We start from the raw sequence: 57,671 nt of genomic DNA, 5'->3' as shown, positions 1-57,671 counted from the left end.
AAACCATCATTCCGGAAGAATTCCGCGACGCGCACACCCGCGGACTGCAGCGGTATTTGGCGTCCGGCCAATCCAAGGTCATCGGTCATCGGATCGAATTGACGGCCCAGCGGTCCAACGGGGAACAATTCCCGGTCGAACTGGCCATCAATGCGACGAAATCACGCGACGGATCTCCTTTTTTTACCGCGTATCTGCGTGACATCACCGAACACAAACAATTCGTGCAAACGATCTTTGATCGCGATGAACGAATCGTTGCACTGCTAAATTCCACCGCCGAAGGCATCTACGGCATCGATCCCGATGGCATCTGCACGTTCGCCAATGCATCGTGCGCGAAACTATTGGGTTTTGACGCTGCCGACGAACTTGTCGGCAAACAGATGCATCAGCTGATCCATCACACGCGTCGCGATGGTACCCATTGTCCCAACGACGAATGTCATATCTACGAGGCATTTCGCGTCGGGGCTAAGGTCCATGTCGATGACGAGATTTTCTGGAGAGCGGATGGGACATCCTTTGATGTCGAGTATTGGTCTTATCCAATGATCCGCGACGGCAAAACCATTGGCTGCGTCGTGACATTTTTAGATGTAGCCGACCGCAAGGAAGCAGAGCGTGTGGTGGCCAAACAACGCGAGGACCTGGATCTGGCGTTTCGTGCTGGCCGATTGGGGTCGTGGCACTGGGATATCGCGTCGAATCATGTGACATGGTCCGATCACTTGTACGAGTTACTCGGTTACGAACGCGATCAATTTGTCACGACCAGCGAAGGGTTCATGCAGATTATCCACCCCGATGATCGCGACTATGTGCAAGCTCGCATTGACGCGGCGTTTGCGGGCCAGTGCGAGGAATTCGAGATGGATTTCCGGATCTTTCGCGGCAATGACCAACAAGTCATCTGGACCTACGGCCGCGGCGTCATCCAGCGTGATTCGCAGGGCAATCCACTATCGATCACCGCGATCGCAAGCGACGTCAGCGAACGAAAAAAGGCCGAACTCGAGATGATCCAGCGTGAGCGAACGCTTTCGTTGGCACTGGACGCTGGCCGCATGGGCAGTTGGGTTTGGAATATTACCAAAAACCAAATCACGTGGTCCGATCGTCTGCACGCGATGTACGGCTATGACAAAAACGAATTCAAGGGGACTCCCGAGGGATTCTTGGAAATCGTCATCCCCGAAGATCACCCCGTCGTCCAGCAAGTCATTGATTCGATCCTGCATTCGGATTCCGAACGCGAAGAGTTCGAGTGCCGCTGCGTCCGAGGGACCGATGGACGGATCATCTGGTCACAGGTGCATGGCGTTGTGGACCGCGACGAGCAGGGCAATGCCCTGCAAATCACCGGCTTTGCCGTCGACATCACCGATCGCAAACAACGCGAATTGAATCTGGCATTTTTAGCCGATTTGCAATCTGCATTCGTCAATCCGCTATCGGCTGACGAGATTGTCCAACAGGCCTGCTCGCGTATCGCGAAGTACATGAACTTGTCGCGATGTTTGCTGGTCGAAATCGATGAAACAAACGAAACGGCCAAGGTGTTTCACGAACACGTTGCCGACGAGAGTCTTCCTAGCTTGGACGGGATTCATGGTCTTGCCGATTTCCACGACGACCACGAACGGGACGCTCTGTTAGCAGGCCAACCGCTCGCGATTGATGACTGCCAAAGCTCGTCGCGTCCCGCCGAATCGGTCGAGCGTTTTGCCAAGTTCAAAATTGGTTCGCTGTTCACCGCAACCTATGTTAGTGACCGAAGATTGAAGTTTGTGTTGGCCGCCATTCGCAGCGAACCCCATCATTGGCAAGCTGACGAAAAGGATTTTTTGCAAGAGTTTACCACCCGAGTTTACGCGAGACTTGAACGTGCCCGCGCCGAAGACGCACTGCGCGAAAGCGAAGAGTTTAATCGAACGATCATCGAGAGCAGTCCCGACTGCATCAAGGTGCTCGACTTAGACGGCCGCATGTTAACGATGAACTCCGCCGGGATTGCCTCGTTTGAGATCGCGGATTTTGAGACATTTCGTGGAAAGCGTTGGGAAACGTTGTGGCCTGCCGAAAATCAGTCCAACGTGCTTCAAGCCATTGCCGATGCCATCGACGGCGGCACCGGCAGCTTCCAAGCGTATTGCCCCACCGCAAACGGAACGCCTAAATGGTGGGACGTGATCGTCACGGCGGTCCGTGGTGTATCAGAACAAATTAAATTTCTCGTCGCGGTTTCCCGTGACATTACTGAACGAAAACGCTGGGAATTGGAACTTTCCGACCGCGAAGCGCACCTCCGCCGCGTGATCAACAATCAACTCGGACTTGTTGGCGTGATCGGAAGCGATGGCAAGCTATTAGAAGTCGACGATCGCTCGATGAGCATTGCTGGGCTCCGCCGTGAGGATGTGATCGGAAAACATTTTGCCGAATGCGCTTGGTGGACTTACGATGACTCGGTCGCCAACCAAATGCGAGACGCGATGGATCGCGCGTTTGCGGGGGAAACGGTGCGGTTTGATGTCGGATTGTATTCCAAGGAAGGCAATCCGCTGATGATCGATTTCATGATGGCACCGGTCCAGGATGCCAACGGAAATATTGAGTACCTGATTCCCTCGGGCGTCGATATCAGCGAACGCTATGCAGCGCAGATGCGATTGATCGAAAGCGAACGCCGAATGTCGATGGCGCTCAAAGCCGGTGCGATGGCGGCCTGGGAATGGAGCGAGGAGAAAAGCGTTTGGGAAGACTCTGTGTTCCAACTATTGGGAATCCCTCGACGAGACAACCCATCAAGTGAACTGTTCTTTCAAAGCGTCCATCCCGACGACCTTGCGGCGCTTAAATCAATGTGGCGCCAGGCGACCCAAAAGGGTGATGCCTATGAAACCGAATTCCGCATCATTCGTCCCGATGGCCAAGTGATTTGGTTGGCGGCGGTCGGCACCATCCTGCGCGATGAACACGGCAAGGTGACGCGGATCCATGGGCTGAACTGGGACATCACCGACGCCAAGGAATCCGAACGTCGCATTCTCGCCAGCGAAGAACGTCTACGTTTGGCACTAAGTGCTGCGGAGCTGAAACTTTGGCAATGGCACATCAATGCTGACAAATTCTATCGTTCCGGTGAATTGAGCAAACAATCGGGAATGGAATCCGCCAGACCGCTCGGGGGACTCGCCGAGTTTCTCGATCTGGTCCATCCCGATGATCGCGATCATGTCGAACAGTCGCTGCGTCACAGTTTGCAGTCGGGCACGCCGTATCGTTGCGAATACCGCATCCGACGATCCTCCAAGGCCTATCGCTGGGTGATGTCGCTTGCCCATCTTTCCGTCAAGGACAGCGATTCGCCGCTGCAAATGATCGGAGTCGAACTTGATATCACGACTCGACGTGAATCCGAAGAAGCGATCAAGTTGGCTCTCGAGAACCTCGAGAGCAGCAACACAAAACTACAGGGCATTTTCGATGTGACTTTGATCTTCGTCGGCGTCATCGACCTGGACGGTTACGTCAGCGAAGTCAACAAGACCGCTACCGCGGGATGCGGATACACTCGCGAGGAAATCATCGGCAAGAAGTTTTGGGAATGTCCGTGGTGGCGTCGATCGGCCAAGGTACAGTCGGCAATTCGTGATTCGTTTCAACGCGCCGCCGCAGGTGAAACGCTTGAAATGGAATTGGATTACTGGATCGCCGACGGATCCAAACGTGTCTTTCAATTCCGAATCGCCCCAGCTCGAAACGACAAAGGCGAGGTGACCTTTGTCGTGCCCAGTGGCGTGGACATTACCGAGCGAAAACGAAATGAACGCGAGATCCGCCTCAGCGCTCAACGATTGAGCGTGGCAGCCAAGGCGGCCGGTTTTGGCATGCTGCACGTCGATTTGCGTTCTTCGAACGTCATGTTTTCACCCGAGTTCAAACGAATTGTTGGCTACCCAGAAGATCACGCGTTCCAGATCCAGATGAACGAAACGCCTTCGTTTGTCTACCCCGAAGACGCGGCGGCATACCAGGAATACTTCCAGCAGGCCGCGCAAACACGACGAAAACTGATGACGCCGCTTGACCTTCGCGTCATCCGGCTCGACGGGGAATTGCGCTGGGTGCGTTTGCAAACCAAAACGCTGTGGACCAAAGGCAACCAAGGCAACAAGCGACCGTCGCAAATCATCGGCACGCTGCTGGACATCACCAATCAACACGAGTTCGAACAATCGCTCAAAGAAGCACGTGAACAGGCCGTTGCCGCAAACGAGTCAAAGAGTGCGTTTTTGGCCAACATGAGTCACGAAATCCGTACCCCGATGACCGCGATCCTCGGCTATGCCGATTTGATCGCCGAAAAGGTCAACGACGACGAAACGCTCTCGCACGTTCGTACGATCCGGCATAACGGTGGTTTCTTGCTGGATATCATTAACGATATTCTTGACCTGTCGAAAATCGAAGCGGGCAAATTTGAAATCAGCCAACAGCGTTTCGCTCCGAGTCATTTGGTCGAAGACGTTCGCTCGATCATGGAAGTCCGTGCGACCGAGAGCAACCTTGAACTCGATGTCGAGTATCACGGGAAAATTCCTGCCGAAATCACCTCCGACCCTAAGCGATTGAAACAAGTCCTGATTAATCTAGTCGGTAATGCAATCAAATTCACTCCCGCAGGCATGGTGAAAATCATTGTGCGATACATCGACCAGCAACACGATCGTGGAAGATTGCAGTTTGAAATTGTCGACTCGGGTATCGGCATGAGCCGGGAACAGCAGCAGCGATTGTTCCAACCTTTTTCGCAAGGCGACGGCAACGTCAACCGCGAATTTGGCGGCACCGGTCTCGGGTTGGCGATCAGCAAACGGTTGACCGAGATGTTAGGGGGTGAAATCTCGGTCGAGAGCGAATTGAGCAGAGGCAGCAAATTTACCGTCTCGATCTCCACCGGCGACATTGACGACGTGCAAATGATCCAGCCCAAATTGACGACCGAACCGGTGGCCAGCCCCACGCCTGCCGAAGCGATCCGCTTGGACTGCCACGTCTTGGTCGTCGACGACCGCCGCGACATTCGTTTTCTCAGCAAATCGTTGCTGAAAAAAGCAGGCGCCAAAGTCAACGAAGCCGAGGATGGCGAAGTTGCGATCCAAATGGTGGAGGAAATGGTCCAAAAAGGCCGCTCCTACGATTTGATTCTGCTGGACATGCAGATGCCGCGACTCGATGGATACCAAACCGCCGAGCGGCTCCGTCGACTCGGATTCGACGGTCCCATCATCGCATTGACCGCCGACGCGATGCAGGGGGATATGAATCGGTGCATCGAAAGCGGCTGCAATGATTACCTGAGTAAACCGATCAACGTCCAACGATTGACCCAAATGGTGCACCGCTTTACCAGCGGAGCTCACGAAACCCGTTGAGCTACGGCACACGGAATGCAGCAGGGGGTGAAACCCGCAAATCACCAATTACACTGAAGCTCTACACTATCTCAAGGCCGTTTCCAGGCCGTAAGCGAAAAAGGCGATGCTGACACCCGAACAAAAAAAACGCTTTCAAGAAGCGATCGACCGTGTGGGAGGCGACTGTGAATTGCTGGTTACGATGGCAGCGCTGGTCAGCGAGGATGCTCCGCAATTGGTCAACGATCTCGAACATCATTTCGAAAACGACCAACTCCAGGACGCTGCCGCCACCGGGCACAGTTTGAAAGGATTGCTGAGTACCTTCGAGACCGGAACTCCCGTCAAAGAGCTGCAAATGGTGATCGACGCGGCCCGGGCCGGCAATCGCGAACGTGGCAATGCGCTATGGTTGGCTTGTAAACCTGCGATCGAATCGTTGACTACCTCGATCACGGCATTGACGGTCAGCAACTAGAGCGGTTCAAACCGGGCATACAAATCGGATCGATGATCTCACCGAGCATTCGTCCGTCATTTTTTGCGAACGATCACATCAACCCACCGAGGTACGATCTCGTTGACACTCAATTCGCTCGGGACGTTGGTCAAGGCCTGCTCGGTGGACAACCGCTTCGGGATTCCCAATTGCACATCCTCGAGTTCCAACGAGACCGTGATTGCTGAAACGTCAAGAATTTTGAATGCTTTATCCGATCCCACCAACGTCACCTCGGCATAACTTGATCGCGGCTCGGCGACGACCCAATCAGCGGCCAAATTTCGATATTCGATCGGCACAATGATCGTTCGCTGTAGCGTGGCCGTTTGATACGCAAACAAAATCCACAGCAAAACCGCCAGCGACAGCGACGCGAACCCCATGAACCATCGGTCCCATCCGCTCTCGCCTCGCAAATCGTTCGTCACGGTCTGGCTAGCCAAAAATTGCTCGAGCCTTTGAGCCAAGCCTGCGGGATCGACCTCGGTCAGTTCGCCGCCATGCGCGGTGGTGATCGTCCCACGTTCTTCGGAGACGACAACCACCAAGGCATCACAGCACTCGGACAATCCCAACGCAGCGGTATGACGAGTTCCGCTGCCTTGCACTTTCGTCAAATTGGACGATAACGGCAGATGCAAACTTAGCTGCCGTATCCGCGAATCTTCAATCAACACCGCACCATCATGGCCGGGTGATTGGGGATGAAAGATGCTCAACAGCAGCGGTTCACTGATCTCGGCATCCACCAACACGCCACCACGCATGTGCCGGGTCAGCGGTTCACGGCCTGGGAACACAATCAAGGCACCGATCTGATCACGAGCAAGCGCCGCCACTGATTCGACAATCGTATCGATGATGCCTGAATCGGATGAGTCATGGGTGCCCTGCCGTAGCCATCGTGACGACACCAGCCGCTCGATGCCGTGCCGAATATCCTGCTGAAAGATCACAATGATCGAAAAGAGGATCGCGATGATCCCGTACTGGAAAATCATCGTGGTCAAATACATTTCCAACCACCCTGCTAAGACATACAGGGCGGCCAACAACGCAATCATCACCCCAAGCGACTGGGTTGACCGATGTCGTAACCAAACCAAGCCAACGTAGATCAATAGCGTCACGATACCGATGTCCAAAGCATCGGCTAAGCGAATCTGCTCGATCAATTCATTCAAATGACGCCGCATTTAAACTCACTTTGCGTGATCACAATCGTGTTCTTACTGACCGGTTGGGTCTTGCATTTCAAAACGAAGGTCGTAGCGGTCTTTATCCAAGACCTTCGCCACGACCTTTACTACCTCGTAACCGAAAGTTGCCGCGGACGCGTGCCGCGGCGATCTAGCGACGACTTCGAATCGCGTCGATCAAATCGGCCTTGTTCATTTTGCTGCGTCCCGAAATTTCCAGGTCCGCCGCCAAATTCCTCAGTTCATCCACCGTACGCTCTTCGAGTCGTGTGTTGGGGTTCCCCGTGCCTTGCGTCTTTTGATTCGGAGTCCGGCCTTCGTGACGACGTTGTTTATTGACCGTCCGCGCGGCCACCTCTTCGGCATCGTCCTCGGACTTGCCACGTTCAAGTTGACTCTGCTTGATGTGATCGTACTGTCGTTCGTCTTTATCAGACCATTTAACCATGATCGCCCTCCCTCGCCATTGATCTTGTCAGCGGATGTTTGATCGGATTTCCCATCGGGTGCAAGCTCGCATCCGCGACATCACTTTGAAGCATGGATCCCAGGAAGCAGGGAGCCCAGTGAAACCGTGGACGCGTTCAAAGAAAAGCTGTGACGCTGATTGCTTGATGCTAGCCCCGCAAAGTCAAAGATGCATTTTGCGTGCCATGCGAATCCCCCCGCAAATCCATAGAGTCCCCCTTCATTCGTCGCTGCAATGGGACATCGATGGATGAGTCAGGGAGACTAATTTGAATGTGGGCAAGGCTCAGCACGACCAACCGGCGACAGACATGGACGACCACTTGGTATTGAAGTGATGTCCGATCAACCCGCTTGGCAGACAAACGCGACTTTTCACATCACGACCAAGCAAAGCGATCTTGGCAAATCCCACAAAAGCACGCGAAAAAGCGTGTTTGTCGGCAAAAAATCAGCGTCTGCCTCTGTCAACCCTCTTGTGCGGCACGCCAAGTGCTGATTCGGATGACCACGCAAATCAGTAGTAACTAAAGGATTTTTTAAACACAACTTCAAGGATGAAATCATGTTAGTTCTTAGCCGCAAATCAGGTGAATCGATTCGACTTGGCGACGACATTGTCCTGACCGTCCATCGCACTCAAGGCAATCGCGTCCAACTCGCGATCGAGGCTCCACGCGAAGTGCCCATCCGGCGTGCAGAACTTAGGTCAACGCCGCGAACTGGTTCGCCGCGAGAAAACGTCTCGGTCAGTCGCTTGCAAGACTACCTGCGCCGATCCGCTTGAGCTGCTGCGTTTCGAGCAACAGCGAAACCCTGTTCCTTAAAACCACCTCTTCTATAAAACGAGAGAACCATGCGTTACACCATTTTGATGGCAACGGCGATCGCCGTGGGCATTTCTTTTTCCGCGACGAGCCATGCGGATGAAAAATCGAGCGACACCGCAAACGAAAGAATGCAAGGCAGATGGAAAATCGTCGAAGGCGTCAACCAAGGACGTGAACTATCCAAACAAGAACTCGACGGCAGCACCGTGTCGGTCACTGCTAACTTGATTGTGACCTACGACCGTGATCAACAACAACGCTTCCAAGCCGTCTTTACCGTCGATGATTCTCAAGACCCGATGCACATCACGATGACATCGGTTCCCGATACGGCGCGTCCCAGCGAAGTCGCTCGTGAAAAGCAGGACCGCCCAGCGGATCAAGCCCAGGAAACGATGACGTCAGGCATCCTGAAATTCGATGGCAAAAACCGCTGGGTTTTGTGCTATGCGTTGCCCGGTGCCGAGCGACCTACGGAATTCAAATCGCCCAAGGGTAGCAAGATCATGCTGTTTACCCTGCAAAAGGACCAGGGCGATCCCGTCCCCGGACTCGGCAAAACGATCGAAAGCGAAAAAGAATAGCGAGGGGATCGCGAACCATCAGCGAGCCGGTCGCGAGCGAATCGGCTCACCTGGCTTCTCGCCTGCGCGTTTTATGACCAGCTTGGCTGCTCCGCATCCACGCCGGCTTGAATGCCTAAGAAATTGCACTAAGACTCGGCAAGATTGCGAGGACTGAAATACGCCACCGCTGCCTCTGTGGCGGTCGCAATCGAGTTGGTCCAAAGTTTGCTTTGAATTCACGATGTTCACTCAGGTGTGAATCGCCAGCGGACGGGGTATCCCCCAGCCGGGCGTTCCAATTAATAACATCATGAATTCGAAGAAACCATGGCTACTGACACCCAATCTGTTTTCAAACGAGACATTCTTAGCGACAAGAACAACGACAAAGTTTGTGGTTTATTGCAGCAAAACTTGGTCAACTTGATCGATCTTGCTCTGACACTAAAACAAGCCCATTGGAATGTCGTGGGCCCGAATTTCCGCAGCATTCATCTGCAACTCGATGAAATCATTGCGACCGTTCGTGAAGCCAGCGACGAGGTCGCCGAACGGATCAGCACCTTGGGCGTTGTCCCTGATGGACGCGCCGCCACCGTCGCGGAATCGAGCGAATTGTCCACTTACCCTCGCGAATTCGTTAAGTTCAGCGAGACGGTAACGCTGTCGGCGGACGCGGTGAAAACGACGATCGATTCGCTACGCAGTGCGATCGAAAAACTTGGCGATCTCGACCCGATCAGCGAAGACATGTGTATTGGCATCTCCTCAGCCCTTGAAAAGCACCTCTGGATGCTGCAAACCCAAGAAGTGGTTTAAATCGCCAATCGCATCGCGAGCGAGATGGCCGGTGCCACACCGGCCATCGCTTTTCGGGCCATCGCTTTTCGGGCCATCTGACTTACTTGGCACGAGCCATACGGCATTTCTAGCAGGGGCGGCACAACGCACTCGGCCCTAACTGCCCTAGGCTCACTTCGCCCCACGTTGGCCCCCACGCTGCCCCCTCACGTGTTGGCCTTCCCCTCGTTGACCTCGCGGCTGGATTACTTCGATTGCGACTCGAGGTGCAGCGCCATCAACGTTTCGGCATCGGCCAAGACGGCCGCACGCGACTCTTCGGGGATCCCCGCCATGCCACTTGTACTCCATGCGGCCTCGATTGCCTTTCGCTGATTGGTCGGCATTGCAATGTTCGCCTCGCTGGCGAGCTGAATGCGACGATGCAGTAGAAAGAACTCGGGATCAAAGATCACTTGCTCAAACAATGAATCGCTGAACAACGACTTCGCAGCAGATTGACTCAGCGCATGCTCGTGATCTCGCTTTAGCTGACTCGGCGATGTCTCTTCAGGAATCATCAGGATCCGGTAATCGCGTAACACACAGCCAAGCCACTGGCTGCCCATCGCGACATCGATCGGAATCGACAGAATCAAACCGGCCAACAATGGCGAAAACCAGATCAGGAACGCTGGCGCATAAATGGCTAGCGCCGCGGTAACCCCGATGCTTAGCAACGTGACAAAGCCAAACCGTTTGGCCGCGTCCCGCCATGCGACCCCTTGCTCGTCCCGCGTTTGCGCGCCCCATTTGACGTTCGTGCCTCGCAAGGTCGCCAACACGAATCGGCTGTGATAGATCGCCATGATTGGCGACAACAACACCGACGCCACGACTTCAACCGCGACGCTGGCCACCAGCCGCAGACGCCCCCCAAGCAATCCTACCGACTGCGAGTCTCGCATCGCGATCAGCAGACTCCAAAATTTGGGTAGCAACAACAGCGACATCGAAACGACAAACAGGATCAAGGCCCCAGAATCGAACTGAGGTCCCCGAGAACCAGGCTCGGCGATGCGATCCAAGATCGTTCCGATAACGCATAGTGCGGTGAACAAGATCCAAATCGGCGATGCCACGTACGACATCACTCCCGAAGCAAAATGCAATCGGCTGAGCGGACGAAAGCCTTCGCTGATCAACAGCTGCAGATGCTGAAGATTCCCCTGACACCATCGTTGGTCGCGTTGGGCGTAGTCAGCGATCGTGGTTGGACATTCTTCATAACTGCCTGCTAAATCGGTCGCCAATTGGACTTTCCAACCGGCTCGCAGCATCAACGCGGCTTCGACAAAGTCATGACTGAGAATTTCGCCTCCCAGCGGTGCCTTGCCGGGCAGCACGGGAAGGCCGCAGTGCCTGAGAAAGGGCTTGATGCGGATGATCGCATTGTGTCCCCAATAATTGCCTTCGTCGCCCGCCCACTTGGCAAACCCTGCGACGAAAATGGGACCGTACACGTGGGCTGAAAACTGTTGCAAACGTGCGAACAACGAGCTTCGTCCCACCGGGGTCGGTGGCACTTGCAGGATGCCCAACGCGTCGTCGGCTTCCATCCGCCGCACCAATTCAACCATGGTTGTCGCGTCAACCAAGCTGTCCGCATCCAACACGATCATGTAACGATATCGGCTACCCCAGCGACCACAGAAATCGGCGATGTTGCCCGCTTTACGAGCGATGTTTTTGGGGCGATGGCGATAGTAGACGTTCACGTCCTCGCCGTGGCGTCGCAGCAACTCTGACCATGCACGTTCCTCTTGAAGCCAAATTTCGTGATTGGTCGAATCGCTCAGCACGTAGAAGTCAAATTGCCCTACCGCATCGATCGACCGTAGCGACGACAGCATCGCTTCGATCCCCGCAAACACGCGGTGTGGCGATTCGTTGTAGACCGGCATTAGGACCGCCGTTCGGGCTGCCGTGCTGGTTGGCGTGCTGGCCGATATGGGGACTTCGCCTGGCGAAATCGACGACGCCGATCGCGGCGGTTCCATGGAAACCGGGCGACGCCACAAACAAACGAACCCCAATGTTGCGAGCGAAAACGAAAAGACGATCCAACCAAACAGCAACGCGAACAGTGGCAAGCTGAGCAGCTCGAACAGATTCAGATGGTTCCCACCAGCGATCACCCAGTAATAGGTCGCGGTGCCGATCGCGGTTGCGATCAACGTCCACAAAAACCCCCCTCGGCGAATCCACTTGGTCGCACGAGCAGGACTGGACATATTTGAATTTTGATTCGGACTTTGCATAACGGTAGCCTCGTCCGTCTTAGTGCGGACTTTCAAGAGAGAGAAGAAGGGCTCACGCCGCCAAGATCAATTGCTCGGACGCCACCCAGGGGACACGCCCCAAGGAAACACGCCCAGAGCCCCACTCGCCGACAACGCTAACCGCAGGTCCGTGCACGGTTATCGTGAACCACGTCCGCAGTTACCGCCCGCCGTCATCGGCAAAAACATCATCATCAAACGACTTGTGTTGAATAACAAGTTGCCATTGAACCTGCGGAACGCTCCGCAGCATTCGCTAGTTCTGTTGCTCGGCGTACCGTCGACGTCCTTTCAAGACCGCCATTCGATTGCCGCCAAATAATTGCGTAACCCACCACTGCATTCGCAGCGGTGCGGCGCGACGAATGGGACTCGCATTCCACATCGGTCGATCGATCGACGCAGGGATCACTTGGCGAGCCAACTGGGGTTGCGCAGGCATCCGTGTTAATTCTTCGATCGCCAACTTGATCGACGCGGTCGTCAAATCGGTGGTGGTTCCCGGAGCGGATTGCGATTGGATTCTCATTGCCGCTTGGTTCACGATTCGATCACTTTCAACGGCGGCCCGATCGTCGGAAACGCCACACTTTTGCAAGTAGGATTTCACTTGTTGACGTGAGTGATCGTGGTTCGATGGATATGGTGTTGCACAAGGCATGCTAAAGGAAGCACCTGTGCAGAACGCTGTTTGTGAAACGGACATGAGATAGATCCTTGGATAAGCTGAAAAGTTGAGCGAGTAACGCTCCGTGTTCCCTACGTTTGCTAGGTAAGTACAAACGTTGTGCCACAACATCGTCCACACCGACGCGAATTCTTTTACCACCCGCCAGCAGAGTCGGATTAAAGAGGCCCCGCCTTGCACTAGGGGGGTAAGGTTCACATTGAACCGCTGTGCGGGAACATTTTGCCATTAACACCGTAGGAAAGATTATTTAGCATTTCGATTGTGAAGTTTCCGTGGACAGCAGCAATGTCCGCCGAACCGTCAAAGTTCCCCATGCCGCCCGCGTTTTGCTGCTCAATTTGCGACCAACCGGTTGCTTCTCAGTAAAGCAGGTCCCATGGGTTCTTAGGCTTTTCGCGTTTTATCGCTGCCCCCCCCAAGCGAAACCATCACAATCCTCGCTCCCCCCCACCTACAAATAGGCTCGCAATGAAGCGACGCACCTTTTTGGCGACGGGACTGTCGCTTTCGTTGGCTCCTTCGAATCTGTTGCCAAAAGCCAAGGCTGCCGATGCACAACTCGTTTCCTCGCTTCGTCGAGAGCCTGCATTGATGGAACAGAGCGACCACAGTTTCCTGCGTGATCTGCAACAACGTTGCTATCAATTCTTTGTCGATGCCGCCCATCCAAGTACAGGGTTCATTTCGGACCGCGGAGCCACGGACGGATCGTGGTTCAGTGATCATGCGAGCTCGGCGGCGTGCGGGTTTGGATTAGCAGCCCACAGCGTGGCCGCCCAATCCGAGTGGGTTCCTCGCGAACATGCCGCCGATCGGACTCGCCAATTGCTGTATTCGCTAGTCAAGTTGGCTCACCACAAAAAGGGATTTGTCTACCACTTTTTTGATGCCGCCAGCGGCAAACGATCCAAAGGAGCTGAAGCATCCTCGATCGATACGGCGCTGTTATTGACCGGAGCCATGACCGCAGCGACGACATTTTCGGATGACCTGGAAATCGTCCACTTAGCAGACGAACTTTACCGCCGTGTGGATTGGCAATGGATGCTCGGGGCGAACGATTTGTTGCACATGGGGTGGACCCCCGAATCGGGCATGATCCCGCATCAGTGGGACAGTTTCAGCGAACTGATCGTACTGGTATTGTTGGCGATTGGGGCACCGAGCTCGCCCATCCCGCCACGATGTTGGCAAGCATGGCGTCGCTCGCCGGTGTTGCAACACGACGGCGAAGACTTCATCAGTTATCCACCGCTGTTTGTACACCAGTATCCGATGGCGTTTTTCGATTTTCGCAATGTTCGATCCGCCAGCGGACGCAGTTATTGGGACAATTCGGTGCGAGCTCACCATGCGCAAATCGCGTTCATGACCGAGCTCGGCCGCCGTTATCCATCGCAAATGCAACATTACGGCAACGACATGTGGGGGTTAACCAGCAGCGATAGCGCCGGCGGGTACCGCGATTGGGGTGGCCCGTACGAAAACGGCCGCTGCGAACCCGACCGTGATATCGATGGAACGATTGTTCCCAGCGCCGCAGCGGGTGGGTTGGCGATCGTGCCCCAACAAGCCTTGCATACACTGCGTTACCAAAAGCAACACTTCGGCGACAAAATCTTTTCCCGCTATGGTTTCGTGAACGCCTACAATCCGGCGACCCATTGGGTTGGCCGTGACGTGATCGGAATCGACACCGGAATCACGCTGGTCATGGCCGAAAACCTATTGACCGGTGGGGTTTGGGAGGCGTTCATGCGACATCCTGCAGCAACCCGAGCTTTAAGTCTCGCTGGATTCGCGTAGCACGCCGACCGCCGACTCAATGGCACACTTGTTGCTTTCGAAGTCAATCCCGATGGGTTCACTCTTTTCACCCCGGGATTTCCCCTTATGTTGCGACTCTTTACAGCATTCTCGCTGCTTCTTGCTTTATTCGATGGCATCGCATCGGCTGATTCGCCAAGCCGCCAAGCAATTCGGCCACAAGGACGGCCATCGGATGCGGCGACGCAGATCACCAGCTTTGCCGAACTGAAGACATTGGCCGCAGCGACCGCCAAGGATGAATTTCAACCGCGTCCTGAGCCACCCGCGGCGCTGTGTCAAATGAGCTACGAACAGTATCGCGATATCCAATATCGGCCTGAGAAGGCGGTGTGGTGGAAAGACGGGCTTCCGTTTTGGCTCGAAACATTTCACCGAGGCTTCGTGCAGCGCGACCGTGTTTCGCTGTACACCAACGAGAAAGGCGTCTCCCGCGAAGTCCCGTTCTCGTCACAGAACTTTCGGTATCGCACGCCGATCGCAGAAGAGGTCGTTCGCAACTCGGGACATGCCGGCATCAAGATCGCAGGCCGCTTTCCCGGCCGCAGCGATGGACAAGAGATGTTGACGTTCCTTGGATCGAGTTACTTTCGCGGCCGAAGTGCCGATACGGTCTATGGCACCTCGGCTCGTGGGTTGGCCGTGGACATAGCGCTGAATCGCGACGAAGAGTTTCCCTTTTTCAAATCGTTTTGGGTCCAGCGTCCCAAGACCGACGATGAACAGCTATCGATATTGGCCTTGATGGATAGCCGTTCGGTGAGCGGCGCGTACCGGTTCACACTGACGCCGGGAACCACCGAAACCGTTGTTGATGTCAAGTGCTCGTTGCACTTTCGTTCGCTGCCGGAAAAGATTGGTTTAGCGCCGCTGACCAGCATGTGGATGTGGGGCGATGGGTTGACCGGACCTCCGCTGGACAATCGTCCCGCCGTCCACGATTCCGATGGGTTACTGATTCACGCAGAGGACGACGAATGGACATGGCGCGCGTTCGCTCGGCAAAGCTATCCTTCGGTTAGCCAGTTCCGTGTCAACAAACTAAAAGGATTCGGTGTCCTGCAGCGTAACCGGGCTTTCTATCACTTTGACGATCACAACGCCCAGTACCACAATCGGCCTAGCGTTTGGGTGCGACCGAAACGAGGCTGGGAAAACGGCGTCGTTGAACTGCTTGAATTGCCGGGTGCCCACGAGGGAATCGACAACATCGGCGCCTACTGGATCCCCGATCAAAAACCGACACTCGACACCCCGCTGGAACTGGACTACCAAGTTTCGTTCTTTCCTGGGGATCGCAGTGACCAAACCAAAGTTGCACGAGCGACCTATTTCGATGTGCAGCGGCAAGACGGATTCATCGCAATGGATATCCGTTTCGCCGGAGATGTGATTGCCAAGCGACGTCGCGGCACCGTGGATGTCGAAGTTGCAACCATTCGCGGTAAAGTGTTGTCCACATCCGCCGAACGCACCGACACCGGCGACTGGATCGCACATGTTTTGTTGGAACCGACCGAACCAGCTCCGGTGGAACTCAGCCTCACGCTGGTCGATGCCAAACCCAATGTGAAACAAAAGTTGTCAGAACGGTTTGTCTATCTCTGCCCTGACCAAGAACCGACATTTGAGTATCCACAGGTGTATACGCGAAAGGAATAAGGCGATTGCCTGCATCGGGTTGGGCACAGTAATTGCGTTAACTGCCAGAGGTAAAAACGGCGATGTGTGGCGTTGGACGACTTCCGTCCCGCATGCATCCCGTCGCTATACCCGCAACAGGGACGCAAACAATGTCAACCCATACGACAACTTCAAATAATCGACTGCCCGAAGCAAATCCGAACTCCCAATCCAAAACGGATCCCTGGGAACCGGTCTTCACCGCGATCAATATTCGCTGGCCGCAAATCAATCAAGACGAACTAAAGCAGTGCGATCGCTCGGTCGATGCGGTGACCGAATTCGTTGCCTCCAAGGTGGACACTCAGCGAGACGAGATCGAATCGGTCGTTTCCGAGTTCGCTCCGGCGCACGACTCTCCGCTTCGATCATTCGTCGATCAAGCACAGCGGGCAGGCGAACAAGTTAGCAATTCGGTGCATTCTGCGGTCGAGCGGGTGCAGTACGAAATTGATGAACTGCCCGTCAAAACGTCGCTAACCAACCTAGCGATTGGCTTCGGACTCGGCGTGCTGGCAACGACGCTGTACTTCAATTCGCGTCGTCAACCCACCGCTTGGCAACAGATCCGTTCCAACCGCTTGTTTCAATAACCCAACCGCAAAACCAATTTTTACAGGACCTTGATCATGATTACTTTTCGATACCTCAGCTTATCTGCCCTGGTCGCGGCGATGACCTGGACTGCGGCCCCCGCCCCTGCAGAGGCTCAAGTCGTCGTCCAGTACGGCAACTCAGGATCGTACTACCAACGCGGTTATCCGACGTACTCTCAACCATCGTACTCGGTCCGCCGCTATTCGCCCCCATCGTACAGCCAACCCTATTCGTATTCGGTACCGTCGTACAGCTACCGGCAATCGACTCCGCAATACTACGCGCCAAACGGCCGGTACAGCAGCGGGTATCGCGGCAGCAACTCGGTGCCTTATCAACCCTATGGATCGACCATTGACGGACGGTACTACAGCAATGGCACGTACTACGGAAACAATGTCTACGGCAACAATGTTTACGGGAATGGCTACTACGGCACCCCGTCGCAACAGCGAGGAGCAGCCATTGGTGGTGCGATCGGAGACGCCATCGGTGGCCAACGAGCTGGCAACATCGGTGCTGCCATTGGCAGCGCGATCGGCAACCAGTAATGCGAGCTAGGCTTCTAGTCCTGTCAGCCGCCAAGGCTCTCATAGCCACAACTGCCCAACCAGAATCAGGCCTGTTGAAAAACCAGGCCTGATTTCGTTTTACGCCTGCTCAAATGTTTTACGCCTGCTCAAATTCTGGGCCAACAAACATACGAATGGCCCCGGGGATGCATTCAAACTCGACCGGCTCTTCATCCACCACTTCGCCATCAAGCGTGAATCGCATCGGTGGATCCGAAAACAGTTTCAAGCGGCGGGCTTGCCGATAGATGACCTGTTCACACTCGAGGAAATTACCGAGCAGATTGCCGGCAACGATTTCGACCATGTCCATCACGTCGCCGTCTTTGATCAGCACGACATCCAGTAATCCGTCGACCAGCGATGCCTCGGGAGCCACTTCGATCCGTCCCGCATTCGTTCTTCCGTTGGCGACCAGCACGGCCCAACTATCAAAGTCCGCGATTTTCTGGCCATCCATTTCTGCATTGACGCGAAAGCTTTTCATGTCCGCCAAGACGCCGACGGCGCCGCGTAGATAACTGAACGCTCCCCAGCGAGATTTAATCTCGTCGGTCAGTTCCTCTGAAACGCGAACACAGTTGCCGCCTGCGGCGACATTGGCGTAATAACGCTCGAATCCATGACCCGTAATCCGGACCACATCGATCGGGACCGGTTGACGATTGCAAGACAACGCGACCGCTTGTTCGACCGCGTCCGAAATGGCCAGCGTGCCAGCAAAGTCATTGGCGGTCCCCAGCGGAATGACCGCCAAGCAGGGGCGACGATCGGCGTCAATTTTCATCAACGCATTGACAACGGCATTGACCGTTCCATCGCCACCGGCGGCGAAGACGATGTCGCAGCGACAATCGAGCTGCGTTTGGATCGTTTCCTGCAGATTCAGTTCGCGAGTCATTTGAACCCACGTGGTCGTTGATAACGGCAATAGCTTGCGAAGCCGCTCGACTTGCTCGGACTTGCCCGAGCCCCGGTTCCAGAAAACGAGGTTGGTCATGGTTCGTTTTTCGACACCCTAATTTTTTTCAAGGTAACTTGCGGGGAATTCACAGCCGTCATGGCACAACGCCCCGTGACGGTGTACTGCATTTTTTGCGCCCGATTTCGTGCATCCGATTTCTCGTGATTGCCAATTGGGGTGACTGCCATTTTCGCCATCCACGTTTGTTGGCTCGACAGCGTGATTCTCAGAGGTGCCTTGGATCTGCTAGAATGCAAAAAACATCTTACAACACGCTCTCAACCAAGGCTGACCTATGAGTTCGCTAGACCAACTAAAAAAACACACTGTCGTGGTAGCTGACACCGGCGACATTGATGCAATCGCCAAGCACAAACCTCACGATGCGACGACCAACCCCTCGTTGCTGTACAAAGCCGCACAGATGCCGCAGTACCAATCGCTGCTCGACGAGGCGATCGCCTACGGTCAATCCAAATCCAACAGCGAAGAAGGGCTGATCGACGCGATCATCGACAAGCTATCGGTCACCTTTGGCTGCCGTATCTTGGATCTGATCCCCGGCCGCGTGTCGACCGAGGTCGATGCACGACTGAGCTTCGATACCGAAGGAACGGTCCGCAAGGCTCATGAGTTGATTGAATTGTACAAGGAAGCTGGGATTTCGAAGGACCGCATCCTGATCAAGATCGCGAGCACCTGGGAAGGCATTCGTGCCGCCGAGCAATTGGAAAAGGAAGGCATCCACTGCAACTTGACGCTGCTGTTCGGCTTCGGTCAAGCGATCGCGTGTGCCGAAGCCGACGTGACGTTGATCAGCCCCTTTGTCGGCCGCATCTACGATTGGTACAAGAACAAAAAGGGCGTCGATTCGATCCCCGTTTCCGAAGACCCAGGCGTGGAATCGGTCACGACCATCTTCAATTACTACAAAAAACACGGCTACAAGACCGAGGTGATGGGAGCGAGTTTCCGCACCAAGGAACAAGTAATGGCCCTTTGCGGCAGCGACCTGCTAACGATCTCGCCCGATTTGCTCGGACAGCTTGCCGAAACCGACGCGGATGTCCCCAAGGCCTTGGATGCCGACGCGGCCGCCAAGATGGACATCGAAAAGATCGAAATGGACGAAGCGACGTTCCGCTGGATGTTAAACGAAGACGCAATGGCGACTGAAAAGTTGGCCGAAGGCATCCGCGGCTTCGCCGCCGACCTAGACAAGCTACGCAGCTACCTAGCCCAGCGAATGGAAGCCGCCTCGGTGTAAGCGGGGGGTGGTGGGATAGGCTTCCAGCCTGTCATCAGCATGGGCTGCAATCCATGGCAAGCCGCTGGCCTTCCGCACTGGCACCACTTTCATCAGCACCTACGTTTCATCTTGTCATCTACTAGAAGACGAGGCGATGAACGAGACAGGAATATTTAGGCGGCGCAAGCTGCCGCATATCGATGTCGAAGGCAAACCGTATTTCATTACGGGATGCCTTGCGGGAAGCCTGTCGGCCGTCGGCATGAAGCGGATCAAAGCACGTCGCGACGAATTGGATCTGCGACCAAAGCCGATCGACTTATCGGACCAACAGTGGGAGATAAAGAAGCACAAGTTAGTGTTCAAGCTGGTCGACAGCTTACTTGATGGTGATACTCCCGTTCGACACTTTGACGACGATAACGCAGCAGAAATAGTTCAAAACGCTTTTCTACACTTCGCAGACGAACGCTATCGTTTGTTGGGCTTCGTTGTGATGCCAAGCCATCACCATTGGCTGTTCTTGCCAGACGAACATTGGGCTGCGGAACAACTGTCTGCTTCAAGTCGCAATCACACGCCACGGGAAATCATCTCGCACAGTGTCCAAAGTTTCACAGCAACTCAATGCAATCGAGTGCTAGGACGATCAGGAACATTTTGGCAGGGCGAGACGTTTGATCATTACGCTCGAGACGAAGCTGAAATGTTTCGCATTATTGAATACATCGAACAAAATCCGGTTGCTGCAGGTCTTGCACAGCGGCCTGAAGACTACAAGTGGTCGTCCGCACGCATCCGCTCCAAACTCGGTCTACAGCAAGGCGATCCGATCCCTAAATCCATTTAGTCATGCGGGTAGGCTTCCCGCATGTCATCAAACATTGAAATATGGATTGGAAAAGGAAAAGAAGAAGAGATAAAGCCGAAGACAGGCTGGAAGCCTATCCCACACTTGCCTATCCCACGTTGGACTGTTTGATGGTGTCGACGAGGCTTTGCACTGCGGGACTTAACCGACGTCCTTTCTTCCACATGAACGCAATCTGCCGCTCACCGAGATGCCGACGCAATGACTTGACCACTAACCGCCGACACAACTCGCCATTGACGCGACCAGCCAACACGCCAACCCCCAACCCGGCTCGGACACACGCGATCGTAAAACCACTGTTGTCCGTTTCCGCAACCACGTTTGCCGTCAACCGTTCGCGGTGCAGCGTGTGATCCAGTGCGTCGCGACCGTGTGTCCCAGGCCGCGTCACGACAAGGTCGTGCTTGACCAACTCGCGGAGCGTGCAGTTGCTCGAACCGGCAAACGGATGCCCCTTTTTACAGATCGCTAAAAACTCGACCAAATAAGCAGGTTCGAAATGGATCAATGGCGAGGCCTTCTCGTGCTCGGGCTCGAGCGTTAAAGCCAAATCGGCTTCTCCCGACAAAATCAGCTCTTCGGCAACTTGATTGTTGCCTTCGCGCAGCACCAACGGATTATCCCAAGCTTGGCGAAATTGCTGCAGCGGATTGGCGATCTCTTCCATCATCATGCGGACGCCCGCCACGATCGTGATCGGTCGCGAATCCCCCTGTTCGTCCGCGGCAAGATCAAAGGTTGAATCCAAACCGGCTAACAACTCGGTGACCTGCGTGTACAACTTCGCCGCCATCGCCGTCGCAACCACGCCTCGACCTGATTTCTCGAACAAATCCGTTCGATACAAACGCTGCAACGTTTGAATGTGTTGCCATACGGTCGGCACCGAAAGCTCCATCTCGCGTGCCGCTGCCGCATACCCTCCGCGTTCATAAACACACCTAAACGTCTGCAGTTGCTGAACACTCAACTCGCTGGCACGTGACCGGGAACCCGAGGAATGCTTCATCGCCAAGATCATTAGTTATTTATAAACGAACGTTTTGAAGTATTTTATTTTAGCGAACACCAACTTCCATTAGAATCCCATAACGTCAAAGAAACTCCCCCTCGTGACGTTCAAGTCTGCACCCTGGATCCCCCATGACCGAGTCCGTCGCAACGCGACAACGATTCCTGTTAGTGCTGTTGCTGTTTCTACATACAGTGAACACCTACATGGACCGCGTCTGCATTTCCGCAGCCAAAGGGCCGATGCAATCGGACATCAGCGGTTTGTCGGACCAAATGATGGGCTACGTGTTCGGCATTTTTGCGATCGGTTACGCGCTGTTTCAAATTCCCGCAGGGATGTTTAGCGATCGTGCGGGACCGCGACTCGCACTGACCATCGTGGTGATCGTCTGGAGTGTGTTTACGGCATTGACCGGGGCGGTGTTTACCGCAATCAGCTTACTCGTCGTCCGTTTTTTGTTTGGAATGGGCGAAGCCGGTGCTTACCCCGGTGCCACGCGAGCGTTGTACAAATGGTTGCCTGCGAAGGAGCGTGGTATCGGACAAGGAATCTTCCATTCCGGAGCCCGTGTCGGTGCGGCACTATCGTTGGTGGTGATGCCGGCGCTAATCGATTGGATCGGATGGCGATGGACGTTTGTTGCCAACGGCTTTGTAGGGTTAGTTTGGGGAGGCGTTTGGTGGTATTGGTACCGCGACTCGCCCAGTGACCATCGGGGGACGAACCAGGCCGAGGTCGATTTGATCGCAACCGGCATCGCAGAACAACAATCCACACCGCTGAACATTCCCTACATCCAAATTGTGACGTCCGCGAACGTGTTGTTGGCAATGTTTCAATACGCGGCAAGCAACATTACTTTTTTCATCAGCATCACGTGGCTGCGTCCTTATATCGAAGAACGCTGGGGCAGCCAGGCGGCTAATTTGTCGGCACTTCCGCTGTTGGTCGGCGCCGTTGCACTGTGGCTCTCCGGCACCTTGGTGACGCTGCTTCATAAGCAGGGCATGCCGGTCCTGTCGCGGCGAATCCCGGCGATGATCGGATTTGCCTTGGGGGCAATCGGACTGTTGTTGTGCACGCAGACGGCCGATTCAGAAACCGTTTGGCCGCTGATCCTCTGTTTTTCAATCGCGTTATTCGGAGTCGAAATGACACTCAGCCCCAGTTGGGCTCTTTGTATGGACATCGGTGGTGACCGCAGCGGTGCGGTTTCAGGTGCGATGAACATGGTCGGCAACATGGGCGCCGCGTTGAGCGCCGTTGTGTTCCCGTACTTCGTCGCCAAGGTAACGATGCCCTACTTCGCTCTCGAAACGGGGACTGCAAATTCGTTTTTTGTATTCGCTGCAACGATCAACACGTTGGCGATGTTGGCTTGGTTGTTCATGAATCCGCTGCGACCACTGCGTGAATTGTCCGCAGGAAAATTGCGACTACGGCTAGCGAGCTTCGCGGTCATGATCGTGGTGGTGATCGCGGCCTTGATCTATACCAATTTTCTGATGCGGTAAACGAACATGGCAGAACCGAATAATCCGAAACGCGGGGTCGCAGTGGGAGCGGGCTACTTTAGCCACTTCCACTACGACGCATGGAACCGCATCCCCGCCGCAGCGATGGTCGCAGTGTGTGACGTCGATCGCGAAAAGGCGAACTCGGTCGCTCGCGAGTACAAGATCGCTAGCGTCTACAATGACGTCCAGGCGATGCTCCGAGCCGAACAACCTGACTTTATCGACATCATCACGCGGCCGGATTCGCATTTGAACTTGGTTCGCATCGCGGCCGAGGCGGGCGTCGATGTAATCTGCCAAAAACCGCTGGCACCGACCATCGACGAGGCGGCTGAATTGGTTGACGTCGCTGACGCTGCCGGAATCCGTTTGATGGTCCACGAAAACTTTCGCTTCCAACCGTGGTATCGTGAAATGTCGCGTCTGGTCGAAACCGGCATCGTGGGCGACACGATCCACTCACTCAGTGTGCGAACGCGGATGGGTGACGGATGGCAGGCGGATGCCTATCAAGCTCGCCAACCTTACTTTGCTACGATGCCGCAGTTGCTGGTGTTTGAAACCGGCGTGCATTTCATCGATACATTTCGATTTCTGGGCGGCGAGATCGAGGGTGTCTTTGCGTCGTTACGACGGCTAAACCCTAACATTGTCGGCGAAGACACCGGGATCATCCTGTTTGAATTTGCCAGCGGTGCACGTGGCCTGTGGGACGCCAGCCGCTATCATGAATCCGAAGCCGAAGATCCCCGCTACACGTTTGGCGAATGTTTGATCGAGACCGATGGCGGATCGATTCGATTGGCCAGTGACGGGCAGATCACGACTCAGCAACTTGGTCATCCCGCGCAGCTTCATGCATACGAGCATCGTCGCCGCGGTTTCGCCGGCGACTGCGTCTACACGACGCAAAAACATTTCATCGACTCGCTATGCAATGCGACGCCATTTGAAACCAGTGGCAAGGAATACCTGAAAACCTTGCGAGTCCAAGCGGCGATCTACCAGTCCGCCGAAACGGGATTGCCCGTTCGAGGACTTGCTACCGGAGACGGCCATGCGAATCATTGACCTGACCTTGCCGATCACCAACGACATGCCCGGTGTCGATAGTTCGCCCGCCAAGCGAATCGAAACCCATGGCTGGAACGCCACCACGTTGACGCTGTACTCGCATTGCGGCACGCACATGGACGCACCCTGCCATTTCATCGACGGGGCGAAGACGATCGACCAACAAGACCTAAGCGTCGTCGTGGGCCCAGCAATCGTCGTCAACTTGGCACCGGTCACTCCAAAACAATTGTTGACCGTCGACGATCTTGGCACCGCTGCAAACCGAGTCATACCGGGTTGCCGGTTGCTGTTGCGAACCGATTGGCACAAACGATACGGCACCGCGGAATATCGCAACGAGCTGCCTCGTATTTCAATCGAATTGGCTCGTTGGTTGGTTGATCGCAAGGTCGGTTTGATCGGAGTTGAACCGCCGTCGGTTGCCGACGTCAACAACAAGTCCGAAGTCACCGAGGTGCATCAAACGTTGTTCCGTGGCGGCGTCGTCATCCTCGAGGGCCTGGCGAATCTAGACCAATTGACTCAAGACACCGTCCAATTGGTCGCGTTGCCACTGAAGGTTGTCGGTGGTGACGGCACGCCGGTTCGCGCGATCGCGATGGAGACGACTTGAGCGATGACGAACAAAACCAAAACGACCGCCGCGTCTGCATTGCTGGGATGTGTCGCCGACGATGTGACCGGAGCCACCGATCTTGCGATCAATTTGGCGCAAGGGGGAATGCGAGTCATCCAGTGGCTGCAGATTCCGACGCTCGAGGATCTGCGGGTCCATGAGGTCGACGCGATTGTGGTGGCACTGAAGACACGGTCCATCGCACCGCCGGAAGCGGTTTCGCAATCGATCGCGGCGGTCGAAGTACTGCGTGGCCATGGTTGCCGACGGTTCTATTTCAAATATTGCTCGACGTTTGATTCAACCGAACGCGGCAACATCGGCCCTGTGGCCGAAGCGATGATTGACGTGCTGGGCGTCGAACAAACGATTTTTTGCCCAGCATTTCCGCGTGCGGGACGGACGGTGTACCAAGGCCATCTGTTCGTTGGTGAGACGCTGCTGAGTGAATCGGGAATGCAAAATCACCCGCTTAATCCGATGCAGGATGCCAATTTAGTGAGATTCTTGTCGCATCAAGTCACGCGTTCAGTCGGACGGCTACGTTATCAAGAATTAGCCGACGCCAACTCCGCCGCTGGATCCCTGCAAAAACAACGTCGCGATGGAATCGCTCACGTGGTGGTCGACTGCGTGGAGGACTCGCAATTGCAAACGATCGCTACGGCGGTCAGCGACATGCCGCTTGTGACCGGCGGATCCGGATTGGCACGTCATCTTGGTGATGCGTATCGACAATCCGGTTTGATGCAAAACGATTACGCCACAAGCGTTCTACAATTACCGCTGGGACGCAGTCTGATTCTGTCGGGCAGTTGTTCCCAAGCCACCAACCGGCAAGTCGCCAAGGCGAAATCGTTCTGCAACACGTGGCAGCTTGATGTGCTGGAGATTGCTCGCGACCCCGGCGGGTACCAACGCCAACTCGCGGCGTGGGCCGAAGCGAGTGACGTTCATCGTCCGCTGCTAATCTATTCAACCGACGATCCCGACGGAGTCCGCCGCGTCCAGCAGACGCTTGGGGCTAGCGAAGCGGCTCAGCTCATCGAATCGTTTTTAGGCAAAGTCGCGGTCGAATTGACCGCTGATGTCGGCGTACGCCGGTTGATCGTCGCAGGCGGAGAAACGTCGGGCGCGGTGGTTCACAACTTGGGCATTCGAGCGTTAGCGATCGGCCCCGAGATTTGTGCCGGCGTCCCCTGGACCCGGTCGATTGGCGGCCCGCAGCTTGCGATTGCACTGAAATCAGGGAATTTTGGTGATGATAACTTCTTTCATACAGCGTTGGAGATGTTGGCATGAGTGAACGAGACCTTCGCGAGCGAATCGCCATGCACGGTCAATCGCTGTTTGATCGCGGCTTCACATGCGGCAGCAGCGGAAATATTAGCGTCCGTTTGCCTGACGGCATTTTAGTGACGCCCACCAATGTCTGTTTAGGCCGACTCGATCCTGACCGTATTTCGAAAGTGAAATGGGATGGGACGCTGGTCGCAGGCGACAAACCGTCCAAGGAAGCGGTGCTGCATTTGTCGATGTATCGTTCGCGAGAGAAAGACGATGCAATCGTGCATCTCCATTCGACTTATTCGGTGGCGGTTTCGTGTTTGCCGGACATCGATTCGGCCAATGTGCTTCCGGCGCTAACGGCCTACTACGTGATGCGTGTCGGAACGCTACCGATGCTGCCCTACTTTCCACCAGGCGATCAAAAGCTCGCCGCCGAGGTCGAGCGTGCAGCGTTGGACGCTCGCGCCGTCTTGTTGGCCAATCACGGCCCGATCGTTGCCGCCACCGATCTTGATAAAGCAGTCTACGCGACCGAAGAACTCGAAGAAACTGCCAAACTTTACTTACTGCTTCGCGATCGCTCGCCTCGTTGCTTGACCGACGAGCAATGCCGCGATTTGCACGAACGATTTCCATCCTAACGAATGACGAAGTTCCATGTTTGTTGTTGCTGTCCAATTTACGATCAAGCCTGAATTTGTATCCGCGTTCCGCGAACGGGTGTTAAAACAAGCGAGCGATTCACTTGCCAATGAAAAGGCTTGCCAACAATTTGAGGTCAGTATCGACCCCGAAGCGGACAACCAATTCTTCTTGTACGAAATCTATGACAATGCCGCGGCGTTTGACCAGCATCGTGCGGCCGACTATTTCCATGATTTTTCGGCTAGCGTTGGACCATGGGTCGAAAGCAAGTCGTTGAAAACATGGCACCAGATCTCGTAGCAAACAATCCACCTTTTCACATATCTAACGAAACAACAAGAAACAACAGATGACTTCCTATCGGATCGCACTTTTGCCGGGCGATGGTATTGGCCCGGAAACCATGGCAGCGACTCAGATCGTGCTCGATCGCATTGTCGCGGAATTCCCCGACATTCAACTCGATTGCCAATCGCATCGTGCGGGCGCGGAACTTTACCGCGAGACAGGCGAAACGTTACCGAAAAACGTGTTGGATGCGTGCTTGGACGCCGACGCGGTGCTGTTGTCAGCGATTGGACTGCCCGATGTGCGTCAACCCGATGGGACGGAGGTTCAACCGACAATGATGGTGGGACTGCGTCGCGCGCTGAACCTGCACTCGGCGGTCCGACCGGTAAAATTGTATCCCGGTGCGCCGTGTCCACTGAAACACACCGGTGCCGGAATTGATTTTGTGATCATCCGCGAAAACCTCGAAGGCTTGTTCGCCTCATTTGGCGGCGGCAGTATGGTCGGTGACGAAGTGGCCACCGACACGTTGGTCGTAACCCGCACGGGAACATCCAAAGTCGTCGATTACGCATTCCAATTAGCATCGCGCCGCAATGGTCGGCCGCGTGACGGCAAACGCAAAGTCACGTGTGTCGACAAGGCAAACGTGTTTCGCAGCATGGCGTTCTTTCGCAAAATCTTTCATGATGTTGCAGCAAAATATCCCGAGATCGATCATGATGCGGTGTATGTCGATGCGATGAGTTTGTACATGGTGCAAAACCCGTCTGATTTTGACGTGGTTGTGATGGAAAACCAATTTGGTGACATTTTGTCGGATTTGGGCGCCGGAATCGTCGGCGGTCTTGGGCTGGGGCCATCGGCCGAAGTGGGTGACCAACACGCGTTGTTCCAACCCTCCCACGGCACCGCCCCCCAGCTCGCTGGCAAGAATGTCGCCAACCCGCTCGCCACCATTTTGTCGGCCGGCATGATGTTGGATTGGCTCGGTCAAACTCGCAACGATGCCAACTGCATCGCCGCAGCAGTCGCTGTGGAGAATGCAGTCGCCGAAGTGTTATCGCACGGCCAAGTGCGAACGCCTGATATTGGCGGCACGTCGTCCACGACCGACGTGGCAATCGCCGTCGCCGATGCGATCGTTGCTTCGGTTCGCAGCGACGCTTAAAAACAATTGGCTCGGTTCGTCTGACGAACTTGCGTTTTGATCGCGGAGCGATCAACGACAATAACAAAACAATGCTGATGACAGGCTAGAAGCCTATCCCACTCTCCTGATTCTGCCCCCACCCACGAGGATTTGTCCATGAGTCGCTGTTTCCATGTGCAACTTGCCCGTTGCATGACTGTCTTGCTAATCGCGTGTACGCCATCGTTCAGCTCCGCTGCGGACCCCGTGTTCAAAGAAGTCGACGGACTCGTTGCAGTCGAAGCGGAACACTACGTCGAGCAAACGTTGACGGAAAAGCGTGCTTGGCACCTGACTTCGTCCGAGACCACTCCGGATATCACCCCCGATGGTGATCCGCCGCATGTAGTCGGAGCCAGCGGGGATGCTTACCTCGAAATCCTGCCAGACACTCGGCGGACCCATGCTGATAAATTGATCCGCGGGACCAACTTTGCTCCCGAAGCAGGGAAGATGGCGGTGTTGAAATACAAGGTCAATTTCTCGACGCCAGGCAAATACTACGTTTGGGTACGCGCCTATTCGACCGGCAGCGAAGACAATGGGCTGCACGTCGGGATCGATGGCCAGTGGCCCGAAACGGGCCAACGTTTACAGTGGTGCGAAGGCAAAAACGGATGGCGTTGGGAAAGTAAACAACGCACTGAAAAACAACACTGTGGCGAACCCTACAAGATTTTCCTGGACGTTCCATCTGCGGGCGAGCACACGATCGCGTTCTCGATGCGTGAGGACGGGTTCGAATTTGACAAATGGCTCATGACCACCGATCGCGAGTTCACTCGGCCTGACGATGCGGGTCCGACCTCGGAACTTCACTCCGGCAGCATTCCGACAACACCGCCTGCTGCAAAGCCGTCACCAAAATCCGACGCGGTCGCTCAATCCGACGCCAACAACGGATTGTTTCTACCTGCGAAATCATTCGACATTCAAAACGAAACGTTCTATGTCGATCGTGGCAAATGGCTCGCGATTGATCCCGATCAACGCAAACACGCAACGGCCGACACGACATTCCAGTTTCCCACAGGCACCTACAACATCACGCTGCATGCGATCGGTGAAAACGATGGCAAGTCGACGTATCGCGTTGAAGTGGACCGAGAACGGGTAGGCGAATTCACCACGGTGCTGAGCAACCAAACCGCCGAAGATGCCGTCAAGTACCGTAAAACCTGGAAAAACGTCGCGATCACCGATGGTGCGATCATTACGATCAAGGCGACCACAGGTTCCGAAGATGGCAAGGAATATTCGCGTGCTCGCTGGGCTGGCATCACCTTCACTCCTGCTGACGCGGCGACTCGCAAACAAGCCAAACCGCATCTCGCCAAGCAAGCAACACAAACAGACGAACAAACCGTCGCAGCGAAACCAAGCCCCACACAACCCGTCAGCGACTTGCCGCTGATCCTGCCTCGCGGCGACAATGGCGATGCGAGTGTGACGGTTTCGGGCGAACAGAAACAGTGGCACAAGATCACGTTGGATTTGCAGGGTCCGTTTGCACACGAGCAGGACAATTCGCCGAATCCGTTTACCGATTATGCGATGTCCGTTTCGTTCAAACACAGCGACGGCACGACTTACACCGTCCCCGGCTACTTTGCCGCGGACGGTAGCGCTGGTGAAACCTCTGCCGAAGCAGGCACGACGTGGCGAGCTCATTTTGCACCGGATCGCACGGGCCAATGGAGCTACACGGTTTCGTTTCGACAAGGTCCGCTGGCCGCCCTGGACACCCAACCGGCGGGCGATGCAGTGGCTCCTTACGACGGCAAATCGGGTCAGTTTCAAGTCGCCAAAAGCGATAAGCAGGGTCGCGATTTGCGTGGCCTCGGACGTCTCGATTATGTCGGCAAACACTACCTGCAATTTGCTTCGAGCAAACAGTACTTTTTAAAGGCGGGTGCAGATGCTCCGGAAACGCTGCTCGGCTATGCCGACTTTGACAACACCGTCGCAGGCAAACCGAGCAAGGTGCCGCTAAAAACATGGACTCCGCACATCAAGGATTGGAAATCGGGTGATCCTACGTGGCAAGACGGCAAAGGCAAAGGATTGATCGGCGCAATCAACTACCTTTCCGGAAAAGGCTGCAACGCATTCTCGTTCCTGACGTACAACGCGGGTGGTGACGGCGACAACGTTTGGCCATTCATCCAACGCAACGACAAGTTGCATTACGACTGCAGCAAATTGGATCAATGGGGCATCGTGTTTGATCACGCCACTGCCAAAGGCATGTACTTGCATTTCAAGATGCAAGAAACCGAAAACGACGACAAGGTTCCCACCTCGCTCGACGGTGGCGATCTTGGTGTTCAGCGGAAACTTTATTGCCGCGAGTTGATTGCCCGGTTTGCTCACAACTTGGCGTTGAACTGGAATCTCGGTGAAGAGAACACCCAGTCCACAGCCCAGCTGAACGCGATGTTGGCATACATCGACGCGTTTGACGCCTACGACCACAACCGCGTGTTGCATACGTTCCCCGGCCAACAGGATTCCCAGTACGAACCACTGCTGGGTGACAAATCAGCACTGACCGGAGTGTCACTGCAAAACAGTGGGATCCAAGACACGCATTGGCAAACGGTAAAATGGGTCGAAAAATCGAAGGCTGCCGGGAAACCATGGGTCGTCGCGTTTGACGAATCCGGGACCGCGGCGCATGGGCAATGTCCGGACCTGGGATACCGCGGCTTCGACGGCCACGACAGCAAGGGCAAGATGACGTACACCCAACACGAAGTCCGCAAACAAACGTTGTGGGGGACGTTGATGGGTGGCGGTGCCGGTGTGGAGTATTACTTTGGATATGCCTACGCCGAGAACGACTTGGTGTGCGAAGATTGGCGAAGCCGTGACCAGAGCTGGGACTATTGCCGGATCGCGATCAACTTCTTTCACGAGAATGAGATCCCGTTCTGGGAGATGTCGCCTCAAGATGCATTGGTTGGCAACGAGAAGCACAAGAACACGCAGTTCTGTTTGGCCAAACCCGGAGAAAGCTACGTGGTCTATCTGTGCGATGGCGGCTCAGCCGATCTTGATCTCAGCAATGCAAAAGGCGAATTTTCGGTGCAGTGGTTTAATCCACGCAGCGGTGGTTCGCTGCAAAGCGGTTCGGTCAAAAAAGTCAGTGGCGGCAGCAGCGTCAATCTTGGCGAAGCCCCCAGCGACGAAGACCAAGACTGGGCCATCATCGTGCGAAAGCAAAAGTAGCATTGGCGTTCCAGAGTGTCATTGCTGCAGCTCAAGTCTCGATGACAACACCTTCGATCTCCCCGTGTTTCCAACGCGGCATTCACGGGGAGATAACGATCAAACCCCGAAGCGTGATCGCTTGTTGGTTTCACCACAAAGCGAACCGATGTTCAGGGGCGAACGGCGGCGAAGACAAAGCGGCGAGATTCGCAGGCGGCGCAACGGGGCTAAATTGGTTCATGATTTGCATCGAACAGCAGCCATCCACGCTCTGGCATGCCCCCACGCTCTGGTGAGCGTAGCGACGCGATGAACTTGACGCCTCCGATCGCTTCACAGCGTTGTGAATGGGGGGGCGTGCTGCGACCGCTTACCTGACTGCTCTTGCTGCGGCGAAAGCACGCGACTAGACTGAATTGTATGAAGAGTCCCCTTTTTGCCGTCATGCTGATCGCCCTCTTGTTGGCGTGTCCAGTGCGTTGCCTTTCGTGTGAAGCGAATGCAGCGGGGGGCAACGAGTCCGCACCGACCGTGTGTTCGTGCTGCCCTCATGCCGAGGACGCTCCTACATCGGATCGCTCGAACCCGTCGTCCGAGAGTGAATGTGATTGTCAAAATTGCATTTGTGAAGGCGCGGTGCTCGAATCGGGTGTCGAATTGCCCAACACGGCAAGCATGATCGTCGATTGGATTTCGGTCCTGCAAATCACTGTCGCCGATCCGAGCCCTCTCGATGCTGTACAGCGGCAGACACCGTGCAAGTACTCGCCCTACGGTCGCGCGGCACGGATTGCGCACCAATCTTGGTTGATTTGATTCAACCCTCTTTCGGATACCGCCTGCAATAAGTCCTTGGTGCTCGCGTAGCTGCCATTGACGTCTGCTGCAGGAATCTTCGCAAGCTTGATGGCATAGTCATTGGCACGAAATACGTAGGTTTTCTGGCGGTGTAGCGTTAGCCTGGACTGCTAAAAACATTGAGTTTACATCGTAGTGGGGGCGATTTTTTTCCTTTCGGCCTTTACTGCAGTTACCTCTCCCCCAACAAAGTTGGGGGAGAGGTGCCAGATAAGCTTCGTAAGCCAAAATTGCATCAACACCAAAGACTTTGTCGTCCATTGTGATCCGCCCAGTCTGGGTTCGAGCGTACTGAAACGCTTCAACCGGACTAAATATTACAACCTTCCAACACTTCAACACGTCCAAACATGCTTCTTCCCTGGGAATACGGCGTTCGCAATCTGGCTCGGCGGCCACTGCGTACTGCATTGACACTCGTTGCTCTGGCAACGGTGGTGATGCTGGTGTTTGTCGTCGTGGGATTCATACGTGGGCTGGAACAATCGTTGGCGGTCAGCGGCGATCCCGATGTGGTGTTGGTCTACTCGGTGAACTCCGAAGAAAACATCGAAAACTCATCGATCGCCGCTCGAACCCCGTCGCTGCTGGTCGCAAGCTTGGATGGAGTCGCGAATCGATTCGGAGTGACATGCGTTTCACCGGAACTGTACCTGGGGACACGAGTCAAAACCGCCGATGGATCAGGCGGGCTGGGGTTGGTACGTGGCGTGAAGTTATCCGCGCCACTGGTCCGTCGATCGGTCCAACTAATACAAGGCGATTGGCCCGAGGAAGGGGAAGTGATCGTGGGGCGGTTGGCCACGGCAAAATTAGGCAGCACCGAGACCGCGTTAAGCGTCGGAGAAACCATCGAGTTCGAGGGGCGATCCTGGGTCATCAGCGGTCGATTCGCCGCCGGTGGTTCCGCTTACGAATCCGAGATTTGGTGCCAGCTCGAAGATTTCCAAATCGCCACCAAACGTCAAGACTTGAGCCTCGTTGCGATGCTGCTTTCCCCCGGCAATTCCGCTGCGGAAGTCGAACTGTTTTGCAAAGAACGGACCGATTTGGAACTACGCGCGATCCGCGAGACCGACTACTACGCAACGCTGCAACAACATTACAAACCGGTCCGGGTGCTGGCGTGGTTCGTTGTCGTTTTGGTTTCCGCTGCGGGAATCTTCGCGGGGCTGAACATGATGTACGGAGCCGTGGCGGGACGAGTCCGAGAATTGGCGACGTTGCAAGCGATTGGATTTCGGCGTCGCGCCATTTTAATCAGCTTGATTCAAGAAGGCGTGCTGTTGGCGGCAGCCGGATCACTGCTGTCCGGTGCCATCGCGTTGACGATGCTTAACGGAATGGCCGTGCGATTCACCATGGGAGCGTTCACGCTGCGAATCGATAGTGTCGCCATCCTGATCGGATGTGGAGTGGGTTTGATGCTAGGCGTGCTGGGCGCGTTGCCACCCGCGATCAAGGCATTGAAGGCCGAGGTCGCCACAAGTTTAAAGTCCATTTAACAAGTGTTTGTTTTCTACAAAATCGAAAGGTTAGAAATGAAATTGATGTTCAGTTTAGTAGGTCTCTGTTTGCTGATCGCCGGCTGCAATCCTGCGACCGACACAGCGGATCAATCCGCGGCGACTTCGGCAGCGAATTCGCAATACCTCAGCACCAGCGAACCAGAAGGCGCGATCGCTGTCGGCGACGCTCGCCAAAGTGTGAAAGACGACGAAGCTGTCACGCTGGTAGGACTGATCGGCGGCTCGAGCAAACCCTTTGTCGATGGGTTGGCGGCGTTCACCATCGTTGATGCCAAAGTACCCTACTGCGCACCCGACGAAGGCTGTCCAACGCCATGGGATTACTGCTGCGAAACCGATGCGGTCAAAGACAACATCGCAACCGTGAAAGTTGTCGATGAAGACGGCAAGCCGGTCGCCAGTGACGCAAGAGAGCTACTGAACGTCAAAGAATTATCCACCGTCGTCGTACAAGGGACTGCGAAGCGAGATGATCAAGGAAACTTGACCGTCGCGGCTAGCAAGGTCTACGTCCGCGCCGAGTAGACAAAAGTGGGAATCCAGAGAGAGAGGGAGAGGGGGAGAAGAGGAGAGAGGGAGCGAAACCGCCGCCACTCTCCCTCTCTCCCACTGCCTACTTGACTACAAAAAACACGATGCCAAATGACACGCAGCCAACTTGATCTCAGCCAACTTGCAATGGATCGTTCACCTCGTGGTGAAACGCAACCAGCCCGTTCGCAGCGGAAACGCTGGGTCTCGCGGTACGTCGTGCCGATCGGGATTCTGGTTGGGTTTGTGATCCTGCTGGGGGCTGCGGCCGGTCGACGTTTAATGCCTCGCCCATCGGTGACGGTCGTGCCGGTGATTGTCAAACGAACCGAACTGCAACCGTCGGGTACGCCGCTATTTCAAGCCGCAGGCTGGATCGAACCGCGGCCAACCGCGATACGTGTGGCGGCGTTGGCAACCGGAGTGATCGAATCGCTGTTGGTGGTCGAAGGACAACAAGTCACCAAAGGCGAACCGATTGCAAACTTGATTGCAATCGATGCAGAGCTAAGTGTCGAGCAAGCAAGAAACTCGCTCGCCATCCGCGAAGGCGAACTGAGCCGCGCCATTGCGGAGCGAGATGCAGCAAAAATTCGATTGAACAATCCGGTCCACTTACAAGTTCCACTGGCGGATGCGCAGAGCCGGTTGGCCAATGCAAAAACCGAACTCGCAAAACTGCCGTTCCTGATCGAAGCGGCTGAAGCTCAAGTCAAATACACCCTCAGCAGCATGCAAGGAAAACAGGCTGCCGAATCCGCGATTGCCGGCCGTGTGGTCCGTCAATCCGAGAGCGAATATGCGGCGGCGAAAGCCAATCTGCAAGAGCTACAGCAGCGTGTCCCCAACATCGAACACGAAGTCGACGCGTTACAAGGCAAAGTCGACGCGTTGCAACAGCAGCTCGAATTGTTAGTCGAAGAACGACGACAACTGCAGGAAGCGGAAGCCAAAGTCGCCTCGGCCATCGGAATGCGAGACGAGGCAAAACTGCGACTGCGGCAAGCCGAATTGACGCTGCAGCGAAATACGGTGCTGGCGCCGATGGATGGACGAATCCTTAGTTTGATTGCTTCGCCCGGCACCCGGGTTACCGGGCTAGACGGTCCATCGGGGCAAGGCACAAGCACGGTCGTCGAAATGTACGATCCCGAGCGACTGCAGGTACGCGCGGACGTGCGATTGGAAGATGTCCCGATGGTGACTCGCGGTCAAAGTGTCGAAATCAAAACGGCCTCGTCCGACGCGGTGATTCACGGCCGGGTGCTACAAACGACAAGCTCGGCAAACATCCAAAAGAACACACTCGAAGTAAAAGTCGAACTGATTGATCCTCCGGCAACGGTCAGCCCCGAAATGTTGGTCACCGCAACGTTTTTGTCACCAGCGATCGCAGAGCCATCGAGCGAGTCACTGCAAAGCGAGCGAGTGTTTGTGCCCAAGCAATTGGTCCAATCGAACGACACGGGCTCGTTTGTGTGGATCGTCGACTTTGACGAACGTGCTCAACAGCGCAGCGTCGAGATTGGCAGCCCTACCGCCGACGGATTGGTCGAGATCCAAGCGGGATTGAACGTGACCGACAAATTGATTGCCACGGGGCTAGATGATTTGGAACCGGGAACTCATGTCGTGGTCCGCGGCGAAGCCCAATCGATCGGAAATTAGAACGAACATAGAACGAAATACACGGATAGCAAAATGGCACTGGTGCAATTACGAGGCGTGAGCAAGAGCTTTCGCAAAGGCGACGAGACAATCACGCCACTGGACAATATCGATTTGGATATCCAAGCAGGCGAGTTCGTTTCGTTGATGGGACCAAGCGGGACCGGCAAAAGTACGCTTTTGAATTTAGTCAGCGGCATCGACAGCCCTGATTCGGGAACCATCGTCGTTGATGGGACGGAGATCACCCGACTTTCTCGCAGCAAACTTGCGGATTGGCGAGCCGGCAACTTGGGTTACATCTTTCAAACTCACAATCTGATTCCGGTATTAACCGCATACGAGAACGTCGAACTGCCCACGCTGCTGCTGAAACTGACGTCGAAGCAGCGTCGCGAGCGGGTTAATTTGGCGTTAGAGGCGGTGGGGCTGAGCGATCGAGCCGACCACTACCCACGTCAACTCTCGGGCGGCCAAGAGCAACGTGTCGGCATCGCCCGTGCGATCGTGGCGCATCCCAAAGTCGTCGTTGCGGACGAACCGACCGGCAGCCTGGATACGGAAACGAGCGAACAGGTCCAAATCTTACTGCAACGACTCAACAAAGAACTCGATATCACGATGTTGATGGTCACGCACGATTCCGATGCCGCAAAGATTGCATCGCGACAAATGATATTGGATCGTGGCAAATTTCTTGAACCGGAATCGACCGTCTCGTAACGGACGCAATACCTATGATTACTTACGTTCTAAAAACGCTATGGCGTCATCGCACACGAACGCTGTTGACCGTCACCGGCGCCGCCGTGGCCATGTTTGTGTTTTGCTTCGTGGGCTCGGTGCAAGAAGGATTGCGGCGATTGACCAGCGGTGCGGATGCAAATCGCAGCTTGATTGTTTTTCAAGAAAATCGATTTTGCCCCACGACCAGCCGGTTGCCGGAGGATTATTCCAGAAAGATCAAACAGATTCCGGGCGTCCGCGACGTGATGCCGATTCAAGTCTGGACAAATAACTGCCGCGCGAGTTTGGACATTGTGGTTTTCAACGGGGCGGATCCCCGGCAGATCCAATCCACCCGTCCGTTGTCATTGATTGAAGGCAGTTGGCAGCAGTTTGCTTCCCAACGCGATGCAGCAATTATCGGCCGCAACATCGCACAGCGTCGCGGATTAAAGACCGGCGACCAATTCTCGATCGGCGACATCTCGGTCAACGTCGCTGGCGTTTTTTCGTCAACGGTTCCGTCCGAAGAAAACTTAATATACACCAGTTTGGCGTTCCTACAGTACACTCGCGGATTGGATGCTGCGGGGTTGGTGACGCAACACGAAGTTTTGCTTGACGAGGATGCCGATCCCGACCGCGTTGCCGCAGACATCGACGAAACGCTACGAGCCGGGTCGGTCGCGACCAAAACGCGTCGCAAAGGCGCGTTCCAGGCGAGCACGCTGTCGGACTTGGTCGATTTGATCGGCTTCGCTCACTGGCTGGGCTACGCCTGTGTCGGTTTGGTGTTGTCGTTGGTGGCGACGACCACGGTGATGAGTGTTCAAGACCGAATCAAAGAGTACGCGGTGCTGCAAACCATCGGGGTACGTCCGCTGCGAGCGATGCGTTTGGTGCTGGCCGAAAGCACACTTTTGTGTCTTGTCGGCGGGATTGCCGGCACGACGTTGGCATTGGCCGCACTAGGGTTGGGGGGATTCGCGATCGGAGCCGAAGGAGCGACGATCGCGTTCAGACCATCGATTAGCCTAGCCATTTCCGGAACCCTCACCTCGCTCGTCGTCGGCGTGGTTGCCGGGTTTGCTCCAGCCGTCCAGGCCGCCACCGTGCCGATCGTCAACGCACTAAGGCAAGCCTAGCTAATATGGGAGGAGGTAAAAGTGACTTTGCAATGTGCTAGCTTGCCATAGATCTCGTAACGTAGCCTACGCATCCAGCCTGGGAACCACAGCAAACCCAGACAGGAAGCCCAGACCACGCATTCCGGCGTTGCATCTGCTACTACTTAAACAAGCTACGACGGAAGATCATCCCTTGTCCTCTAAACGCAACGAACGCGGTCGCCGCTAAGAGCAGCCACCGCGTTCGCGAAAAACATAATCGAGATCTCAGCGATTCAACGTTATTGCTGCGAATCAAATTGCGCAGGCTGGATGCTGAACGTCTCGCCGCCGATTTGTACCTGTTCGGCTAAGATCACTCGGTGCTCTTGTGCTCGCACCGGGACGCCTCGAAAGGTGACTTTCGTCGACGGCTCGACTTTGAACTTGTAGGTAGTCGTAGGACCAAGGTCGACAAGTTGGCGTTCGCCATCGATCGCGACCACGGCAATGTAGTGATCGGCCGAACCAATTGGAGTGCTCTTGATATCGACAATCTCACCCGTCAAGTTCAACCCCATCGCTCGGTCGACTTCGATACTTTGTCCACCCTCGATGCGGAACGTATCGGCGATGAGCAGCTGTTTTTCACCGATCGTCTCGTAGACACCGACGGCGCTGATCGAGTTGCCGACTTCGACATGTTGACCACGAAGTGAATCGACAGGGCCAAGGTCGATAGCGAGTGTAGAGTCCCGCTCGTCATTAATACCGACCAAGAGGTTATCGCTTCCGTTTACCTTCGCTTTTTTCGTAAACGCAATTTCGCCTTCGACACTGTGCCGACGTGCATCCTCGGGACCGCGATAGGTATCGCGAGCATTTTGATTGCGATCACGATCGACGCGTGGCTCGCTGGCCGTATCGGAGCTCACTTCGACTTGGACCTTCGCATCCGCATTTCCATCGCTGTAGAAATCATAGCGATCATACTCGTCATAGCGTCCGTCTTGGTCACTGTCGCGATAGTAGGATCGTGAATCATAAACACCATCGCTGTCCGCATCGAAATAGCGGATCGCACCGGCATAGCGATCGTCGCTTCGCTGGGTGTAGTAGGTTGGGACATAATTATAGTAGTCGTAGAACCAAGTATTCTGCGGCGACTTGTCCCGATACCCGAATTGCCCATCGCCGATCCGAGTCGCAGCGTCGACCGTTTGACCAATCGCATTAGCGGCTCGTGCCAAAGGGGCAACACCATTTTCTCGGATCCACGGATTTAGATTTTGCCACGTTCCGGGCGAATAGTAGTCGGCTCGATTGACTTGGCGTTGCAGTTGCCGAGCATTGCGATCAGCGCGACGTTCGAGCGCCCGTTGCGTTTGAGCTTGCACGGGCATGGTCGTCAGCGCTGTCGTGACCGCGGCGCCCAACAATAGAGTTCGTTTAAGTGTCTTCATTCGTTGTTACCTTGTTGATTGTGTTGCTAAGTTATTGAAGAAGAGAGAAATCCAAATTTTCAAAAAAAACGTCCACACCCCCTTCGGTGAAGGCAGTGCGGACGTTGATCGAGTTACGTTTTAGATTTGCGACTATTCTTGAGTCGCGTTGTTTTTGGCGGCAGCTTGGACTCCGGTTTCAACATCAGCCGAACCGTCTTGGCCAACGCCAGCTGCGTTTGCACTTTCCGCGTTCAAACCACCCGCGTTTGCATTGCCGGCATCGACGTTGCCATTCACCGCAGCATCCGCTCCGGCTTGAACGTTAGCGTCGGTGTTTTGATCCGCCGAAGGAAGAGCCGGTGCCGAGAATTCTTCTTCTTGGTTACCGGTTGCATTGTTTTGCATGCTTTCGTTTTGCATGGCTTCGGGGGTGTTCACCGCATCGCTACTTTGGTCGTAGCTTCCATAGCCAGCTTGGTAGCTGTCGTTTTGGGTAGCGACATTGTCAAAATAGACACGTTGTCCACCGACACAGATATATTCGCGACCGCTGGCATCGTGACGCAACGTGTGAACGACACCGCTACCGGAATGACCGCCCATGTAAGAGCCGGTACCTGCATAACCGCTCGAGTAGGCAGTTCCGCCGTACGACGAGCCATACTGGTTTCCATAAACTTGGCCACCATGGTAGCCGTACGATTGGCCGCCATAACCATAACCTTGGTTGTAGCTATGACCTTGACCATGGAAACCTTGTTGGTTTTGACCGTGGTAATAAGCACCCTGGCCATTGACGCCAACCGAGTTTTGGACGTTGCCGTTCACTCCGGCTTGGTTCTGTGCGTTAAGCGATTGCGACGATTGAACGTTCGCATTGACACCGTTCTGGTTGTTTACGTTGGCTTGGCCATTCACACTCGCTCGGCCATCGACGCCGACTTGACCATTGGTGACACCTCGCTGAGTGCCTCCGTTGTTCCAACCATCGGTCGTCGCACCTTGAATACGATCGACTTGGTTGCCAGCTTGCGAGGCGGCGGAGTTCGCTTGATTGCGAACACCATTGACAGCATTTTGAGTTGCATTTTGAGCTCGTCCGGCAGCGTTTTGTGCTTGTCCAGCAGCACGGTCCAACGCGCCCCCGACTTGTGAAGCGGCATTGCCTGCGATGTCTTGTGCTCCGACGACGGCACCGGCGGCAAGGGCGCCCAAACAAGCTGCGGCAGTAAGTAGTTGTCTCATGTTAGTTTTACCTGAGTTGATAGAAGGGGAGGGGGGAGAAAAGCAGGGACACCACACGCGTTCTCCTGCTTTGATCGATCACTTGTACGAGGAACAGCGAAAATGCAACTCGCGCGCCGAACCCGGTTGTGATCACCTCGAAATGTGCCTCGCGGTTCGTATTTCCCGCTCTCAGTTTGCTTGTCAACTGAAACCGAGGAAATAAACCGACCAACGACAAACGGCGTGATCGATTTGAGACCACTGCCGCAACGCAAATTGATTGATCGTCAATCGAACCGAGCGGGGAATCATGACAACCACAGCGACGACCGGCCGCCACGGCGAAACTGAAAATCATGTACAATCGGCCGATACAAGATGGGCGGTTTCACCGCCCGCCATATTCACCCCTCTTTGCCTGTACCCGTTGTGAACGCTGAAACGATGGACGGAGAAGACCCGTTCCAAACCCAGCCGAGCCAGACGCAGACTGAAACACGAGGCCGCTACCAGTTTCGCCGTGCCCTCGCCGTTGGCGGACTCGGGGTCGTTTCGATCTACTTTGATACCGAACTGAATCGGGAAGTCGCACTCAAAGAGATCCGCGAACAATGTGCGGATGACCCGCGGCATCGCGACAGCTTTTGTGCCGAGGCCGAAGTCACCGGGCTGCTCGAACACCCAGGCGTGGTCCCGATCTACAGCATGGGCACCGGAGTGAACGGACGCCCGTATTACGCGATGCGGTTGATCACCGGCAGCGAGCTACGGAATCACATCAAACAATTTCACGAAGCGGTCACAGCGGGTAAGGAATCGTTTGTTGGGCCTCGATTGCGGCAACTGTTGCAGCGATTGATCGACGTGTGCAATGTGCTGCACTATGCCCACAGCCGAGGCGTGCTGCACCGCGACTTGAAATCCAACAACGTGATGCTTGGCCGCTACGGCGAAACCTTGGTCATCGATTGGGGACTGGCGAAAACCACGGGCAGCAGCGAAGTCGAATACCAATACGAATCCACCCTCGCTGCGACCGAATCCCTGCCCGAGTCGCCTGTGTCCGTCAGCAGTTCAAAGCTGGACGATACGCGAGTCGGCACTGCGATGGGCACGATCGCCTACGCGCCACCCGAACAGCTCAACGGGCGAACGCAAGACATCGACAGCCGTTCGGATTTATACAGTATCGGGGCGATGTTGTACGAGATTCTGACCGGCGATCCCCCTTGCAAAGGCATGAGTCTGACTCAAGCACTCAAGGCCATCGAGTCGGGATCGATTCCCGCCGCCATCGAGGTGCAAAAATCAACGCCTCGTTCGTTGAACGCAATTGCTGCCAAATCGATTTCGCGATTGCGTGAAGATCGCTATCAAAGTGCGGCGGAATTGCGAGACGATTTGCAGCGATGGCTCGATGACGAACCGGTACTGGCCTATCAAGAGTCAAGACTCGAGCGTCTGTACCGCTGGAAACGACAACACGAAACGTTTGTGCGATGGGCAACCGTTTCGCTGATCCTGTTAACGTTGACCAGTTTGTTCGCGGTGCACCGCATCAACCAGGCTCGCAAGCAACAGCAGCAAGCTCGTGGTGAAGCGACTCAATTGTATAAATTGGCGCGCCAAGCCACCGACCAATTGTTGACTGGGGCCAGCGAACGATTGAAAGAGGTCCCCGATGCGACCGATGTGCGTGAACAATTGCTCACCGATGCTGCCGAGTCGTATCAACGCATGGCAGAGTTCCCTTCACATGAACCCGAGCTGCGTCGTGAATCCGCCGCAGTCTCCTTTGAACTTGCCAAAGTGCAACGCGAACTCGGTTTGATCCCTAACGCACTGGCATCGCTCGCCAATGCAAGCAAAATTCTGCGAGAACTCGATACCAAAGAAGATCACCGCATGTTGGCGCGGGTGATGATCGAGAAAAGCCGGCTGCATGGCGACCAAAATAACACGGCCGCAGCGACCGAAAGTCTGTCACAGGCGTTGCCGATCGTGGATCAGGTGTTGATCGATTCGCGGTCTTCGGCCGACGCGTTATTGCTGCGTGGACAAACAATGATTCAAAAAGGGATCATTGCATTTGACGAGCAGCAGTGGTTGCCGGCGGTTGAATCATTTGAATCGGCAACTCGTTCGCTACGCGACGCGATGGACAAATCGACTGAGCCCACGTTGACGCGAGACATTCGGTTTGAATTGACACGTGCACTGAACAACGAGGCACTAGCGCGGTTGGAATTGATGTGGTCCACACAAACCAACGACAAACGGATCGCGGATCGTTACCAAGACGCAATCGAGCAAGCTCGTTGGCTGGTGACCCGTGATCCGAACGATGTTGCGGCGGCAAAAGAATACGCGTTGTTGCTGAGAAATTATGCCGAACATCTGCAGTTGGATGTGCAGGACATCGACGGAGCGAAATCGTTGTTCTCTGAATCGATTAAATTCTTTTCAGGCATGGTGGAAAAGTATCCTGCGATCCCACAACTCAAAGAGCGGCAAGTGTTGGCGTTAACCGGGCTTGGCAATTTGCTGATCGACCAAGGCGATGTGGAGGCGGCGATTTCGCAGTACGAACGTGCCGTCAAGTTAGCCGACCAAATGTTACTACAAAACTCCGTCCAGCTTTCGTTTCGTCGTTGTGCCGCGCAGGCGCATTTGGCGCTGGGAACATCGTTGGTGCCGAGCAAACCCGCAGCCGCAGCGGCAAGTTTACGCAAGGCAATCGAAACGCTACCCAAAACGAATGAAACGCTCGATTGGGCCGACGAAATCCGCCAGAATGCAGAGCAGGCGCTCAAGCGTTTGGATACGATAGAAACGTCCTGATCTGCCGGCGACGCTGCGTTCCTCAACACGATCCATCGTTCCTTTTTGCCTGGACCTATTGCAATGTTTTTTCATCAGTTGTTGATTGCGGCGATGATCGCCAGCACGATGATCACTCCTTCGGTCAGCCCCAGCCGCCCGCGTACGGCCCGATTGAGTCGCGGACCGGTGTGGACCGATTTCCGCTCGTTGGCAATGAGCGAAGAAGCTCAGCGCAGCGCCAAAGAAATACTGGATGACAAAAAACGGATCGCCGTCGTGGTGCTTGCCAGTTCGCAAGATCCGTCAAGTGACGTCAGCGTGTTTGTAACGTTGGTGCGTGAAGGGATGCGGTTTTCCGAGCAACTTGTGCTGGTCGATACCCACACCACCGATCGCTTGTTCGCCGACTGCACGACGGTGGACGCGGCACGATCGGTTGCCAAGAAACATGAGATCGAACTGCTTGTTTGTTGCCAATCTCGCGAGCCATCGGCGATCGAGATGGTGCTAGTTCAAAACGACGCTGCCGCTGACCCCACCGTCGTTTCGATCGACGATACTGACGACGCTGTGATCTCTGCAGCGATGAAGACGCGAACCAAAGTCATGAACACCTTTAACGCGTTGCCAGCGAAGAACCGAAACGCAATCGAGTCGGCTCCCAACGCTTCGCTCACAGCGATCAAGCAATGGGCCAGTGCCGCGGAACAACTGCGAAACGTCGTCACAATTCAAGATGCCGCGAAGCGAAAAGAAATTTGCCAAGATATCCTATCGACCACGGATCAAGCGATCGCCGATTCACCGGGTTTCCTGGAAGCGTATCTTTTGAAGGCGAGTTGTTACGATGAACTCGGCGACGAGCAACGACTCAAGCAAACGCTAAGTGACGCCTATGCCAAACGCGATCCCCGGCGAGATTCGCCGCTCACGATTGACGAATTGACGGGTGACTACGCACGCTTTGTTCGATCCGATCTGCTCACCGCAAGGGAGTCGTACTTAGCAATCCTTGATCAAAACCCAACCGACCTGACTGCGTTGTGGTCGCTGATTGACATCTTGCTCTCAGACGATACCGACAAAGAATCGCTTGCCAACACATCCGAGTTGGCCGCACTGTTGGTCACCAGCCATCCCGATAGCAACATCGCCACCGCGATCCAAACCCAATGAGTTGGTTACATCGTGCATCGTCGCTGATCGCTCCGCGATCATTACGTAAGTTCGCAGAGCGAACAACGACACTACTACTTGCATTCACGTTTTGCAGCAGCCTGAATGCCGAACTACCGACCGATCGCTTGAACGAACTTCGTGACCATGCGATGCAGTCCCTTGCCGCCAACGATCGCGAAGCGGCAGCAAAGGCGACCGAGCAGATTTTGGAACTATGCAAAGTCAGCGAGCAGGTTGCGATTGATGATCCCGAGCGGATTCGTTACTTGATCATCGCGGCTCAGATTGACTTTGACGCAGGCCACCCCGACCGTGCGATCCAAACGCTCTCGGATGCGGCACGCGACGCCGCCCCTGGTTCCGCTGGCCGCGTTACTTCGCTGGCCTACTTGGTGCGGATCGATGCGATCAAGCAGCAAACGAACCCTCAGCGAGCGGTCGAAACCCTGGCCGAATCGATCGGGCTCATCAACGAGCAGCGTTCGCTTTACGACGAAGTCCAAGCGTTGGCGATCGACGTCCTTGGTTTCTCGCAATTGACGAAACTGGAACCGAAGGATTCGGTCGAACAGAACTTGAAATTGCTGCAAGAACGAATCAGCGAAGTCGAAGACACCCTGTCGGCTGCGGAGATTCCGGTCGGCGTGATCCGACTGGTTCGACTCGCACTGGCCGAGTATTGCATGCGAGTCGGCATGGACGATTCGCTGGAAACGGTGCTTCGCGATCTTCGCAGCGTCATTGATGACGATCAAGTCGCGGCCCAGTGGCGAGCAAAGTATTGGAGTTTAGTCGTCACGCTGCGATTGAAGCGGCGTCAACTTGCCGAGGCGTATGACGCGGCACGCGAGTTTTCGCGGCAAGCGACGCGCACCGGACGTCCTGATTTGCCGGTGATCGCCAACGACACATTGGCGCTCGTCGCACTGCAGATGGGCGATTACCGCGAAGCCCGAAAACTGCTGGAATCTTCGCGTGAGTTCCATCAACAAAATCCCGATTTGCGATCCGCCACCGATTGGCGAATCAATTTAGCCAAAGCGATCGAAGGCGACCGCGATTTCATCATTGCCCGTAATGAATTGATCGACGCACAAGAGACGCTCCAGACCAGCAAGAACATCGATCCGCTTCGCGCCGCGAACGTCGCAAACAACTTGGGGATCAATTATTACCTAACAGGCGACTTTGACAAAGCTGCCGAATTAGCACAGTCGGCAAAGCAAATCTACCAAGCCAACGTGGCCCCCGCTGATTTGAAGATCGGAGAATCGTCGATCAATCTGGGTTGGATCGCGATGGCTCAAGAGCATCTATCGCAAGCCGCAGAGCATTTCTCGGAGGCTGCAAAACATTTCAAAAAGCACTATTCGGTTCGCCATCCACGCTACGCCGAAGCCATTGCCTGCCAAGCCCGTGTGGCGTGCTTGCAAGGCAATTTGGCTGCCGCAAGTCAGTGGGTCACCCAAGCCGAGGCCCTGGCCTATCAAGGAGTTTGCGAGGCGTTGTCGAAGTCGCCGTCCGCTCGCGACCGACTTGCGATGATCCAAGAAGCTCGCGTGCATCCCGAAAGCGTGGCTTGGCCGGGAACACTCGACACGTTCTTGGAACTCGCTCCGCAATTGCAAATCCCTGATGCGGATCAATACAACGTCGTGCTGCGGTGGAAAGGACTCGCCGACCGTTATGACCGGGCATTCAAACAATCGACCGACACTGAGATCAAACAGCGTGAACAAGCGTTGATGCAACAATTGCATCAAGCCTATTTTCGTCGCGTCTCGATGTTTCGCCGGCGAGCGTTACTAAATGAGATCGCCGATCTTGAAGACCAACTGCAAGACATCCGGCGGAGCGTGTCTCGCAGCGAAAACCTTTCGCTCGAACAAGAACCCACTTCGGAGATCGTCGCCCGGCTTCTCGCCGATGACGAATTGATGCTGGACATCTTGCAGACACGTGTCTTCGACAAACCAACAAAGGGTGGATCGATCGGCGCGGGATCTCGCTATTTCGCGTTCGTGCTCGCTCCGAGCGGCCAAGTGAAACGCGTTACGTTTGGGGACGCCCCGAACGTCGATGCGGCAATTGTCCGTTGGCGAAAAACGATCACCGAACAGTTGCCCGATATGGACGTTGCGGCCCGTACCGTCGCGTCGCTGGTCCAGCGACCGCTACTCGATTGCGACCTTCCGTTTTCGCGGCTTCGCATTCGTGGCGACTCGATGTGTTACTTGATTCCCTGGGCCGCGCTGCCAGCGGTCAACCGGCCCGGTTATTGGATCGAACAGGTCTCAATCGAATTGGTCAGCGAGGTTGCTGCTGCCGAAATTGCGACGGAGACTTCCTCTGGCATGTCAAAGTCACTATTGGTCGCAGGCGGGATCGACTATGGTCCCCTGACTCAACAATGGCCGCTGCTGCCAGGTTCATTGAAGGAAGCAAAACAGGTGGAAACGCTGTTCAAGCAACAATTCCCTCAGGCTCGCGTGGTTCGTTTGTCCGACAGCAAGGCGACCGAAGCGGCATTGGCCCAGGCGATGGTCAACGAACACTACATTCACTTAGCGACACACGGTTTTTTTCGGCGAGAGAACGAAGGGGACGCGTTTGCGATCAGCGGCGCCACGACGCTGTTGAGCACCGGGTTGATCGTGGCACCAGCGACCGACCAGGATCCGAAAAACGCCAGCGAACAAGATCAATACATGACCGCCGCCGAGATCCGGCAACTGGACTTGTCACAAGCGTCGCTGGTGATGCTTAGCGCATGCGAATCGGGGCTCGGGCAAGCCCAGGCGGGGCAGGGGATGGCAGGCATGTTTAGCAGTTTCCACGCCGCCGGGGCGGCACACGTGATCGGAACATTATGGCCGGTCGATGACGACGCCACCGTGGCGTTTGTCCAGCACTTTTACGACCACCTGTGGCGTCAAGGCAAATCGGTTCGCGAGGCGATTCGCGGAGCTCAAGTGGACATGCTATCAGCAACAAATTCCGGAATCCGCAGCCATCCTTACGCTTGGGCTGCCTTTGTTTGCAGTTCTCGATAATCAACCAGTGGATTTGCCCAGAATCGCAAATAGACTGGGGGAATGCCGTCGTCCCCCCCAAGTCTTTCCACCACCGAGCCACTCACTGATGAAACCCATTCGAATCGCAGCGTTGATTTGTGCCGCCGCCTTTTTCGCTGGTCCCGGCGAAGCCCAAGCCGAAGGATTGTTTAACCGCTTGCGATCGGCAAACCAGCGTTCGACCATGCCGACGCGAGTCTGGTCCGCGCCGACGAGTTCACGGTCGATGATGGGTGGCTATCCGACTCGCAATCTAAATAGCCGAGCAACACGATTGCCTTCGGGACGAAGCTATTACCAAGGCCGCTACTACGGCAATTTCAACAACCGTTTCTACGGACCCCAGTACGGTTACTTTTAAGGTCCGGTGGCAGTCGTCTTCGAAAAGTCGCTTCACCAGCGACGGAGATTCAGAGACCCGTTACTTTGTCGCCGCTAGTACTCGGGGACTCGTTGCCTCGTCCACTACGGTGTGCGAGGACTGGTTACCTTGTCTACTGCCGAGGTTTGTTTATCGGGTTGGTTGGAAGCCCGAGATGTCGATGATCTTGCCGTCGACGACAAATCGGGTTTGCCCCGTCCGCCGCGAGTAATCTTGCAGTTGATCGGCGACCAGCGTGGTAAAGGCGGCGCGACGCAGGAAGTTCAACTCCTGAACGCCAACACCCGTGTTGGCAACCGACTCGGGCACCTTGACGGTGGGCGACTGAGGCAAAAATCGAGGATCGGCATCGTCGATGAACGTCACGTCGGTATTGGGTTGAACCAGATCGTTAGCATCATTGCCACCAGGATCTTTGACAATTAGGCGGTCTTGGTCGCTGCGACGGATCGTAAAGACAATACCGTTTGCATCTGTTTTGGTCACCAAAAATTCTCCCAATGCGAAGGTCGCACCCGAGTTGAATTGGGCTCGTTCATCGACCAACGGCGTATCACCCACCACCGTTGGCCCGGTGGGATTGGCGCCGATCAATCCGGTCAAACCGGTGTCGCTGTCTAGTGCTCCTTTGGCTGGGTCAGGAATGTTGAATTGATCGAGATGGATTAAATGAGCATCAAACCCCGGAATATCGATCACCGTGGGCGTTGCTCCGGTTCCCGTGAAGAAGTTGGTCAGCACTTGGCTGCTTGGCGCCGCCCCGGTCCCGATGGAAAAGAACTTGTCGGCGGCTCCGGAAAATAACGTCGAAAACTCGGTCGCCGACAGCTGGACGTTGCTAAACGGCAATCGGTTTTCGGCAGTCACCAAGTGGATTGCACCAGGGAAGGGATCTCCTTCGGTGAAAGGTCCGGTTTCCGAAAGTGGTTTGATATCGTAGTCGACTTGCCCTTGAAACGTTTGTTGATTGGCGTCGCCAAAGATACCGCCCGAGGCAAATGTCCCGGTGGCACTGGAGATCGACCCCAGACTCAGCGAGCTACTGCCAGCGAACGTATTGGTGCTGGCTCCGATTCCCATCTCGGCATTGCCACCATCATCAAAACCACCACGCGTTGCCGCAGGTGCCTGGTCAGGCGTCAGCGGGTCTTGTGCGAAACGCGGGTCATCGTCGTCGTCTTCATCGGGGAATAGGTTTTCATCGGGGGACAGCGGATTGGCTGGCGAGAGTCCATCGGCCGGTGGAAATGCGTCCGACGGTGATCCAGGAACCCCGTCGGGCGACGAGGTGACCGGCGGCTGCAACATCGGGCTGGTTTGCAGCGCCGACGCCAAACGAACTTGTTCGGCTTGAAAACGCCATCCGATTGGGGATGCCGATTCAATTTGTCCATCGTGTCGCACACGAAACGAACCTTGTTGCGAATTGCGGCCCATGGATGTGGGATCGATTCGATGCAGTACCGAACCGGCAACCAATTCGTATTGCATCTCGGCGTTAGTTTGGTCGACTTGAACGATGCCGCGTTCGATCCACATCTCGGCTTCGGGGCTGGTCAAACGCAGCTCGGATTCGCCATCGTGCACGATCCGGGCTTGCCCTTGATCGAGGTCCAACAACCATCGATTCTCGGAGCGATTGAGCGTCACGGTGGTGGCACCACCCATCGTGATCGCAGGGCCCGCCTGGGTCGCCAACGTTAGTTTTGCCGATCCGCTCGTTTCGATCGTGTCCCCCAAACGCAATCCAGCACCACGCACGACTTGATAGGCGTGTTCGCCACGATACAGCACTGCGTCACCGTCACAATGAGTGACGGTTCCAATCCAGCGAGCAGCCGAGTCGGAATTGGCCGTGTCGTTCGCCTGCGTCACCGCGTTTGCCGCTGTCATTGCAAACAGACAAACCGTAACGGCACCGAATCGAATAAAACTCATCATGAATCCTTTCATCTCTGTCACAGCCAATGTCGCTGATCGCTCCGCGATCGTGCGTTCACTTCGTGCGTGTTGTGTTGGTGCGTTGGGGACCGCGTTGCCGTTGTGTTCGCCGTGTGATCAACGACGTCGATTAAAGCGAGAAAATGAGCTGCGTGCTGAAAATGTGTCGGTCATAGTCATAGAATCGCACCCCAAACAAGTTTTCGGTGTTCGAATCGTTGTTGATGTAGGTGTAATCAAACCGCAGGCTGACGGGGGCGGCAAAGTTCTTTTGCAACCCCGTGCGAACTTCCACTCGTTCGTCGTCACGTGCTCGATCGTAGAAGTCCAAACTGTTCGGGTTGGCATAGTCATCCCACACATAGCGAACATCCAAATCAGCGATCCAACGACGCGGCAATGGCCGTTCGATTCGTCCGGTAACCATGTGGGTTGTAAGATCAAAGTCCGATCCTTCGGCGTGTCCCTCGGCGTATTGGTAGCCACCATAGATGCGTCCATCACCGCCAAAGGTATACAACGCTTGCGTGAAGCCGGTGCGATGAATGTCGGTGGTTTGATTTTGAGCCGGAATTAGGAAGGGGGCACGACTGTTGATCGGATTGAATTCATAGAACAGCGTGGTATGTCCACGAGATCCAAGCCAAGTCATGGACGGAGTCAGACGATGTTCGTCGGCGAATCGATCGCTGTCGACCAACGTATGATGGTATTCGTAGCGTAGCGAACCCACCAAGTCCTCGCTCAACAGCGCATTGGTGTACGCCCCGCCCATGTAGTCTTGGATATTGAATTCGTTGGCATCGACCTGGAACGTGTTGTAGGTGCTGCCGACCAATCCCAGATTAAATTGTTCGGTCGACATCAACTGCAGATCCAAGAAGGAAGCCATCAAAAAACGATAGTCTTCATGATCGATGTCCGAACCGAGCCCCGAGAACCGAGGCTGCAGCGGCACGTTGCTGTCGTATTCGCCGGCGAACAGGACCGTGACGTTGTACGGTTTGTTTTGGGCTTGGCCACCGCCGAGCGAATCACATCCGTCATCGTAGCGAGATCGATTTTGAATCCTCGTGATCGGTTCTCCAATCGTCAACCGACGCTGCATCACATCCACCGGCACTTGCATTGCCACGGTTTGGATCTGAGCCACGTCGTCTTCGTCGTAACCAGCTTGCCGTAGCGAATCGTGAGCCCGCACGGGGTCATCTTGTCGCAGGATCGCCAGCCCATGGACATAGTGGGCGTAGGCATCATCGGGGTTCGATTCGAGATAAACCTCGGCCGCCGCCTCGGACGCTTGAGGTTGATTCAGATGGAGATGTCCGATCGCTAAAAATTTGTGTGTTTCCGCTGGGGCGTCCTCGCGACTCGCGATCGTGCGGAGCGTCTGCATCCCTTCATCGACATGGCCGTTTTGCATCATCCACATCGCCGAAGCGTACATCGCGGCGGTGTCGTCACTGGTAGGTTGGCCGAGTTCGCTGATCGCTTTGTGATGGTCGCCAGCGAGCGAATCGGCGATTGCCCGTTGCAGCCGCAGCTCTCGCTCGACCGGATCGCTCGTCATGTTCGGTTCTTCGCTATCCGAGCCGGCGGAGGCGTCCGCCGTTGTCGGGACGGAAATGTGCGCGGCTTGAAGTTCGTCTGTCCGAACCCAATCAGGCGGGGCGGCATACCCGGCGGTCGTGCCCAGCAACAACGTCATCCACACCACGGAGCCACGCCATCGAGGGATTTTGGACTGAGTCGACGTATTTCTAATCATCACAATTTCCGGTATTCGATCCGCGTCCCGCTGGCGCGAATCGCAATGGATCGTTCTGTTTTGCTGATTTTGCGGCCCTTTGTGGTCAATCCGATTGCAGGGATTGTGCCTAGAGATAGTTTCGGAACAGTTAGAGTGGTTTCATTACCAAATTGCGGGGGCGAGTAGCCATGGCACCCCCAAAAGAATGCCAAACTCAACAAGCCGGACCTTTCAGGGGGTTTGGGCAAGCACGAGAAGGCTGCTTTTTTGGTAAATTTGGGTATAGCTCCACCCCCAACAGGACGCCCACGTAATTAGATTGGGGTGGATTTAGCAGTCATTCCGATTTTGACGTTGACCCCTTGAGCGCCATGATGTCCCCACGCCCATCCAAGAAGAAATCCACTCGCAAGCGAAATCGACGTCATGCATTGGTCTTAGAACAACTCGAAGACCGGCGGCTGCTGACACTGCCGCCGCAGCTAAATTTCACCAATGCGGACGATCATTTTATTCGCCTGGATAATATTCAACAGGATGTCAACGGCGACTGCGTGATCAATAACGACGAACAAATAGCGTCGCCTGATACTTATAAGATCGAAGGCACAATCAAGGGTCAGTCTGCGGATGCCACTCCACATAGTCTCTTGATGCAACTCAGACGAAGTTCGGATCAAACTTCCTTGAGCAGTTTGACAGCAGCTAACCTCGTCAACTCTGGAGATGACCAAACGTTCACATTTACATTTTCTCTCCCTGCAAATGAAGTTACAGAATCAGGAAACGCTTTCCACGTTTTTTTGAGCCGTCCAGGCGTCTTCGAGATAAATAACGTTCTCAGCTTCACGCTAACTCTAGACACCATAGGCCCCACCGCTTCCATCGACACCGCAATCAGCACGCCTCGCAATACACCGGTTGACCAAGTCGAAGTCACGTTTTCCGAGAATATTCAAAACGCCACCTTTACGCGAAACGACTTGACGCTGACGCGTGACGGCGGTGCCAACCTGATCACCAGTGCGGTCAACGTTTCACTCAAAAGTGGAACCACAAAAACCTTTGTCGTTAGTGGCCTCGGAGGACTCACCAACGTTGACGGTGATTACTCGCTCAGCGTCAATGCCGCCGGGGTTTCCGATCTTGCTGGAAATTCGGGGACCGGAACCGCCAACCGCCAGTGGGAACTCGATACAACGCCGCCCACAGCGGACGATCCGCCGCAGCTAAAATCCGAAGACGATTCGGGGCGTTCCTCCAACGATGCGATCACGAACGTTAACCAAGGGTTGACCTTCACCGCGATCGTTGACGGAGCACTGTCGGTGAAATTTCAAGTCCGTGACGAATCAGGGACAACGGTCGCGGAAACACCAGGCACATTATCAGGAACCAATTCTTACGAAGCCACATTCGCCAACGTGCTTGCCGACGGAAATTACCAAGTCGTAGCGGTATCGACCGACGGCGTGAACCCTGAAACCACGTCGCCGGCGTTGACACTCGTGATCGATACCGCGTCACCGGTTGCTCCAGTGCTATCGCCAGGAATCAACGGAGCGATCGTACCAAGTGCACCAAACGAAATTGCCATCGCCGGCGCGGAAACGAATGCCGAAATCGCATTGAGCCGAAACGCCGAAGGAGTGGTGATCACGCGGACTCCCGCTGCGGGGCAAGCCATCACAAATCTAAGCGACGATCCCGTTGTCGATCCGAATGGCGAAACCTTTCAATACACCGCGGTTCAGACCGATATCGCTGGAAACGTAAGTCCCAGTTCGTTGCCTTACATCGCAGTGGTTGATCCGATCCAGCCGTCGCTTTCAAAATTTGCACTTGCCGCGGCAGACCGCGCACTGGCGGCAAGTGCGTTACCGGTTCCGATGACGAGATCGACACGCCCTGAATTCGAAATCCAAGTCGTCGATCAACAATACGGTCAAACCGAGAACACCGTCACGGTTTCGCTTTTTGCTAACAACGACATGACAGCCCCCATCGGTTCGGGCGTCGCTGTTTTTGCTCCGCGAACATCGACAAGCGTGGGCGTCAACACAAATGCATCGCGAACGGTGAAAGTCTCGCTATTGCCGGGGGTCGAGTTCGATGCAGGCGAGCAATATGAATTGACCTTCATCGCAACCGACTCGGCGGGCCAAATGGGGCAACTCGACAAGCAAGTGTTTGTGTTGCCTCAATCCGATGCGACGCAAAATGCGCCGAGCACGCCGGTGTTCACCGAATCGTTCTTCATTGGTGCGAGCGTGGTCGAGGTTCGATCGAGCGTGAATCAAATTGTGATCGATCAGGAAATCCCCGTCGGCTATGCCATCAATCTTGCAGCCTCCTCGGTACCTATCCGAATTGTTGGCTCCACGACTGATGATGCGACCGGATTGACAACGCTAACGCTTGGTCTCGCCACGACTGAAACGCTCGACAAGGTCAAGATCAACGACAAGGTGGCTTGGCTACGGCCTTGGCAAATGTCATTTGACAAAACCACCCAAACCGTCTGGTTCACGATGGAGGACGGCCACCATCTGGGTCAGTTCGATCCTGCGACGGGCACCGTCGAAATTCATGACGTCAGCATTCCATCGTCGGTGGTTCGCAACGCAGACGGTGTGTTGGTGCCGGCGGCTGACGCCAAACCCACTGCATTTGATCCTCATGGAACATTTTTCGACTTTAACACTCACCTAACGCCTCGCGTTTGGTTTGTCTACCGAAATGAAATCGAAGGGGGCGTCGCCATTGATGATGCGCCGGAAGATTCGGTTAACAATGAAATCTTGCGAGTTTCGTATTACGACCTTGCACAGAAGAAACTATTCACGTTCGATTTCGATGAAATTACCGGCGTGTTTGACATCGAAGATCACCACGACGAAGAAACCACATCGGGTGGTGGCAGCGGCACTGGCGGTGGCACGGGAGGCGGCGGTGGAAATGGAGGCGGAACGACGACGCAAGCCCAACCGGAATCGACCCACGACGCTGTTCCGCTGAAGGTAGGCCACGCGGTCTTTGTCGACACCAAAGGCACGATCTGGATCACCGCCGAAGACTCGGGCACCATCGTGGAACTTGACTTTGACAATCCACCCGGCGGCAAACGTCCTGCCACACTCGATTCGATGTCAGCCAAAACAACGGCCCATGTGATTCCCAAGTCGTTCGGCAGCGATAAGTCGACAAGCACCGATTTCCACGTTCACGGCGTCCAAGCCATCGTCGACGATCGCGACGGAGCGACGTACGTTTGGATGCTCAATGGAAACGAAAGAGGAGGCGAAGCGATTCAGCGTTTAGCGCTTCTGGTTCCGGGTGACAAAAATGATCAGTGGTATGAATTTGCCATCCCTCGCAGCACCGACGGGGGCGCTCACCTTTTGTTCACTGCGTTTGATGACAACGAAACGCCCGGAATCCCCGAAGACGATCAACTCATATTTACCGACAGCGGTTTCGGGTTCACCTCTAGCGGTGATGGGATCGTAGCGACAATGGATGTCAGCGAAATCATTCGAACCATTCAACAAGGTGGTGACCCATCGGTGCTGTCGCCCGAAGTCCGTTCGATTCAAATCCCCAAAATCCCGGGTGCCGCTGCCGGATCGACCTTCTCGGCCCCCAACCAAGTCTTTGTTGATCGAGGTGGAACCACATTCGTGATTGACCCTCAGGGTGGTTTGGCCAGAATGAACTTGAATGATTTCAGTGGAGCCGATGTGTTCACCGCGAATGCAACGGTGTCGGCTCAAACCGTCGTTCCGCAACACACTCGAATCACGTTACACGAAGCCGCCACGACGACAACAATCGTCAACGCGAAACTTGACCCGATCTCCGGCAGCGATCCGACACGCTCGCTGGACCGCAGCCAAATGGACGGCGTGGACCAGTACGAGGTTGCGTCAGAGGCACTGCGCCGCGGAAATGGCCAAGGTCCGTTTCGCGGTGCTCTTAACGCCGCGAACACGCTATATGGGTCGATCTCGCAAAGCGACCACCTCAGCACCACCATCTTTGCCGAATCGGCGCGGCGTCAGATGGCTGCCGTGCCAAGTCCGCTGCCATCGCCGAGCGGAGCGATCACCCAAGCCCGGATGGCGTTCCAAGTCTTGCGAAACGGCAGCTTGGTGTTAACCGCTCGAGGCGATGGCATGATCTCCGATGACCAAATCAACTTGCTCGCCCAGATCGTTGACGATAAGCAAATCCCTGCCTCCGCAGCCGCCAACTTTTTGATCATCGGCGAAGCCAGCGCCGTGACGATGCCCGATGGCAGCGTGCATGTGATGGGACGTTCAACGCAAGGAGGCGTGGTCCAGTACACCTTCACCCCTGATGGCAACGACTGGGCCCATCACGACTTGTTTGACACCGCAAACTGGACGGTCGCTCACCGCCCGATCCCTGGCGTCATCCTGGCCGAAGACACCGTGCCTGCAGGGCCCCTCGGTTTCTCGGCGACCACCACCGATGGGCACTGGATTGCCATTCCGATCGATCCGAGTGCGGCGACCACCGACCTGACGCTCGCCAGCGGAAACGTCGATGCATCGCGAGTCTATTCCGCCGTTGCGGTCACGCCCGGTGACAACCAGATCCTGTTCGGTTACGGCACCAACCAGACCGGCAATCTGATTGAGTATCGCATCGACGGCAGCAGCGTTACGACACGCCAAATCGACGCCACCAGTCGCGACACTCGCATGATGCGAAACGTACGAGCGCTAACGATGCCAAATGGAATTCGCCATGTCTTTGCGACCGATGGGACGTCGCGATTGGTCCACTACACGATCGATTCATCCACAGTGCTTCAGGAAAACATCAGCCAACAAACGGCCGACAATGGCCAAAACTTTGGCTACTTTCCCTTCCAACAACCTTATACCGGTCGCGTCTACACCTACGTCGCGCCGCTGGTCGAAGACGATGGAACGATTCGTGTCTATGGAACCAACGGCGGTGAATTGATCGAGTTCACATTGCCGCCTGGCGGACAATGGCGAGTCGCCAATTTGACCAACGATACCAATGGCACCTATGGCGAGGACGGCCCCGGCTACCGCGTCCCCGCCAATGCAGTCTTTGGCGGGCCAACCGCGTACATCGATGCCAACGGAGGTCGCCACATCCTGCAGATCAATGGCGAAGGCGAAGTCGTCGAGTACTTTACCTACGGCGACAAACTGTTCCCCAACGCCGCCGACGCGGACCGCATCAACAGCCAAAACGTTAACTTTTTCAGTGACAAGTCGCCAACCGAATTAGCGGCGGAGCTTCCCGAGAGTGCCTTGAACGCATTGGTCACTTCCCCCAACACGCTCCCCACTACGACCACCAACGCGACGCCGACAACCACCGAGACGATCGCGACGACAACCACAACCACCGAGACGACGGACGCCCCATCCAGCACGCCTCTCGACACGCCAGCCGAACGTGTCGCGGCGGCCGAAGACGTTAACCGGGACGGCACGGTGACCGCTCACGACGCGCTGTTGATCATCAACCATCTGCCGCGGACCGTCGCGGCATCTGCCGAGCAAACCAGCAGCGGTTCGTACAACCTGGACGTCAACGGCGACACGCAGGTGACCGCGTTGGACGCACTTCGCGTGATCAACTATCTAAACAAAGCCAACTCACAGGGCCCATCACCGGGCCAATCCGAAGCGATCGCCATCGATGTCGACGACGATCCACTGCGTTGGCAAAGCGGTGTCGATGACGTGATGGGGGAACTGGAATCAGGCAAACTGTTCTAAGCAGTTAGCCAGCAGTCTTTCAATCGCTTGGCCGTTTCACCCAACGCTGTGAAGTAGTCGGAGACGGCCAATGACGGCATTGGCGTTCCGTACGCTACGCTGCTCCGAAAACGGCATCCGGTAATTTGCTGGGTGCGGGCAGACCGATAGCGATGGCTCTTATGGACAAGGCCTTAAATATCGGCTTGTGGATTATTTGTGTTTAGGTGACGTGACGTCG

40 protein-coding genes (1 of these 40 running past the window's edge) are annotated in these 57,671 nt (G+C 55.2%); 30 read left to right on the top strand and 10 right to left on the bottom strand.

Annotation, left to right across the window (positions count from 1 at the left end; all coding sequences use genetic code 11):
* Together ABEA92_RS23525 and ABEA92_RS23520 are read left to right on the top strand one after the other, a co-directional pair.
* Positions 1-5,441 carry the 3' portion of a PAS domain S-box protein gene (locus ABEA92_RS23525; RefSeq protein WP_345686829.1) on the top strand. Its footprint begins 3,163 nt before the window's first position, so only the last 5,441 of its 8,604 coding nucleotides appear in the window; the start codon falls outside the window, past its left edge; its stop codon occupies positions 5,439-5,441.
* A 106-nt stretch (positions 5,442-5,547) separates the two neighbouring features.
* Entirely contained in the window at positions 5,548-5,901 is a 354-nt protein-coding gene (locus tag ABEA92_RS23520) for a hypothetical protein (protein WP_345686827.1), read from the top strand.
* 56 nt (positions 5,902-5,957) lie between these two features.
* Here the strand turns inward: ABEA92_RS23520 and ABEA92_RS23515 are convergent, their stop codons facing one another.
* Both ABEA92_RS23515 and ABEA92_RS23510 read right to left on the bottom strand, forming a co-directional pair.
* Positions 5,958-7,121: a diadenylate cyclase gene (locus ABEA92_RS23515; protein ID WP_345686825.1), complete on the bottom strand. Its 1,164-nt coding sequence runs from the start codon at positions 7,119-7,121 to the stop codon at positions 5,958-5,960.
* 154 nt (positions 7,122-7,275) lie between these two features.
* A complete protein-coding gene (locus ABEA92_RS23510) occupies positions 7,276-7,572 on the bottom strand; it encodes a Rho termination factor N-terminal domain-containing protein (RefSeq protein ID WP_345686823.1) in 297 nt (98 codons plus the stop codon).
* 585 nt (positions 7,573-8,157) lie between these two features.
* On the opposite strand from ABEA92_RS23510, the gene ABEA92_RS23505 reads away from it, so the two are divergent.
* From ABEA92_RS23505 to ABEA92_RS23495, 3 genes are all read left to right on the top strand, one after another.
* The gene (locus ABEA92_RS23505; RefSeq protein ID WP_345686821.1) at positions 8,158-8,379 is read left to right on the top strand and encodes a carbon storage regulator; all 222 of its coding nucleotides are present in this window, start codon (positions 8,158-8,160) and stop codon (positions 8,377-8,379) included.
* Positions 8,380-8,448: 69 nt separating this feature from the next.
* Positions 8,449-9,006, top strand: coding sequence for a TIGR03067 domain-containing protein (locus ABEA92_RS23500; protein ID WP_345686819.1), 558 nt, complete (start codon positions 8,449-8,451; stop codon positions 9,004-9,006).
* 309 nt (positions 9,007-9,315) lie between these two features.
* Complete coding sequence (locus ABEA92_RS23495) at positions 9,316-9,807, top strand: Dps family protein (RefSeq protein WP_345686817.1); 492 nt, start codon at positions 9,316-9,318, stop codon at positions 9,805-9,807.
* Positions 9,808-10,034: 227 nt separating this feature from the next.
* Here the strand turns inward: ABEA92_RS23495 and mdoH are convergent, their stop codons facing one another.
* Positions 10,035-12,089 (bottom strand): glucans biosynthesis glucosyltransferase MdoH, encoded by a 2,055-nt coding sequence (mdoH, locus tag ABEA92_RS23490; RefSeq protein ID WP_345686815.1) that lies wholly within the window; start codon positions 12,087-12,089, stop codon positions 10,035-10,037.
* Positions 12,090-12,366: 277 nt separating this feature from the next.
* Positions 12,367-12,639, bottom strand: a complete 273-nt coding sequence (locus tag ABEA92_RS23485) for a hypothetical protein (RefSeq protein ID WP_345686813.1) — start codon at positions 12,637-12,639, stop codon at positions 12,367-12,369.
* 630 nt (positions 12,640-13,269) lie between these two features.
* Here ABEA92_RS23485 and ABEA92_RS23480 point away from each other — a divergent pair.
* The 4 genes from ABEA92_RS23480 (at position 13,270) to ABEA92_RS23465 (ending at position 17,459) form a co-directional block, all read left to right on the top strand.
* Positions 13,270-14,607 (top strand): glucoamylase family protein, encoded by a 1,338-nt coding sequence (locus ABEA92_RS23480; protein ID WP_345686811.1) that lies wholly within the window; start codon positions 13,270-13,272, stop codon positions 14,605-14,607.
* A gap of 87 nt (positions 14,608-14,694) precedes the next feature.
* Positions 14,695-16,290 (top strand): glucan biosynthesis protein, encoded by a 1,596-nt coding sequence (locus ABEA92_RS23475; RefSeq protein WP_345686809.1) that lies wholly within the window; start codon positions 14,695-14,697, stop codon positions 16,288-16,290.
* A gap of 131 nt (positions 16,291-16,421) precedes the next feature.
* The gene (locus tag ABEA92_RS23470) at positions 16,422-16,904 is read left to right on the top strand and encodes a hypothetical protein (RefSeq protein ID WP_345686807.1); all 483 of its coding nucleotides are present in this window, start codon (positions 16,422-16,424) and stop codon (positions 16,902-16,904) included.
* 36 nt (positions 16,905-16,940) lie between these two features.
* A complete protein-coding gene (locus ABEA92_RS23465; RefSeq protein ID WP_345686805.1) occupies positions 16,941-17,459 on the top strand; it encodes a hypothetical protein in 519 nt (172 codons plus the stop codon).
* Positions 17,460-17,577: 118 nt separating this feature from the next.
* Here the strand turns inward: ABEA92_RS23465 and ABEA92_RS23460 are convergent, their stop codons facing one another.
* Positions 17,578-18,480: a diacylglycerol/lipid kinase family protein gene (locus ABEA92_RS23460; protein ID WP_345686803.1), complete on the bottom strand. Its 903-nt coding sequence runs from the start codon at positions 18,478-18,480 to the stop codon at positions 17,578-17,580.
* Between the two features lie 259 nt (positions 18,481-18,739).
* On the opposite strand from ABEA92_RS23460, the gene tal reads away from it, so the two are divergent.
* On the top strand, positions 18,740-19,711 hold the full coding sequence (tal, locus tag ABEA92_RS23455; protein WP_345686801.1) for a transaldolase: 972 nt from the start codon (positions 18,740-18,742) through the stop codon (positions 19,709-19,711).
* A 136-nt stretch (positions 19,712-19,847) separates the two neighbouring features.
* Positions 19,848-20,543 (top strand): hypothetical protein, encoded by a 696-nt coding sequence (locus tag ABEA92_RS23450; protein ID WP_345686799.1) that lies wholly within the window; start codon positions 19,848-19,850, stop codon positions 20,541-20,543.
* A gap of 109 nt (positions 20,544-20,652) precedes the next feature.
* On the opposite strand, the gene ABEA92_RS23445 is transcribed toward ABEA92_RS23450, so the two are convergent.
* On the bottom strand, positions 20,653-21,576 hold the full coding sequence (locus tag ABEA92_RS23445; protein WP_345686797.1) for a LysR family transcriptional regulator: 924 nt from the start codon (positions 21,574-21,576) through the stop codon (positions 20,653-20,655).
* Positions 21,577-21,710: 134 nt separating this feature from the next.
* Here ABEA92_RS23445 and ABEA92_RS23440 point away from each other — a divergent pair, with 134 nt between their 5' ends.
* The 14 genes from ABEA92_RS23440 (at position 21,711) to ABEA92_RS23375 (ending at position 37,880) form a co-directional block, all read left to right on the top strand.
* A complete protein-coding gene (locus ABEA92_RS23440; protein ID WP_345686795.1) occupies positions 21,711-23,096 on the top strand; it encodes an MFS transporter in 1,386 nt (461 codons plus the stop codon).
* Between the two features lie 6 nt (positions 23,097-23,102).
* A complete protein-coding gene (locus tag ABEA92_RS23435) occupies positions 23,103-24,170 on the top strand; it encodes a Gfo/Idh/MocA family protein (protein WP_345686793.1) in 1,068 nt (355 codons plus the stop codon).
* Positions 24,157-24,789 carry a cyclase family protein gene (locus ABEA92_RS23430; RefSeq protein WP_345686791.1) on the top strand — a complete coding sequence of 211 codons (633 nt, stop codon included), beginning with the start codon at positions 24,157-24,159 and terminating at the stop codon, positions 24,787-24,789. Before ABEA92_RS23435 ends, ABEA92_RS23430 begins: the two co-directional genes overlap by 14 nt.
* A 3-nt stretch (positions 24,790-24,792) precedes the next feature.
* Positions 24,793-26,094 (top strand): 3-oxo-tetronate kinase, encoded by a 1,302-nt coding sequence (gene otnK / locus ABEA92_RS23425; protein WP_345686789.1) that lies wholly within the window; start codon positions 24,793-24,795, stop codon positions 26,092-26,094.
* On the top strand, positions 26,091-26,723 hold the full coding sequence (otnC, locus tag ABEA92_RS23420; RefSeq protein ID WP_345686786.1) for a 3-oxo-tetronate 4-phosphate decarboxylase: 633 nt from the start codon (positions 26,091-26,093) through the stop codon (positions 26,721-26,723). Before otnK ends, otnC begins: the two co-directional genes overlap by 4 nt.
* Positions 26,724-26,739: 16 nt before the next feature.
* Positions 26,740-27,027 (top strand): putative quinol monooxygenase, encoded by a 288-nt coding sequence (locus tag ABEA92_RS23415; RefSeq protein ID WP_345686784.1) that lies wholly within the window; start codon positions 26,740-26,742, stop codon positions 27,025-27,027.
* A gap of 49 nt (positions 27,028-27,076) precedes the next feature.
* Positions 27,077-28,189, top strand: coding sequence for an isocitrate/isopropylmalate dehydrogenase family protein (locus ABEA92_RS23410; protein WP_345686782.1), 1,113 nt, complete (start codon positions 27,077-27,079; stop codon positions 28,187-28,189).
* A gap of 138 nt (positions 28,190-28,327) precedes the next feature.
* A complete protein-coding gene (locus tag ABEA92_RS23405) occupies positions 28,328-31,441 on the top strand; it encodes a DUF5060 domain-containing protein (protein WP_345686780.1) in 3,114 nt (1,037 codons plus the stop codon).
* A gap of 402 nt (positions 31,442-31,843) precedes the next feature.
* The gene (locus ABEA92_RS23400; protein ID WP_345686778.1) at positions 31,844-32,239 is read left to right on the top strand and encodes a hypothetical protein; all 396 of its coding nucleotides are present in this window, start codon (positions 31,844-31,846) and stop codon (positions 32,237-32,239) included.
* Positions 32,240-32,631: 392 nt separating this feature from the next.
* The gene (locus ABEA92_RS23395; protein WP_345686776.1) at positions 32,632-33,786 is read left to right on the top strand and encodes an ABC transporter permease; all 1,155 of its coding nucleotides are present in this window, start codon (positions 32,632-32,634) and stop codon (positions 33,784-33,786) included.
* Between the two features lie 36 nt (positions 33,787-33,822).
* Positions 33,823-34,335 carry a hypothetical protein gene (locus ABEA92_RS23390; protein ID WP_345686774.1) on the top strand — a complete coding sequence of 171 codons (513 nt, stop codon included), beginning with the start codon at positions 33,823-33,825 and terminating at the stop codon, positions 34,333-34,335.
* 117 nt (positions 34,336-34,452) lie between these two features.
* Positions 34,453-36,009 carry a permuted SH3 domain-containing protein gene (locus ABEA92_RS23385; RefSeq protein ID WP_345686772.1) on the top strand — a complete coding sequence of 519 codons (1,557 nt, stop codon included), beginning with the start codon at positions 34,453-34,455 and terminating at the stop codon, positions 36,007-36,009.
* A 33-nt stretch (positions 36,010-36,042) separates the two neighbouring features.
* Positions 36,043-36,732 carry an ABC transporter ATP-binding protein gene (locus tag ABEA92_RS23380; RefSeq protein WP_345686770.1) on the top strand — a complete coding sequence of 230 codons (690 nt, stop codon included), beginning with the start codon at positions 36,043-36,045 and terminating at the stop codon, positions 36,730-36,732.
* A 14-nt stretch (positions 36,733-36,746) separates the two neighbouring features.
* Positions 36,747-37,880, top strand: coding sequence for an ABC transporter permease (locus ABEA92_RS23375; RefSeq protein WP_345686768.1), 1,134 nt, complete (start codon positions 36,747-36,749; stop codon positions 37,878-37,880).
* 263 nt (positions 37,881-38,143) lie between these two features.
* On the opposite strand, the gene ABEA92_RS23370 is transcribed toward ABEA92_RS23375, so the two are convergent.
* Positions 38,144-39,304 (bottom strand): hypothetical protein, encoded by a 1,161-nt coding sequence (locus tag ABEA92_RS23370; protein ID WP_345686766.1) that lies wholly within the window; start codon positions 39,302-39,304, stop codon positions 38,144-38,146.
* A 132-nt stretch (positions 39,305-39,436) separates the two neighbouring features.
* Positions 39,437-40,531, bottom strand: coding sequence for a hypothetical protein (locus ABEA92_RS23365; RefSeq protein WP_345686764.1), 1,095 nt, complete (start codon positions 40,529-40,531; stop codon positions 39,437-39,439).
* Positions 40,532-40,942: 411 nt separating this feature from the next.
* Here ABEA92_RS23365 and ABEA92_RS23360 point away from each other — a divergent pair, with 411 nt between their 5' ends.
* The 4 genes from ABEA92_RS23360 (at position 40,943) to ABEA92_RS23345 (ending at position 47,950) form a co-directional block, all read left to right on the top strand.
* Entirely contained in the window at positions 40,943-43,354 is a 2,412-nt protein-coding gene (locus tag ABEA92_RS23360; protein WP_345686762.1) for a protein kinase domain-containing protein, read from the top strand.
* A gap of 63 nt (positions 43,355-43,417) precedes the next feature.
* The gene (locus ABEA92_RS23355; protein WP_345686759.1) at positions 43,418-44,512 is read left to right on the top strand and encodes a tetratricopeptide repeat protein; all 1,095 of its coding nucleotides are present in this window, start codon (positions 43,418-43,420) and stop codon (positions 44,510-44,512) included.
* Positions 44,509-47,568, top strand: coding sequence for a CHAT domain-containing protein (locus ABEA92_RS23350; RefSeq protein WP_345686757.1), 3,060 nt, complete (start codon positions 44,509-44,511; stop codon positions 47,566-47,568). The genes ABEA92_RS23355 and ABEA92_RS23350 overlap by 4 nt, the downstream gene beginning before the upstream one ends.
* 88 nt (positions 47,569-47,656) lie before the next feature.
* A complete protein-coding gene (locus ABEA92_RS23345; RefSeq protein WP_345686755.1) occupies positions 47,657-47,950 on the top strand; it encodes a hypothetical protein in 294 nt (97 codons plus the stop codon).
* A 150-nt stretch (positions 47,951-48,100) separates the two neighbouring features.
* On the opposite strand, the gene ABEA92_RS23340 is transcribed toward ABEA92_RS23345, so the two are convergent.
* Together ABEA92_RS23340 and ABEA92_RS23335 are read right to left on the bottom strand one after the other, a co-directional pair.
* Positions 48,101-49,912 (bottom strand): FecR family protein, encoded by a 1,812-nt coding sequence (locus ABEA92_RS23340; RefSeq protein ID WP_345686753.1) that lies wholly within the window; start codon positions 49,910-49,912, stop codon positions 48,101-48,103.
* 130 nt (positions 49,913-50,042) lie between these two features.
* Complete coding sequence (locus ABEA92_RS23335; protein ID WP_345686751.1) at positions 50,043-51,680, bottom strand: hypothetical protein; 1,638 nt, start codon at positions 51,678-51,680, stop codon at positions 50,043-50,045.
* A 353-nt stretch (positions 51,681-52,033) separates the two neighbouring features.
* On the opposite strand from ABEA92_RS23335, the gene ABEA92_RS23330 reads away from it, so the two are divergent.
* Entirely contained in the window at positions 52,034-57,451 is a 5,418-nt protein-coding gene (locus tag ABEA92_RS23330; RefSeq protein ID WP_345686749.1) for a dockerin type I domain-containing protein, read from the top strand.
* Positions 57,452-57,671 lie beyond the last annotated feature (220 nt).

Origin of the sequence: Novipirellula caenicola (genome assembly GCF_039545035.1) — a bacterium.
GTDB lineage: Bacteria > Planctomycetota > Planctomycetia > Pirellulales > Pirellulaceae > Novipirellula > Novipirellula caenicola.
This window is presented reverse-complemented; position numbering and strand designations above follow the sequence as displayed.

Coding starts and splice junctions, on each gene's coding strand:
- ABEA92_RS23520 (WP_345686827.1), top strand. CDS start 5,548: ATGCTGACACCCGAACAAAAAAAACGCTTTCAAGAAGCGATCGACCGT.
- ABEA92_RS23515 (WP_345686825.1), bottom strand. CDS start 7,121: ATGCGGCGTCATTTGAATGAATTGATCGAGCAGATTCGCTTAGCCGAT.
- ABEA92_RS23510 (WP_345686823.1), bottom strand. CDS start 7,572: ATGGTTAAATGGTCTGATAAAGACGAACGACAGTACGATCACATCAAG.
- ABEA92_RS23505 (WP_345686821.1), top strand. CDS start 8,158: ATGTTAGTTCTTAGCCGCAAATCAGGTGAATCGATTCGACTTGGCGAC.
- ABEA92_RS23500 (WP_345686819.1), top strand. CDS start 8,449: ATGCGTTACACCATTTTGATGGCAACGGCGATCGCCGTGGGCATTTCT.
- ABEA92_RS23495 (WP_345686817.1), top strand. CDS start 9,316: ATGGCTACTGACACCCAATCTGTTTTCAAACGAGACATTCTTAGCGAC.
- mdoH (WP_345686815.1), bottom strand. CDS start 12,089: ATGCAAAGTCCGAATCAAAATTCAAATATGTCCAGTCCTGCTCGTGCG.
- ABEA92_RS23485 (WP_345686813.1), bottom strand. CDS start 12,639: ATGAGAATCCAATCGCAATCCGCTCCGGGAACCACCACCGATTTGACG.
- ABEA92_RS23480 (WP_345686811.1), top strand. CDS start 13,270: ATGAAGCGACGCACCTTTTTGGCGACGGGACTGTCGCTTTCGTTGGCT.
- ABEA92_RS23475 (WP_345686809.1), top strand. CDS start 14,695: ATGTTGCGACTCTTTACAGCATTCTCGCTGCTTCTTGCTTTATTCGAT.
- ABEA92_RS23470 (WP_345686807.1), top strand. CDS start 16,422: ATGTCAACCCATACGACAACTTCAAATAATCGACTGCCCGAAGCAAAT.
- ABEA92_RS23465 (WP_345686805.1), top strand. CDS start 16,941: ATGATTACTTTTCGATACCTCAGCTTATCTGCCCTGGTCGCGGCGATG.
- ABEA92_RS23460 (WP_345686803.1), bottom strand. CDS start 18,480: ATGACCAACCTCGTTTTCTGGAACCGGGGCTCGGGCAAGTCCGAGCAA.
- tal (WP_345686801.1), top strand. CDS start 18,740: ATGAGTTCGCTAGACCAACTAAAAAAACACACTGTCGTGGTAGCTGAC.
- ABEA92_RS23450 (WP_345686799.1), top strand. CDS start 19,848: ATGAACGAGACAGGAATATTTAGGCGGCGCAAGCTGCCGCATATCGAT.
- ABEA92_RS23445 (WP_345686797.1), bottom strand. CDS start 21,576: ATGAAGCATTCCTCGGGTTCCCGGTCACGTGCCAGCGAGTTGAGTGTT.
- ABEA92_RS23440 (WP_345686795.1), top strand. CDS start 21,711: ATGACCGAGTCCGTCGCAACGCGACAACGATTCCTGTTAGTGCTGTTG.
- ABEA92_RS23435 (WP_345686793.1), top strand. CDS start 23,103: ATGGCAGAACCGAATAATCCGAAACGCGGGGTCGCAGTGGGAGCGGGC.
- ABEA92_RS23430 (WP_345686791.1), top strand. CDS start 24,157: ATGCGAATCATTGACCTGACCTTGCCGATCACCAACGACATGCCCGGT.
- otnK (WP_345686789.1), top strand. CDS start 24,793: ATGACGAACAAAACCAAAACGACCGCCGCGTCTGCATTGCTGGGATGT.
- otnC (WP_345686786.1), top strand. CDS start 26,091: ATGAGTGAACGAGACCTTCGCGAGCGAATCGCCATGCACGGTCAATCG.
- ABEA92_RS23415 (WP_345686784.1), top strand. CDS start 26,740: ATGTTTGTTGTTGCTGTCCAATTTACGATCAAGCCTGAATTTGTATCC.
- ABEA92_RS23410 (WP_345686782.1), top strand. CDS start 27,077: ATGACTTCCTATCGGATCGCACTTTTGCCGGGCGATGGTATTGGCCCG.
- ABEA92_RS23405 (WP_345686780.1), top strand. CDS start 28,328: ATGAGTCGCTGTTTCCATGTGCAACTTGCCCGTTGCATGACTGTCTTG.
- ABEA92_RS23400 (WP_345686778.1), top strand. CDS start 31,844: ATGAAGAGTCCCCTTTTTGCCGTCATGCTGATCGCCCTCTTGTTGGCG.
- ABEA92_RS23395 (WP_345686776.1), top strand. CDS start 32,632: ATGCTTCTTCCCTGGGAATACGGCGTTCGCAATCTGGCTCGGCGGCCA.
- ABEA92_RS23390 (WP_345686774.1), top strand. CDS start 33,823: ATGAAATTGATGTTCAGTTTAGTAGGTCTCTGTTTGCTGATCGCCGGC.
- ABEA92_RS23385 (WP_345686772.1), top strand. CDS start 34,453: ATGACACGCAGCCAACTTGATCTCAGCCAACTTGCAATGGATCGTTCA.
- ABEA92_RS23380 (WP_345686770.1), top strand. CDS start 36,043: ATGGCACTGGTGCAATTACGAGGCGTGAGCAAGAGCTTTCGCAAAGGC.
- ABEA92_RS23375 (WP_345686768.1), top strand. CDS start 36,747: ATGATTACTTACGTTCTAAAAACGCTATGGCGTCATCGCACACGAACG.
- ABEA92_RS23370 (WP_345686766.1), bottom strand. CDS start 39,304: ATGAAGACACTTAAACGAACTCTATTGTTGGGCGCCGCGGTCACGACA.
- ABEA92_RS23365 (WP_345686764.1), bottom strand. CDS start 40,531: ATGAGACAACTACTTACTGCCGCAGCTTGTTTGGGCGCCCTTGCCGCC.
- ABEA92_RS23355 (WP_345686759.1), top strand. CDS start 43,418: ATGTTTTTTCATCAGTTGTTGATTGCGGCGATGATCGCCAGCACGATG.
- ABEA92_RS23350 (WP_345686757.1), top strand. CDS start 44,509: ATGAGTTGGTTACATCGTGCATCGTCGCTGATCGCTCCGCGATCATTA.
- ABEA92_RS23345 (WP_345686755.1), top strand. CDS start 47,657: ATGAAACCCATTCGAATCGCAGCGTTGATTTGTGCCGCCGCCTTTTTC.
- ABEA92_RS23340 (WP_345686753.1), bottom strand. CDS start 49,912: ATGATGAGTTTTATTCGATTCGGTGCCGTTACGGTTTGTCTGTTTGCA.
- ABEA92_RS23335 (WP_345686751.1), bottom strand. CDS start 51,680: ATGATTAGAAATACGTCGACTCAGTCCAAAATCCCTCGATGGCGTGGC.
- ABEA92_RS23330 (WP_345686749.1), top strand. CDS start 52,034: ATGATGTCCCCACGCCCATCCAAGAAGAAATCCACTCGCAAGCGAAAT.